Source organism: Streptomyces sp. NPDC088745 (assembly GCF_044751045.1).
GTDB classification, from domain to species: domain Bacteria; phylum Actinomycetota; class Actinomycetes; order Streptomycetales; family Streptomycetaceae; genus Streptomyces; species Streptomyces cremeus.
The window spans coordinates 1-56932 of record NZ_JBIVLB010000014.1; the positions used below are offsets into that span (position 1 = coordinate 1).

The following is a 56932-nucleotide window of genomic DNA, read 5'->3' on the forward strand; positions in this document are numbered from 1 at the left end:
TAAGCCTTTCAGCGCCGATGGTACTGCAGGGGGGACCCTGTGGGAGAGTAGGACGCCGCCGAACAATCATTGTGGAAAAGCCCCGTACCGGGAAACCGGTACGGGGCTTTTCTGCGTTTATGGGGCGCGTACACCCCTGTGCGGTCGGCGGTGGTGGCTGAGGGTAAGGTCAGGGGGAAAATCGTCGGCACGTTCCCACAGCAGGAGGCCCCCGGGTGGAGGTCCAGGAGACTCGCGTTCAGACGGACCGGGTGCTCACCATCCCCAACATTCTGAGCATGGCTCGTCTCGTTGGCGTGCCCCTGTTCCTGTGGCTGATCCTCCGCCCCGTGTTCGGCGGGCCCAACAGTGACTGGTGGGCCCTGCTGGTGCTGATGCTCAGCGGCGTCAGCGACTACCTCGACGGCAAGCTCGCGCGCAAGTGGAACCAGATCAGCAGCTTGGGGCGGTTGCTCGACCCCGCTGCCGACCGGCTCTACATCCTGTCGACCCTGGTCGGGCTGACCTGGCGCGAGATCCTGCCCTGGTGGGTCACGGCGGCCCTTCTGGCGCGCGAACTCATGCTGCTCGTGATGGTGGGCATCCTCCGTCGACACGGCTATCCGCCGCCACAGGTGAACTTCCTCGGGAAGGCGGCGACGTTCAATCTGATGTACGCCTTCCCCCTGTTGCTGCTCAGCGTTCAGGACGGGTGGCTCGGGGAACTTGGTGCTATTTTCGGATGGGCGTTCGCCGGATGGGGTACAACCCTCTATTGGTGGGCAGGGATTCTGTATGTGGTCCAGGTCCGTCGTCTGGTGAAGGCGGACACCGCGACCGATTGACCCTGTCGAAGCGGCGCAGCGCAGCGCCGGCCCTCGTGGGCCTCCTGAGGCTGTGAAGGCCAGAATTCGACGGGCCCGGTCGGCTGGACCTTCTCTCGTCCAAGGAGGAATCTTCCGACATGAAGGCCGTCGTGATGGCCGGTGGCGAAGGCACGCGTCTTCGCCCCATGACCTCAAGCATGCCCAAGCCGCTTCTGCCGGTGGCCAACCGGCCGATCATGGAACACGTGCTGAGGCTGCTCAAGCGGCATGGGCTCAACGAGACCGTCGTAACCGTGCAGTTTCTCGCCTCGCTCGTCAAGAACTACTTCGGCGATGGCGAAGAGCTCGGCATGGAGCTCACCTATGCCAACGAGGAGAAGCCACTCGGCACCGCGGGCAGCGTCAAGAATGCCGAAGACGCGCTGAAGGACGACGCCTTTCTGGTCATCTCCGGAGACGCGCTCACCGACTTCGACCTGACGGACCTCATTCGTTTCCACAAGGAGAAGGGCGCACTGGTCACCGTGTGCCTGACCCGGGTGCCGAACCCGCTGGAATTCGGCATCACGATCGTGGACGAGGAAGGGAAGGTCGAACGGTTCCTGGAGAAGCCCACCTGGGGGCAGGTCTTCTCGGACACCGTGAACACCGGCATCTACGTGATGGAGCCCGAGGTCTTCGACTACGTCGACGCGGACGTCTCCGTGGACTGGTCGGGGGACGTCTTCCCGCAGCTCATGAAGGAGGGTAAGCCGGTCTACGGCTATGTCGCCGAGGGCTACTGGGAGGACGTCGGTACGCACGAGAGCTACGTCAAGGCGCAGGCCGACGTGCTGGAGGGCAAGGTCGACGTCGAGCTCGACGGCTTCGAGATCTCGCCCGGGGTCTGGGTCGCCGAGGGTGCGGAAGTGCACCCGGACGCCGTACTCAGAGGGCCGCTGTACATCGGTGACTACGCCAAGGTCGAAGCCGGGGCGGAGATCCGCGAGCACAGCGTGATCGGGTCCAACGTCGTCGTGAAGAGCGGGGCCTTCCTCCACAAGGCCGTCGTCCACGACAACGTCTACATCGGGCCGCACAGCAACCTGCGCGGATGTGTGATCGGCAAGAACACCGACGTCATGCGTGCCGCCCGGATCGAGGACGGGGCGGTCATCGGCGACGAGTGCCTCGTCGGTGAAGAATCGATCATCCAGGGCAATGTGCGGGTCTACCCGTTCAAGACGATCGAGGCCGGCGCCTTCGTCAACACGTCGGTGATCTGGGAGTCCCGGGGGCAGGCGCACCTCTTCGGAGCGCGCGGGGTCTCCGGAATCCTGAACGTGGAGATCACGCCGGAGCTGGCCGTACGGCTGGCGGGCGCGTACGCGACGACGCTGAAGAAGGGCTCGACGGTCACCACGGCGCGCGACCACTCCCGGGGCGCCCGCGCGCTGAAGCGGGCGGTCATCTCCGCGCTGCAGGCCAGTGCCATCGACGTACGGGACCTGGAGAACGTGCCGCTGCCGGTGGCGCGGCAGCAGACGGCCCGGGGCAGTGCCGGCGGGATCATGATCCGCACGACGCCCGGGGTGCCGGACTCGGTGGACATCATGTTCTTCGACGAGCGCGGTGCGGACCTCTCGCAGGGCGGACAGCGCAAGCTGGACCGGGTGTACGCGCGCCAGGAGTACCGGCGGGCGTTCCCCGGGGAGATCGGCGACCTGCACTTCCCGGCGAGCGTCTTCGACTCGTACACCGGGTCGCTGCTGCGGAACCTCGACACGACGGGGATCGCGGACTCCGGGCTCAAGGTCGTCGTCGACGCCTCGAACGGCAGTGCCGGGCTCGTGCTGCCCAGCCTGCTGGGGCGGCTCGGGGTCGACGCGCTGACGATCAACCCGGGTCTCGACGAGGCGCGGCCGACCGAGACCGCCGAGTCCCGGCGGGCCGGACTCGTACGCCTGGGGGAGATCGTGGCCTCGGCGCGTGCTGACTTCGGCGTGCGGTTCGATCCGGTCGGCGAGCGGCTGTCGCTGGTGGACGAGCGCGGAAAGATCATCGAGGACGACCGGGCGCTGCTGGTCATGCTCGACCTGGTGGCCGCGGAACGGCGCAGCGGGCGGGTGGCGCTGCCCGTGACGACCACGCGGGTCGCCGAGCAGGTGGCGGCGTACCACGGGACGCAGGTGGAATGGACGACCACGTCGCCGGACGACCTGACGAGGGTCGCGCGTGAGGACACGACCATCTTCGGCGGGGACGGGCGCGGCGGGTTCATCGTGCCGGAGTTCAGCAGTGTCTTCGACGGCACCGCTGCCTTCGTACGGCTCATCGGGCTGGTGGCCAGGACGCAGTTGCGGCTGAGCCAGATCGACGCGCGGATACCGCGTGCGCACGTGCTGCGGCGCGACCTGGCGACTCCGTGGGCCGTCAAGGGGCTCGTGATGCGCCGGGTGGTCGAGGAGGCCGGGGAGCGGTCGGTGGACACCACCGACGGCGTCCGGGTCGTGGAGGCCGACGGGCGCTGGGTGATGGTGCTGCCCGACCCGGCGGAGGCCGTCACCCATCTGTGGGCGGAGGGGCCGGACGACGACTCCGCGCAGGCGCTCCTGGACGAGTGGGCGGCGATCGTCGACAGCGCGGGTCACTGACGCAGCGCCGGCGTGCCGGAGGGCGTCGTGCGACGGCCTCCGGTGCGCCGGTGGGGGCATTCGGTGACAGGGGCTGCGACATGCGACGATGTGCGGCATGTCGCAGCAGCCCCCCGTTCGGAGCACTCCTTCTCCACCGCGGCGCCCCGACGCGTCGATGTCGCTGCTGACGAACGTGATGGAGCACAGTCTCGACGACGGGTACGCCGAGGCGGCGGCCCGGCAGGAGGCCGACGGCACCGCCGGGATGCCCCGCACCCTGCGCAGGAAGCTCGGCCTGGCGGCCTGCCTGGTGCTGGCGGCGGCGGTGGTCACGCTCGGGGCGGCGAACGCGCGGCTGGCGGCCCCCGTGGTCGCGAAGGAGCGCGAGAAGCTCGTGGACAGGATTCAGGCCGAGACCGCCGGCGCCGACAGGCTGGAGAAGGACGTCGAGGCCCTGCGCGTGGACGTGGGGGAGCGGCAGCGCAAGGCCCTGGAGCAGCACGGGGGCGACCAGGCGGAACTGGTTTCCCTGCTCTCCGGAGCAACCGCCGTGACCGGACCGGGCGTCAAACTGGTCGTGGACGACGCCAAGGAGACCGGTGAGGGCAGTGACGGGCCGCGTGGCAGCAGTGGCTTCGCCGACACCGGCCGGGTCCGCGACCGGGACATGCAGCGGTTCGTGAACGGGCTCTGGCAGTCGGGTGCGGAGGCCGTCGCGATCAACGGGCAGCGGCTGACGATGCTCTCGGCGATCCGGGCGGCGGGCGACGCGATACTGGTCGACAACCGGCCGCTGGCACCGCCGTACACCGTGCTGGCCGTGGGCGGCAAGCATCTGGACACGACGTTCAACGACAGTGCCGACGGGCAGTACCTGCATGCCTTGCAGGAGAGCTACGGCATCCGTACGAGCATCGCCGACCAGGACGAGGTGCGGCTCCCGGCCGCGCCGAGCCTGATCGTACGCATCGCCCAGCCGCTGGCCGCAGGCGCGGCGAAGGGCGTGGCCGAACCGCAGAAGACAGAGAAGGGCACATCGTGATCGCCGTACTGGGCCTCGTCGTGGGAGTCGTGGTCGGATTGCTGGTCCGGCCCGAAGTGCCGGCGGTGGTCGAGCCCTATCTGCCGATCGCCGTCGTCGCCGCGCTGGACGCGGTCTTCGGCGGACTGCGGGCGATGCTCGACGGGATCTTCGTCGACAAGGTCTTCGTCGTGTCCTTTCTGTCGAACGTCGTGGTCGCGGCCCTGATCGTCTTCCTCGGCGACAAGCTGGGGGTCGGCGCGCAGTTGTCGACCGGTGTGGTCGTCGTGCTCGGCATTCGCATCTTCTCCAACGCTGCCGCCATCCGGCGGCACATCTTCCGGGCGTGACGCCGGTGAGCAACGAGAGCAACGGAACCGAAGCGCCGGGTCCGCTCCCGCAGGAGCGGGACGTCTTTCCCGAGCGGCCCGCGCCCGAGGAGCACCACAAGCACCGCGAAGTGACGGGTCGTCAGAGGCTGATCGCGGGGCTGTGGCCGCCGCGGGTCACCCGGGCCCAACTGATCGTGGCGCTGCTGCTGTTCGGGCTGGGGCTCGGGCTGGCGATCCAGGTGAACTCCACCAACGAGGACGGTGCGCTGCGCGGTGCGCGGCAGGAGGACCTCGTACGGATCCTGGACGAGCTGGACGACCGTACGCAGCGCCTGGAGGACGAGAAGCAGCGGCTGACCGCGCAGAAGTCGGAGCTGGAGAGCAGCTCGGACCAGGCCGAGGAGGCGCGCAAGCAGACGCTGGAGAAGGAGCGCCAGCTCGGCGTCCTGGCGGGCACGGTGGGCGCACAGGGGCCCGGCATCACGCTGACCGTCCAGGACCCGCACAAGACCGTCGAGCCGGACCGGCTGCTGGACACCATTCAGGAATTGCGTGCCGCCGGGGCGGAGGCCGTGCAGATCAATGACGTGCGCGTCGTGGCCAACACGTATTTCTCCGGTGACGCAGGCAGCATTCAGATCGACGGGAAGAACGTCGCCGCCCCCTACACCTTCAAGGTGATCGGGAAGCCGCAGGATCTGGAGCCCGCGCTGAACATCCCCGGCGGTGTCGTGCAGACTCTGGAGAAGGAGCAGGCCACCGCCGTGGTCCAGCGACTTGAGAAGATCGTCGTGAATGCCTTGCGACCGGCGAAGCGGCCTGACTACGCTCGGTCGTCATCGCAGTGAAGGCTGGGCGAATGAGCGTTGTCGGACAAGGGCATGAGGTTGCGGGGGGTCGGCGCACCGAGGACGCGGTGCGTGGTGGAAACTGTCCGAGTGATACGGACGTTGTGAGAATGTCCAAGTCAGCAGGTTTGTTGACGCAGGGTTCGTCCTGCCCCACGGGCGGGTCTGTTTCGGTCAAGGGGAATCGCCCGTGAAGTTGTTTGCGAAATTGTTCGGCAAGAGTGCACGCGACGACAGCAGCTCCCACACTGCGCGTCACCGTGCCCCGCGCCCCGGTGAGGCGGAGGAGCCGAGCGGCGAGCGCCCGCTCTTCCGCGACGAGGTCGGCGGCCGCGGCGCGCCGTCTGTTGACCCGGCCGGACCCGGCCGCATAGGTTCCGGAGAACCATCAACCTCAGGTACGGGTGGAGGGTTTGCTTCCGACCCGTACGCAACCAGCGCCCACCACGTGGGGCAGTCTCGGCAGGAGGATCCGTCCATGTCTGGGTTGCCCGTGTGCACGAGGTGCGGTCACCGGAACGCCGCCGACAGCCGCTTCTGCTCCAACTGCGGTGCGCCGCTGCGGGCCGGAGCCGCCGCCGAGCGGCCCTCGGAGACCACGTCGACCATCTCCATCTCGGGCCTGGAGGCCTACGAGGCGGAGAAGACGGGGCAGACCCAGCTGCCGTCGCTGTCGCCCGAGGCCCAGGCCGCGGTCGACGCGCTGCCGCGGGGTGCGGCGCTGCTGGTGGTGCGCCGCGGTCCCAACTCGGGAAGCCGCTTCCTGCTGGACGGCGAGCTGACCACGGCCGGCCGCCACCCGCAGAGCGACATCTTCCTCGACGACGTGACCGTCTCCAGGCGGCACGTCGAGTTCCGCCGCGGCGCGGACGGTGGCTTCACCGTCTCCGACGTCGGCAGCCTCAACGGCACGTACGTCAACCGGGAGCGCATCGACGCGGTCCTGCTGGCGAACGGCGACGAGGTGCAGATCGGTAAGTACCGGCTGGTCTTCTACGCGAGCCAGCAGGGCGTCTGATCCTCCGGGTCCCTTCAGGGAAGGTCCATGCTGCGAATCCAGACGGGCGGTGCCGCGCGCGGCACCGCCTCCGCCGGCGGCAGGCTGATGAGCATCGGTTCGGTGCTCAGCCTGCTGCGCGAGGAATTTCCCGAAGTAACGATCTCCAAGATCCGCTTTCTGGAGGCGGAGGGGCTGGTCGAGCCGCAGCGCACGCCGTCCGGGTACCGGAAGTTCGGTCCCGAGGACGTCGAGCGGCTCGCCCAGGTGCTGCGGATGCAGCGTGACCACTACCTGCCGCTCAAGGTCATCAAGGAGCACCTGGAGGCGCTGGAGCGCGGCGAGGAGGTCCGGCTGCCGTCGCCCGGCGGGCCGCGCGAGCTGCTCGACGGGGCGTCGGAGGCGGTCGCCGAGCGGGTGACGGCGGCGCGGCTGGGCCGCGAGGAGCTGCTGGCGGCGGCGGAGGTCGAGGAGAGCGACCTGGTCGAGTGGGAAGCGTACGGACTGATCGCGCAACTGCCGGACGGCGGTTACGACGCGGAGACCGTCACGGTGGCGAAAATCGTGTCGGACCTGGGGAAATTCGGTCTGGAGCCGAGGCACCTGCGGGCCATGAAGGCCGCGGCGGACCGCGAGGCCGGACTGATCGGGAACATCGTCGCGCCCTTGCGCAGGCACCGCAATCCGCAGACCAGGGCGCACGCCGAGGCGACCACCCGGGAGCTGGCGGGGCTGTCCGTACGGCTGCACGCGGCACTGGTGCAGACCGCGCTGCGGGCAGGTACGAACTGAGCCACGGGTGGGGCGAAACCGCGCCGCAGGTGGAGTGAACAGGAGCCCGACTATCCAAACCGGTCGGGCACGTCCTAGGGTTGCTGTGTGAACGAGCTCGACGTCGTAGGTGTCAGGGTGGAAATGCCCAACAACCAGCCGATCGTGCTCCTGCGTGAAGTGGGAGGCGATCGGTACCTTCCCATTTGGATCGGACCGGGTGAGGCCACTGCCATCGCCTTCGCCCAGCAGGGGCTGGCCCCCGCCAGGCCGCTGACGCACGACCTGTTCAAGGACGTGCTCGAAGCGGTCGGCCAGGAGCTCACCGAAGTGCGGATCACCGATCTGCGGGACGGGGTCTTCTTCGCCGAGCTGGTCTTCGCCAGCGGGGTGGAGGTCAGTGCCAGGCCGTCGGACGCGATAGCGCTCGCGCTGCGCACCGGGACGCCGATCTACGGTAGTGACGGGGTGCTGGACGATGCCGGGATCGCGATTCCGGACGAGCAGGAGGACGAAGTGGAGAAGTTCCGCGAGTTCCTCGACCAGATCTCGCCGGAGGACTTCGGTACCAACAGCCAGTGACCGGTCCGGCGAACGGCCGGTGATCGCCCCAGTCATGAGTCCCCGGCGGGCCTTCGGGTCCCCGGGGACTTCTGCGCATTCGAGTAGCCTTTCCCCGAGGAGCGGTGGGTGAAACCACTCTCCGGGTGATTATCACTCGGCGTGCCGAGTGTGGCGATCGTTGACGCACCCCGGGCGACTGCCTACCGTCGACAGGGCAGGTCAAGGACGGAGGTCGGCGTGAGAATCAGCGGCGACGGTACGGCGACGGGCGGGCCGTATCCGCTCGGCAGTTCGGCCGACCCCACAGCAAGTTCCACGGGACGCCCCACGGGGCGCCTCGCGGGAAATCAGCTCCCCCGCGCGGCTGCGGTCCAGCCAGCGGACGAGACGGTCGGGTACCGGGGACCCACCGCGTGTGCGGCGGCCGGGATCACGTACCGGCAACTGGACTACTGGGCGCGCACCGGGCTCGTCGAGCCGAGTGTGCGGCCCGCGTACGGGTCGGGCACGCAGCGGCTCTACAGCTTCCGCGACGTCGTCGTACTCAAGATCGTCAAGCGGTTCCTGGACACCGGGGTCGCGTTGCAGAACATCCGCGCCGCCGTGCAGCACCTGAGGGCCCGGGGCTTCCAGGACCTGGAGCGGATGACGCTGATGAGCGACGGGGCCACGGTGTACGAGTGCACCTCGCCGGACGAGGTCGTCAGCCTGCTGCAGGGCGGCCAGGGGGTCTTCGGGATCGCCGTGGGCGTGGTGTGGCGGGACGTCGAGACGGCGCTGTCGCAACTGCACGGGGAACGCGTGGACACCGGCGAGACGCTGGTCGGGAACAACCCGGGGGACGAGCTGGCGAGGCGGCGCAACCGGGCCGTGTGAGGCCCTGTGCGGGGCTTCGGCTGCTTAAGGCGAAGGCTGCCGCGTCAGTGGCTGCCGGGCCTCGGCGTGCGCGGTCCGGCCGATTGTCAGTGGCGTAGGGCAGCATCGGTGGGGTGAGGACCGCGCCGACCATTCTGCATCTGGACATGGATGCCTTCTACGCCGCAGTGGAGCAGGCGGCCAAACCCAGCCTGCGCGGAAAGCCGGTCGTGGTGGGCGGGATCGGGCCGCGCGGAGTGGTGGCCACCGCTTCGTACGAGGCGCGGCGCTTCGGTGTGCACTCGGCGATGCCGACGGCGCAGGCGCGCAGGCTCGCGCCGAACGCCGCGTACCTGGTGCCGCGCTTCGCCGTGTACCGCGCGGTGAGCGAGCAGGTGATGGAGCTGCTGGGGCGGCTGTCGCCGCTGGTGGAGCCGCTCAGCCTGGACGAGGCCTTCGTGGATCTGGAGGCCGGCGGAGCCGCCGACGACGAGGCGTCCGCGCGAGCGGTCGGGGAGTGGCTGCGGGCCGAGATCAGGAGGGTGACCGGGGTCAGCGGTTCCGTGGGGCTCGCGGGGTCCAAGATGCTGGCGAAGATCGCCTCGGAGGAGGCCAAGCCGGACGGGCTGCGGCTGATGGCGCCGGGGACCGAGCGCGAGTTGCTCGCGCCGATGCCGGTGCGGATCCTGCCGGGGGTCGGGCCCGCCACCGGCGACCATCTGCGGCGGGCCGGGATGACGACGGTCGCGCACCTGGCGGAGGCGGGCGAGGACGAGCTCGTACGGCTGCTGGGCAAGGCGCACGGGGCCTCGCTGCACCGGATGGCCCAGGGGCTCGACGACCGGCCCGTGGTGGCCGAGCGGGACGCGAAGTCCGTGTCGGTCGAGGACACCTTCGAGGTGGACCTGCACGACCGCGTACGGGTCCGCCTGGAGGTGGAGCGGCTCGCGGACCGGTGCGTGGAGCGGCTGCGGAGGGCGGGGCGGTCGGGGCGGACCGTGGTGCTCAAGGTGCGGAGATTCGATTTCTCGACGCTGACCAGGTCGGAGACCCTGCGGGGGCCGACGGACGATCCGGGGGTCGTGCGGGAGGCGGCGGCCCGGTTGCTGGAGGGGGTGGACACGACGGGGGGCGTGCGGCTGCTGGGGGTGGGGGTGACGGGGCTGGCGGACTTCACGCAGGAGGACCTGTTCGCGCAGGTGGCGGCGCGGGACGCGGAGGCGGCCGGCGCGTCCGGGGCGGCTGTGGAGGCCGTGGCTCCGGAACCGGTCGAGGAACCCGCCGTGGAGGAGCCCGGCGAGCGGCGGTGGCTGGCCGGGCACGACGTGCGGCACGTGGAGTACGGGCCGGGGTGGGTGCAGGGGAGCGGGCTGGGGCGGGTGACGGTGCGGTTCGAGGAACCGGGGTCGGCGGGGCCGGGGCGGGTGCGGACGTTTCGGGTCGACGACCCGGATCTGGCGGCGGGGGAGCCGCTGCCGCTGGTGGGGTAGGGGCGGAGGGTCACCGTTCGGGGCGGCGGCTCGCCCCGGGCCCGCGGACCTCGTCCCGGCGCCGTCCTCGCGGGGGCGCCCCTGTCATTGGGGGACGTGGAGGCCGTAGTGGTGGTAGAGCTGGAGTTCCTGTTCGGGGGAGAGGTGGCGGCCCACGCCGAAGTCGGGGGCGTCGCGGATCAGGGACTTCTCGAAGGGGATGTGCAGGGTGTCGTCCTCCAGGCGGCTGGGCTCCAGGGGGACGAAGGCGTCGCGGGAGAAGAGCCCCGTGCGCAGGGCCGCCCATTCCGGAGTGCCGGTGGCGTCGTCGAGGTAGACCTCGTCCACGGTTCCGATCTTCGTGCCGTTGCGGTCGAACGCCTTGCGGCCGATCAGGCTGCGCGGATCGATGTCGGTCTGCACGGTCCCTCCAACTGGTCGCAGCAGCTGCTGGGTGAATCCCCGTAAAACACTACGAAAGAACAGATTCCCGAGGCTGGCCACTTGAGGGATCGAACGATGAGTGCGCTGGTAGGCTGGCCGAGGCTGCTGACCCCGTGCGGGAGAGTCCTCCGAGTACGTGTCGGAGGCGCCGAAGGAGCAACTCCTCCCCGGAATCTCTCAGGCCCCTGTACCGCACGGACGAGGTCACTCTGGAAAGCAGGGCGGGTGGCGGGTCCGGCGCAGGCCGGTGCGTGGCCTTTCCTCACCGACGGTGAAAGTCGGGGCGCGGTTCTGTGGCGCTCCGGTGAAGCTCTCAGGTTGAGATGACAGAGGGGGAGGCCGTCCGGGTACCCGTGCCGTGGTGCCCCTCGCAGGTCGTGTCGGACCAGGAGGCCTTCCGCAGATGACCGCCAACCGTCGTATTCCGCTCGCAGAGCTCGAGCGTGGCATTCCCTTCGAGCAGCGTCACATCGGCCCCGATGGCGAAGCGCAGGCCAAGATGCTCGCGCAGGTCGGTTACGGGTCGCTCGACGAGCTGACCGCCGCCGCGGTGCCGGACGCCATCAAGAACGCCGAGGCGCTGGGGCTTCCGGACGCGCGCACCGAGGCCGAGGTCCTGGCCGAGCTGCGCACCCTCGCCGACCGCAACCAGGTGCTCGCCCCGATGATCGGGCTCGGGTACTACGGGACCTTCACTCCGCCGGTCATCCTGCGCAACGTGATGGAGAACCCCGCCTGGTACACGGCGTACACCCCGTACCAGCCGGAGATCTCGCAGGGCCGGCTGGAGGCGCTGCTCAACTTCCAGACGATGGTCGCCGAGCTGACCGGGCTGCCGACCTCGGGCGCCTCGCTGCTCGACGAGGGCACCGCCGCGGCCGAGGCCATGTCGCTCGCGCGCCGCGTGGGCAAGGTCAAGAGCGGTGTGTTCCTGGTGGATGCGGAAACGCTTCCGCAGACCATCGCCGTCCTCCGGACCCGCGCCGAGCCGACCGGTGTGGAGGTCGTCGTCGCCGACCTGAGCGAGGGCGTCCCGGCCGAGGCCGCCGAGCGCGGTGTGTTCGGCGTGCTGCTCCAGTACCCCGGCGCCTCCGGCGTGGTGCGGGACATCAAGCCGGTGATCGACGCCGCGCACGAGCTCGGGGCGATCGTCACCGTCGCCGCCGACCTGCTGGCGCTGACGCTGCTGACGTCGCCGGGCGAGCTGGGCGCGGACATCGCGGTGGGCACCACGCAGCGCTTCGGCGTGCCGATGGGCTTCGGCGGTCCGCACGCCGGGTTCATGGCCGTACGCGAGAAGTTCGCGCGCAGCCTGCCGGGCCGCCTCGTGGGCGTGTCCGTGGACGCCGACGGCAACAAGGCGTACCGGCTGGCGCTCCAGACGCGTGAGCAGCACATCCGCCGTGAGAAGGCGACGAGCAACATCTGCACGGCGCAGGTCCTGCTGGCCGTGATGGCCGGGATGTACGCCGTGTACCACGGGCCCGAGGGGCTCAAGGGCATCGCGCGGCGCACGCACCGCTACGCGTCGATCCTCGCTGAGGGGCTGCGCGCCGGCGGTGTGGAGGTCGTGCACGGCGCGTACTTCGACACGCTGACCGTACGGGTTCCGGGCCGGGCCGACGAGGTCGTCGCCGCCGCGCGGGAGAACGGCGTGAACATCCGCCGGGTCGACGCCGACCTGGTGTCCTTCGCCTGTGACGAGACCACGGCACGGGCGCAAGTGGCCGCCGTCTGGGCCGCGTTCGGTGTCGAGGGCGACATCGAGGCGCTGGACGGGAACATCGGCGAGGCGCTGCCCGAGGGGCTGCTGCGCACGGACGCGTACCTGACCCACCCGGTCTTCCACGCGCACCGCTCCGAGACCGCGATGCTGCGCTACCTGCGCAGGCTCGCCGACCGCGACTACGCGCTCGACCGCGGCATGATCCCGCTCGGCTCCTGCACCATGAAGCTGAACGCGACCACCGAGATGGAGCCGGTGACCTGGCCCGAGTTCGGCCAGATCCACCCCTTCGCGCCGGTCGACCAGGCAGCCGGGTACCTCACGCTCATCCGTGAGCTGGAGGAGCGCCTCGCCGAGGTCACCGGGTACGACGCGGTGTCCATCCAGCCCAACGCCGGTTCGCAGGGCGAGCTGGCCGGTCTGCTCGCGGTGCGCGCGTACCACCGGGCCAACGGCGACGAGCAGCGGACCGTCTGCCTCATCCCGTCCTCCGCGCACGGCACCAACGCCGCGAGCGCCGTCATGGCCGGCATGAAGGTCGTCGTGGTCAGGACCGCCGACGACGGCGAGGTCGACGTCGAGGACCTGCGCGCCAAGATCGAGCAGTACCGGGACGAACTGTCGGTGCTGATGATCACCTACCCGTCCACGCACGGCGTCTTCGAGGAGCACGTCGCCGACATCTGCGCGACCGTGCACGAGGCCGGCGGCCAGGTGTACGTCGACGGCGCCAACCTCAACGCGCTGGTGGGGCTGGCGAAGCCGGGCAAGTTCGGCGGCGACGTCAGCCACCTGAACCTGCACAAGACCTTCTGCATCCCGCACGGCGGCGGCGGCCCGGGCGTCGGCCCGGTCGGTGTGCGCGCGCACCTCGCGCCGTACCTGCCCAACCACCCGCTCCAGCCGTCCGCCGGCCCCGAGACGGGCGTCGGCCCGATCTCGGCCGCGCCGTGGGGTTCGGCCGGCATCCTGCCGATCTCGTGGGCGTACGTACGCCTCATGGGCGGCGAGGGGCTCAAGCGGGCCACGCAGGTGGCGGTGCTCGCGGCGAACTACATCGCCAAGCGCCTGGAGCCGCACTACCCCGTGCTCTACACCGGCCCGAACGGCCTCGTCGCGCACGAGTGCATCGTGGACCTGCGTCCGCTGTCGAAGGCGACGGGCGTGAGCGTGGACGACATCGCCAAGCGGCTCATCGACTACGGCTTCCACGCGCCGACCATGTCGTTCCCGGTCGCCGGGACGCTCATGATCGAGCCGACGGAGAGCGAGAACCTGTTCGAGCTCGACCGGTTCTGCGACACGATGATCGCGATCCGCGGCGAGATCGAGAAGGTCGCGGGCGGCGAGTGGCCCGCCGAGGACAACCCGCTGCGCAACGCCCCGCACACCGCGGCCGCGCTCGGCGGCGCGTGGGAGCACCCGTACACCCGCGAGGAGGCCGTCTTCCCGGCCGGTGTCTCGGCGGCGGACAAGTACTGGCCGCCGGTGCGGCGCATCGACGGCGCGTTCGGCGACCGCAACCTGGTCTGCTCGTGCCCCCCGATGGACGAGTACGACAACTGACGGTCGGCAGCCAGTGATCGACCTGGTCGGGGGCCGGTCCGGAGCGGATGCTCCGGGCCGGCCCCCGCGTCGTACGTCCTGTTCCCGGCGTACGACGCCGGTGGTCGGACGCGGCGTACGCCTAGGCGGCGGTGGCCACGTCCAGCGGGCGGTGCGGGGCGATGATCTGCCCGTCGGGCAGGAGTTCGCCGGTGTCCTCGAAGAGGAGGACGCCGTTGCACAGCAGGCTCCAGCCCTGCTCCGGGTGGTGCGCCATCGGGTGGGCGGCCTCCCGGTCGGCGGATTCGGCGGTCGGGCAGGGTGGTTGGTGCTGGCACATGGAAGGGTTCTTTCGCTGCGTGGTGGTGGTGAAGGTGCTCTCGCGGCTCGAATCGGTGTTCATGGCCGCCCCCCGTATCAGTTGGTCCGGTCCCCAGTGTTGCCCTACGGGCGTCGTTCCGCAGGGATTTCACGGCAGCTCTTCTTATTGAACAAGGACGCGTCACCCGTGCGGACGGTTCAGCTCAACTGCCCCCTCTCTTCGGGTGGTTCGGGGTGGCCCGTAAGGGCTACTCCGGATGGGGCACACGGGCGGCGCGAGGCCCCGCGCCGACGTGCGGGGGGCGCGGGGCCTCGTACGGGGGGCGCGGGCGCGGAGGTCAGGCGGGCTGGCCCAGGAGCGGGGTCGTCTTCGCGGCGGGCGCGGGGGTGAGGCGCAGTGCCAGGGCGGGCAGCAGGTCGGCGACCGTGCGGGGGCGGTGTGCGGCGATGCCGGGCGGGGCCGGGGCGAGCGGGATCAGCACGTCACCGGGGGCGGGCGCACCGGACGAGGCGTCGGCGCCGGGGTCGCCGTGCAGCCACAGGGTCAGCATGTAGAGGGCCGGAATGGACAGCAGGCGCGGCTGGCAGTCGGCCGGCAGGGACTCGGCCTGCCGCAGGGCGCGTTCGGTGGAATTCAGATAGGGGCCCTCGAAGAAGTGCGAGAAGGTCCAGCCGTCCGGGGTGAGCATGCTGTCGGCCGCGGCCACCGCGCGGTCGTTGCTCCGGATGAGGAAGCGCCAGCCGGTGAGCCGGGTGCGGAAGGGGCCGTCGCCGGTGAGCCGGTCCAGTACGTGGACGGGCAGCGGCAGCTCCGGCGTGGGCGGGCCCGTCAGGGCGCGCAGGGACGGGGTGGGGGCTTCGCGGACGGCGGCGGGGGAGCCGAGTGCCGCGAGAACGCTGCGCAGGGCGGGCGCGGGAGCCGGGGGTACGTGCAGCGGCATGGTGGGACGCCTCTCGCTCGGGAGACACGGTGGAGCCTGGGCGGTGCGGACGGCGCTGTCAGCGGTGCGGGGTCGGAGGGGCCGTGGGCGAGGGCCCGGCGTCAGCTCTCCGCCTCGTTCGCGGAGTTTATACGACACGTGTTCACACGGTGTTTCCGCTAGCTGTCGTGAACATTGCGGGCAAGGCAACATCCGGACTTTTCGTACGAGGTCGCCGGGCGGGAATCAGGGGAGAATTCCGTGTAATTCCGGGGCGGAGGCTCTTTTTTCGCCTCCAGTGCGGTCGGCTTGAACTCGTCGGCGTTTTGGACCACTGTCAGGGAGTGGTGACTGCATTGTGCGCCATGCCTGCGGAATGTGCCCGGTGGAATGTGCGTCGAGGATACTGCGCGCCGCTCGTCCGCGGGGCGTTATGGATCAGTCCGCCGGGGCATCATCGACCGTGAACCACAGGACACAGCGGTCGTGCCGCGGGCTGCCCCGGCTGAGGAAGGACGCTCCGATGGGTGAGAAGGTCGTCGCGGACGGGTTCGCGCTGTCGGACCGGCAGAAGTACCGGCACAAGCTCCAACGGTGTCTGGAGGGGCTCGGGAGGCTCTTCGAGGAGAAGCGGTTCGACCGGCCCAAGAATCTGATGGGCCTGGAGATCGAGCTGAATCTCGCGGGGCCGGACGGGCTGCCGAAGATGATGAATGCCGAGGTGCTGGAGCGCATTGCGAGCCGGGATTTCCAGACCGAACTCGGCATGTTCAACCTGGAGGTCAATATCGTCCCGCACCGCCTGGGCGGCCGGGTCCTCGACCAATTGGCGGAGGAACTGCGGACGGGACTCGGATACGCCCACCGGAAGGCCGCCGAGGTCGACGCGGGCATCGTGATGATCGGCATCCTGCCCACGCTGGGCCGGGACGACCTCGTCCACGCCAATCTGTCGGACGTGGACCGGTACGAGCTGCTGAACGAGCAGATCGTGGCGGCCAGGGGCGAGCCCTTCCAGCTCGACATCGAGGGCGTGGAGCGGCTGACGTGCACCTCGGAGTCGATCGTGCCGGAGTCGGCCTGCACGTCGGTGCAGCTTCACCTCCAGGTGACGCCGGGACGCTTCGCGGACGTGTGGAACGCGGCGCAGGCGGTGGCGGGGGTGCAGATCGCGGTCGGGGCCAACGCGCCTTTCCTGTTCGGGCAGGAACTGTGGCGCGAGTCGCGGCCGCCGCTGTTCACGCAGGCCACCGACACCAGGCCGGCGGAGCTGATCGCGCAGGGCGTGCGGCCGCGGACCTGGTTCGGGGAGCGGTGGGTGGACTCGGCGTACGAACTCTTCGAGGAGAACCTGCGGTACTTCCCCTCGCTGCTGCCGATCTGCGACGAGGAGGACCCGCTGCGGGTGCTGGACGACGGGGGCGTGCCGCAGCTCAAGGAACTGGTGCTGCACAACGGGACCGTGTACCGGTGGAACCGGCCGGTGTACGGCGTCGCGGACGGGGTGCCGCACCTGCGGGTGGAGAACCGGGTGCTGCCCGCCGGGCCGACCGTCACCGACGTGATCGCCAACGCGGCCTTCTACTACGGGCTCGTCCGGGCGCTCGCCGAGGACGCCAGGCCGGTGTGGCGGCGGATGGCGTTCGAGGAGGCGGAGGCGAACTTCGACACGGCCTGCCGGTACGGGATCGAGGCGGAGCTGACGTGGCCGCGGGCCGGGCGCGGTTCGGGCACGCAGAAGGTGCCGGCCGTGAAGCTGGTGCGGGACGAGCTGCTGCCGCTGGCGGCGGCGGGGCTGGACGCCTGGGGGGTCGAGGCGGCGGACCGGGACCGGTATCTCGGGGTGATCGAGGAGCGGTGCCGGCGGCGGGTGAACGGGGCGTCCTGGCAGGTGGACACCTACCACCGGGCCGTGGACGCCGGGCTCGGGCGGGAGGCGGCGCTGGCGGCGATGACGCGGAGGTACGGCGAGCTGATGTGGGGCGGGGAGCCGGTGCACTTGTGGCCGGTGGGGTTTCCGGGGCCGTCGTGAGTGAGTGAGGGAGTGGAAGGCGGAAGGCGGAAGGCGGACATCGGGGGCGGGGGGCCCGCGTGCGATGCGGGGAGCAGGGCCGTGAGCGAGTTCCGTCGTGCCCCGGCTGCGGGGCGGGGACCGGTGTGCACAGGTGGGGGAGGGAGGATGGGGTGATGTCGGTGGAGGCGTGAGCGTGAGGGGATGGTGGGCCGGTGGCTGAGGTGGTGTCCGGGAAGCCGGTGGACGGGCGCTGGACGGCACCCGGGCGGCGGGCGCTGGGGGCCGAACTGCTGATCGTGCTGGCGCTGTCGCTGGGCGCCAGCGGGCTGTCCGCGCTGATCCGGTTCGTCGGGGCGCTGACCCGGCCGGGCGGACTGAAGGACCAGGCGGCCAATCTGAACGCGTCGGCCGCGCCCGGTCGGCCGTGGTTGGACCTGGTGTGGCAACTGTTCAGCATCTCGACGGCGCTGGTGCCGGTGGCGCTCGTCGCGTACCTGCTGCTGCGGGAGGGCAGCGGACTGCGGGACATCGGGTTCGACCGGTCGGAGCCGTGGCCGGACCTGGGGCGCGGGACGCTCGTCGCGGCCGGGATCGGCAGCACCGGGCTCGCCTTCTACCTGGTGATGAACGCGGCCGGGTTCAACCTCACGGTGGTGCCGGAGTCGCTGCCGGAGGTGTGGTGGAAGTATCCGGTGCTGATCCTGTCGGCGGTGCAGAACTCCGTGCTGGAGGAGGTCATCGTCGTCGGCTACGTGCTGCGCAGGCTCGGGCAACTGGGCTGGTCGCCGATGGCCGCGCTGGTCGCGAGTTCGGTGCTGCGCGGGTCGTACCACCTGTACCAGGGGATCGGCGGCTTCCTGGGGAACGTGGTGATGGGCGTCGTCTTCGTGCTGTTGTACCGCAGGTGGGGGCGGGTGGGGCCGCTGGTGGCGGCCCACACGCTGCTCGACGTCGGGGCGTTCGTGGGGTACGCGGTGCTGGCCGGGAAGGTGGACTGGCTGCCCACCCTCTGAGGCCGGGTCAGGGAGCGGCGAGGAGTTCGCCTTCGACCACGGTGACCGCGTGGCCCGTGAGGTGGGTGCGGTCGCCGTGCAGGGAGGTACGGACGAGGCCGGTGCGGCGTCCGCCCTGGAGGCCGGTGAGCTCGGTACGGCCCAGGCGGGCGGACCAGAACGGGGCGAGGGCGGTGTGGGCGCTGCCCGTCACCGGGTCCTCGTCGATTCCGACCGCCGGGAAGAAGCAGCGGGAGACGAAGTCGTACCCCCGGGCGGGGTCTTCGGCCGGTGCGGTGGCGATGACGCCCCGGCGGGAGAGGGCGCTGAGGGCCCTGAGGTCGGGGGCGAGGTCGCGGACCTCCTTCTCGCTGCGGACCTCGACGAGGAGGTCGCCGATCTGGTCGCCGGTGTAGAGGACCGTGAGCGGCTCGACGCCGAGGGCCCGGGCGAGGCTGCCGGAGGTCTCGGCGGTCCCGGTGGTCCCGGTGATGTCGGTCGGGAGCAGCGGGGCGGTGGGGAAGTCGAGGGTGTGGGCGCCGTCGGCGGCGGGGGTGGCGGTGAGGGTGCCGCTGCGGGTGGAGAAGGCGACGGGGCCGGTCACCAGACCCGTGGTGCGCAGGACGTGGGCGGTGGCGAGGGTCGCGTGGCCGCACAGATTGACCTCGGTGGTCGGGGTGAACCAGCGGAGCGCCCAGCGGGGGTGGGGGGCGGGGCCCGCCCCGGGGCCTGTCCCGGTGGAGGGGAGGGGGTGCGCGAAGGCGGTTTCGGAGAGGTTCATCTCGGCGGCCACGTGGTGGAGCCAGGCGTCCGGCGGGAAGGAAGTGGCGGTTTCCAGGAGGAGGACGGCGGCGGGGTTGCCGTGGAAGGGCGTGGTGGTGAAGGCGTCTACGGTGCGGATCTTCATGGGGCGAGGGTAGGGAGGCGGAGGGCCGGGGTGGCACAGCCAATCCGGGGTGGGTGGATCGACGCGGGGGCGACGGAGGCGGCGGGGACGGGCGGGCGTGCTGGGGCGGGGTTTACGCCCTGGGGGCTGGTGGGGTGGCGCGTAGTGGCGGCCGATGTCACGGGCCACGACGCTGGGCAGGAGGACGGGCCGGTGGGCGGAAGTCATCGCGCGGTGAGTGATGCGAGGCGCTGGCCGCAGAGGCCGTTCGGGCCCGTATTCGGGCGTTCTTCGAGGGCCGTTCCGTAAAGGAAGACGTGAACGACGGCGTTGTGGACCGGGCCGGGCCAGTTCGTCCGCCGACGGAGGCGTCGTCGGCCGGGCCGGTCAGGCGGCGTTCGGTCTCGGTGCTGCGCTTCCACCCGGCGGACGTCGGTCCGCCGGAGTCGGGTGCCCCTCGCGGGCGAACATGCGCGGCAGGCCGTCGGCGCGGAACCGGCCGGTGACCGGGGAAGCGCCGCTCGTCGGCATGCCCGGCCCGGCGCGTGTTCACCCTGATCAGGAGCGGGACGCGCCGCGCCCCCGCCCGTCCGTTCCGCTGCCGGGAGGGGGGAAGTGGGTTGGGCTTTATGGGTGGTTGAGGGGGAGGGAAGGCGGGTTTGGGAGGTTAGGGTGCTTCGGTTGTCATTGGGGTTGAGGAGGCATTTGTGGCTGTTTTTATGTTGCAGTTGGCGGAGGGGGTCGATGACGTGGTCGAGGCCCAGGCCGCGGGGCGGACCAGGACCGGGGAGATCGTGCTGGAGGCCGCCGACGAGCGCGGGAACCCGGTCAGGATCAGGACCTACCGGCCCGAGGCCGTGACCGCCGTGTTCCGGCGCGGGCCCGGGGACTCCGGGAGTTACGGGTGGATTCCGCAGCCGGTGAGCGGCACCTGGTGGTGTTACTGACCGGGCGCGTCGGCCGACGCCCCGCCACCGTCGGCGGGTGGCTCCGTACCGGCGCGCGCCACCGGGCCCCGGTGCCGTTCCGTACGATCGTATGAACACCCGGGCCGGGGCGAGCGGGCACCGGCACCCCCCCCGCCGGACCCGGACCCGGACCGCCGGGCGCAGGGCCTCGCACGGGATCTCCGGGCGTCCCCTTGCACGGGCGGAGCCGGAAACGTACGCGTGCCCTGTCAGCGGGCGCGCGGCGGGAGCCGCAGCTCGGCCCGGGGCAGTGGGGAGAGGCCCGGTGCGGGTGGGCGGCATGGGGATGCGGGACTCCGTGGAGCGTGCAATTAGAGTGGGCGTCTTTGTGCCCCCGGGGCACCGAACGTCTACGGAAACGGCTCCATGTCCTCCCTGCTCGCACTCCGCCCCTCCCGGCCCGACTGGCTGGCTTCCCCGAAGGTGTTCCGTACCGAGGTGCTGGGCGGCCTCGTCGTCGGGCTGGCGCTGATTCCCGAGGCGATCTCGTTCTCGGTGATCGCGGGGGTCTCGCCGAGCGTGGGGCTGTTCTCGGCGGTGACCATGGCGGTGGTCATCTCGGTGGTCGGCGGGCGCAAGGCGATGATCTCCGCGGCGACCGGGGCCGTCGCGCTCGTGGTGGCGCCGCTCAACAAGGAGTACGGGCTCGGGTACCTGGTCGCGGCCGTGATCCTGGGCGGGCTGATGCAGGTCGCGCTGGGGGCGCTCGGAGTGGCGCGGCTGATGCGTTTCGTGCCGCGCAGCGTGATGGTGGGGTTCGTCAACGCGCTGGCGATCCTGGTGTTCATGGGGCAGTTCCCCGAGCTGACGGATGTGCCGTGGGCGGTGTATCCGCTGGTCGTGGGCGGGGTGGTGCTCACCGCGCTGTTTCCCCGGGTGACGACGGCGGTGCCCGCGCCGCTGGTGTCGATCGTGATCCTGACGTTGATCACCGTGGGGGCGGGGATCGCCGTGCCGACCGTGGGGGACCGGGGCGAGCTGCCGTCGTCGCTGCCCGTTCCGGGGCTGCCGGACGTGCCGTTCACCCTGGACACGCTGAGCACGGTCGCTCCGTACGCCTTCGCGCTCGCGCTGGTGGGACTGCTGGAGTCGTTGATGACGGCCAAGCTGGTCGACGACATCACCGATACGCATTCGAACAAGACGCGTGAGTCGATCGGACAGGGCATCGCCAACATCGTCACCGGACTGCTGGGCGGGATGGGCGGTTGCGCGATGATCGGGCAGACGATGATCAACGTGAAGGTGTCCGGGGCCAGGACCCGGCTGTCGACCTTCCTGTCGGGGGCGTTCCTGCTGGTGCTCTGTCTGGTGCTGGGGCCGGTCGTCTCGGAGATCCCGATGGCGGCGCTCGTGGCGATCATGGTGCTGGTGTCGGCGGCGACCTTCGACTGGCACTCGGTGCTGCCCAGGACGCTGCGCCGGCTGCCGCTCGGCGAGACGCTCGTCATGCTGATCACGGTCGCGTGCGTGGTGGCCACCCACAACCTCGCCGTCGGCGTCGTCGTCGGGTCCGTCAGCGCGATGGTGATCTTCGCCAAGCGCGTGGCGCGCCTGGCGGACGTGGTGCGGGTGGTGGACGGGGAGCGGGCCGTCTACACGGTCACCGGCGAACTGTTCTTCGCTTCGTCGAACGACCTCGTCTTCCAGTTCTCGTACAAGGACGATCCGGCGGACGTGGTGATCGACCTGTCCCGGGCGCACATCTGGGACGCCTCGACGGTCGCCGCGCTGGACGCCGTGGAGGCCAAGTACGCCCGGTACGGGAAGACGGTCGTGCTGGAGGGGCTCAACGAGCCGAGCGCGGCCATGCACGGGAAGCTGGCGGGGCGGCTCGGGTAGCCACACGGTCGGTCGGTCGTCCGGCACGCGTGGGCGTCGTCGTCCGTCGTACGCGGGCGGGGCCGTCCGGCACGCGCAGGCGGGGCCGCCCGTCGTACGGGGGGGGAAAGACCTGCCCGGGCCGTGCGGCGGGGCCGTCAGGTGACCAGGCCCGCGAGCCTGTGCAGCGACTCGGTGAGGGCCGCGCCCGCCGAGTCCTTGAGCCTGCCGGCCATCAGCGACACGGCCGCACCGGTGAACTCCCCGTCGATCCGGGCCAGGGTGCCGCCCGCGTCCACGGGCGCGAGCGAGTAGCGCATCATCAGGCTGACCCCCATCGGTCCCTTGCCGCGCACCGTGAGCAGCCGGTCCCGGGTCAACTCCTCGACCGTCCAGTCGACTTCGGCGGGGAACCCCATCAGCCTCATGTTCTCCCGGTAGGTCGCCCCGGCCGCGAGGGGGCCGGGGTCGCCGTCGGGGAAGCCGGTGTGGGTCGCGTTCCACTGGCCGTACGTCGTGAAGTCCGTCAGCCGGGACCAGACCGTGCCCGCCGGCGCCTCGATGTGTGCCTCTGCGCTGACCTCGGCCATGGGAGCTCCCCTTCCGCGCGACATCCTGCTGGGTGTCGCGGAACGTAGCGGCCGGGCCTCGAACATTCAATACTGACGAACCGTCAAGAGCGGTGGCGGGCGATGCGGAGGGGACCGGCAGCCGTTCGGTGCCCTTCTCAGGGAAGTCTCATCCGATCTCCTCCGCAAGGATGAGGGGCGGGCGGCCGTCCCCAACCCCGGTGGGACGCCGGAATGCTCCCCCGCGCGGATGTCCGCGCCGGGGTGCCGATGGTGGGGTGGAGGGGTGCACCACCCCACCCGACGTCCCGCCGGTTCCTTCCGTGCCGGAGAGGCCGTCCCACCGCGCGCAGACATCGAGGCCAGGCTCACCGTGGAGCTCGCCACGGTGGTCGCGGGCGCGCGGCGCCGCGCCCTGCGGGACGGCGACCGGCAGATCGACACCGCCCATCTGCTGCACTCCCTCCTGGAGACCGACCCCGAGGTGCGCGCCGCCTTCACCGGCGCGGACCAGCTCGCCCGCGTCCTCGGCTACCTCGTGCAGCGCAGCATCGGCTACGGGCTGCGGTGGCAGGCCGGGGCGGAGGGCGCGCCGCCGGCGACGCCCGTGAGCGGCTGGTCGCCGGCCGCCGTGCGGGCCATGGCGGCCGCCCTCGCGCGGGCCGCCGCGCGGGAGGACCTCCGGGCGGGCGGCACCGACCTGCTGGCCGCGCTCGCCGCCGATCCCGAGTGCCGGGCGGTCGAGGTGCTGCGGCACGCGGGGGTCGACGCGGAGGGGCTGGCGGGGCGGCTGTGCGTGGAGTCCGGAACCGGCTGAGCCCTGCGGATTCTGCCGGGCCGCCGTCTCGACAGGTGTCACTCGGATGACGGTGCTGACCCGTCCTGTCATGATGTTCCGATGCACGTTCAGGGGAGGAGCGTCGGCCTGGGTCTTGCCCTGGTCTCCGCGCTCGCATTCGGTGGATCAGGTGTCGCGGCCAAGCCGCTGATCGAGGCGGGGCTCGACCCGTTGCACGTGGTGTGGCTGCGGGTGGCGGGCGCGGCGCTCGTGATGCTGCCGGTCGCCTGGCGGCACCGTGCGCTGGTGCGCCGCAGGCCCGCCCTGCTGGCGGGCTTCGGCCTGCTCGCGGTCGCCGGTGTCCAGGCCTTCTACTTCGCCTCCCTGTCCCGGATCCCGGTCGGCGTCGCGCTGCTCGTCGAGTACCTCGCGCCCGCGCTGGTGCTGGGCTGGGTGCGGTTCGTGCAGCGCAGGCCGGTGACCAGGGCGGCCGCCGTGGGCGTGGTGCTCGCGGTGGGCGGCCTCGCCTGCGTGGTCGAGGTGTGGGCGGGGCTCAGCTTCGACGTCCTGGGGCTGCTGCTCGCACTGGGCGCGGCCTGCTGCCAGGTCGGCTACTTCGTCCTGTCCGACCAGGGCGGCGAGGGCGACGACGCGGCCGACCCGCTGGGCGTGATCGCGTACGGACTGCTCGTCGGCGCCGGTGTGCTGACGGTGATCGCGCAGCCGTGGAACATGGAGTGGGGACTCCTGGGCGGGACCGTCGACATGGGCGGCAGCCAGGTGCAGGCGTGGCTGCTGCTCGGCTGGATCGTGCTGATCGCGACCGTGCTGGCGTACGTCACCGGAGTCGTCTCCGTACGAAAGCTGTCGCCGCAGGTCGCGGGAGTCGTGGCCTGCCTGGAGGCGGTCATCGCGACGGTGGCGGCCTGGGTGCTGCTGCGCGAACACCTCTCCCTGCCGCAGATCGTCGGCGGCGCGGTGGTGCTCGTCGGCGCGTTCATCGCCCAGTCGTCCACGCCGAAGTCCCCGGGGGACGCGCCGGTGGCGGGCGGAGCGCCGGACGCGGAGAACTCGTTGTCCACCGGGCGCGTCGCCCCGTAGGGTGTCGATCATGCCGAACACGCTCGTACTTCCCCCTCCCGCCGCCCTCTAGCGCGCGGGACACCAGGAACCGAAGCCCACGGGGTGCGCCCCGGGGCGGTTCGTCGCTGCCCGCGTGCGCAGCCGAGCGAACCGATCCGTCTTCGTTTCCCGTGGGGAAGTCACGTGTCCAAGAGTGTTGTCGTCGCCGTGCCCGGGGCAGGTCTGCCCGTTCTGTCCGTCGGGCGGGGACTGCTGTTCCTGACCGTCGCCGGGGTCGCCTGGGGGACCGCCGGGGCTGCGGCCGCGCTGGTCTTCGGGGCCAGCGACCTCGGTCCACTGGCCCTGTCGTTCTGGCGGTGCGCGGGCGGACTGCTGCTGTTGCTCGCCGTACGGGGTGCGGCCGGCCGGCGTACCGGGCCCGCCGCGGCCGGGCCGCGGGGGCGGCGGCTGCTCCGGGTGCTGTCCACCGGGCTCGCGCTCACCGTCTTCCAGAGCGCCTACTTCGCCGCCGTCCAGGGCACCGGGCTCGCCGTGGCGACCGTCGTCACGCTGGGGGCGGGGCCCGTCTTCATCGCGCTGGGGGCGCGGGTGCTCCTCGGGGAGCGGCTCGGCGGCGGCGGGATCTGCGCCGTCGTGGGGGCGCTGGCCGGGCTCGGCGTGCTGACGCTGGGCGGCGACAGCGGGGCGGTGCGGCCCGGCGGCGTGCTGCTGGCGCTGCTGTCGGCGGGGGCGTACGCGGTGATGACGCTGCTGACGCGCTGGTTCGGGCGGGACGGGGGCGGCGGCGACCCGGTGGCCATGTGCGCCGGGACCTTCGCCGTCGGAACGGTGTGCCTGCTGCCGTTCGCGCTGGGCGAGGGACTGCTGCCGCACGGCACGGAACTCGGCCTCGTCGTCGGCCTGTTGGTGTACGTCGCCGCCGTGCCGACCGCGCTCGCGTACGCGCTGTACTTCGCCGGGGCGGCGGTCGTGCGGTCGGCGACCGTGTCCGTGGTCATGCTGCTCGAACCGGTCAGCGCCGCGGTCATCGCCGTCGTCCTGCTCGGCGAGGAGCTGACGGCGGCCACCCTGTCCGGTACGTCGCTGCTGCTGGCGTCGGTGCTGGGGCTGGCGTACGCGGAGGTGAGGGCGGCGGCCCGGGCGAAGGGGGCGGTGGGTGCGGAACAGTTCGCGGGGCGGTCGACTGCCGTGCGCGCGAAGGGCTTTGATCGGCGCGCGAGGGGCACTAACGTGCGGGAATGACCATTCTGCCGGAAAGCCCCGCGCAGCGGATCGGCGAGGAAGCCCGTGATGCCGCCGTACGACGGCTCCAGGAGGCGTACGCCGACGGGCACGTGACGCACGAGGAGTTGGACGCGGGACTCGACCGGGTGCTGGCCGCGCGCACGCACGGCGAGGTCGCGTCGGCGCTGGCCGGGCTGCCGGCCCAGGACCCGGGCACCGCGACGACCATCGGCGCCGCCGCCGGGAGCATCCGGCGGCGGGGCCAATGGCGGGTGCCGCGACGGCTCACGGTCGAGTCCGCGCTCGGGAAGGTACGGCTCAACCTCTCCCGGGCCGACTTCGAACAGGACCAGGTCGACATCGAGTTGCGGGTCGGCACGGGCAACGCGACCCTCATCGTGCCGCGCGACGCCGTGGTCGACGTCGGCGCGGTGCGGGCCGGGTGGAAGGACACGCACTACCGGCCCCGGACCCCCACCCGGCCCGGCGGGCCGACGATCCGGATTTCCGGGGTGATGGGATTCGGGCGGCTGAAGATCCGGCACGCGCGCCGCTGAGGGCCGCTGTGGTCCGCTGTGGAGCGCTCAGGGCCGGTTCGCGGGGCGGCGGCGTGCGTGATGGGCCGCGGCCTGCGCGTCGCGCGGGCCGCCGCGCTCGGCCAGTCCGGCGGCCGTGCGGTCGAGGACGACGGCGGGCTTGTGGCTGCCGTACTTGAACTTCGCCCGCACCGACGTGACGTCGAGCCGCAGACCCCGGATGCCGGAGAGCATGCGGCCGAACGGGGCCTGTCCGGCGGCGGCCCGGGCGGAGGTGCCGTCCGGCTGGAAGCGGGACATCTGCCGGTTCAACAGCTCCGCCTTGGCGTGCGGATCGTCCACCGGGTGGGCGGTGCAGTGGAGTTGGACGGCCGTGTAGAAGCTGGTGGGGGTGCCGTGTTCCGGCGGGGCGCCGTCGGGGGCCTGCCAGGGGCCGGGGACGAAGACGTAGTCGTCGACGACGCTGAGCAGGACCCGGGGGTTCGCGGCGAGGGTCGCCCAGATCGGGTTGGGGCGGGCGAGGTGGGTCAGCACCTCGCCGTACGGGCCGGCCCCGGGCTCGTACGAGAAGTGCAGCGGCTGGACGAACGGCGGTTCGCCGTCGACGCCGTTGACCGCGAGCTGGCCGAAGGAGTGCTCGGCGAGCCACAGCCGCCACTCGGAGTCGTCGGCGGGGGCGTCCCAGGGGTGGATGAGCATGGCGCGGCCCCCGCTCAGAGGGCGTTGAGGTAGGCGGGGAGGGCAATGGCCGGATCGAGGTCGTCGGCGGGTACGGGACGACCGTGACCGCGGGTGAGCGGGACGACTCCGGTCCAGTGCGGGAGCGTCGCGTCCTCGGGCTCGTCGTTGGGGCCGCCGGTGCGCACCTTCGCCGACACCTCGTCGAGGTCCAGGCGCAGTACGGCGGTCGCGGCGAGCTCCTTGGCGTTCCCGGGGCGGCAGTCGCGGGAGCGGCCCGGGACGACGTGGTCCACCAGGGCGTCGAGGGCGATGCGCCGCTCCTCCTCGTCGAGGACCGGGCGGGCGGTGCCCAGGACGACCACCGAGCGGTAGTTGAGGGAGTGGTGGAAGGCGGAGCGGGCCAGGACCAGGCCGTCGACGTGCGTGACGGTCAGGCAGACCTCGATGCCGGGGGCCTGTGCGGTGCGCCCGGCGGCGCGCAGCGGGCGCGATCCGGTCGAGCCGTGCACGTACAGGCGGTCGCCGATCCGGCCGTAGAGCGTCGGGAGGACGACGGGGGAGCCGTCGCGGACAAAGCCGAGGTGGCAGACGTAGGCGTCGTCCAGTATCGAGTGCACCAGTTCGCGGTCGTAGGAGGCGCGTTCGGGGGAGCGGGTGGGGACGGTGCGGTCGGTGGGGGCGTAGTCGGTCGCGGGCGGGGCTTCGTCGGTGCTGGTGCTGGTGCTGGTGCTGGTGCTGGTTTCGGTGCCGGTCCCTGGGGTGGTGTGCCGCATTGCGCTCTCCATTGCACTAGTGCATACTGCGTTTTGTGCTAGGAGAGTATCGGATCAGTGGCAGGCGCGCAGCAGACATTTCCGCGAGTGTGGAGCGGGGGGTGGGCGAGGGCGCCCTGAAACCGGGCCAACTCCTGCCGCCCATGCGGGAGTTGGCGGCCGAGTTGGGGGTCAATCCCAATACGGTCGCCTCCGCGTACCGGATTCTGCGCGAGCGCGGAGTGATCGAGACGGCGGGGCGACGGGGCAGCCGCATCCGGGAGCGGCCCGCCGTGACGGCGCGCGAGTCGATGCGGGCGGACGTCCCCGAGGGCGTACGGGACCTGAGCAAGGGCAATCCGGACGCGGCCCTGCTGCCCCCGCTGCGCGACGCGCTGCTGTGGGCCGTGGAGCGGGCCGACGCGGCGCCCGTGCTGTACGGGGAGCAGGCCGTCGAGCCCGAGCTGGCGCGGCTCGCGCGGGCGGGTTTCGACGCGGCGGGGGTTCCGGCCGGGCCGGTGGCCGTCGCTTCGGGGTCGCTGGACGCGATCGAGCGGGTGCTCGCCGTGCATCTGAAGCCGGGGGACGCGGTCGCCGTGGAGGACCCCGGCTGGGGGGCCCTGCTCGATCTCGTGCCCGCGCTCGGGCTGCGGGCGGTGCCGGTGGCGGTGGACGACGAGGGCCCGCTGCCGGACGAGGTGGAGCGGGCGCTGCGCGGCGGGGCGCGGGCGGTCGTGGTGACGGCGCGCGCGCAGAACCCGACTGGGGCGGCGGTGGGCGCCGGGCGGGCGGCGGAACTGCGGGAGGTGCTGGCGGCGCACCCCTCGGTGCTGCTGGTCGAGGACGACCACGGGCACGGGATCGTGGATCTGCCGGTGCATCCGCTGGCCGGGGCGGGGGCCGGGCCCTGGGTGTTCGTACGGTCGGTCTCCAAGGGGTACGGGCCGGACCTGCGGGTCGCGGTGCTGACCGGGGACGCGGAGACCGTGGACCGGGTGCGGGGGAGGCAGCGGCTGGGGCCCGGGTGGGTGAGCCGGCTGTTGCAGCAGGCGGTCGTACGGCTGTGGACCTCGGGGGCGGTGGACACCGGGGCGGTGGCGCGGTCGTACGGGGAACGCCGGGACGCGCTGGTCGCGGCGCTGGCGGAGCGGGGGGTGCGGGCGCACGGGCGGAGCGGGATGAACGTGTGGGTGCCGGTGCGGGACGAGACGGGGGTGGTGTCGCGGTTGCTCTACGCGGGGTGGGGAGTGGCGCCGGGGGCGCGGTTCCGGATGAGGGCGGGGGCGGGGGTGCGGGTCACCGTGTCGGCGCTGGGGGTGGGGGAGGTGGGAGTCGTGGCGGATGCGGTGGCGGCGGCGATCGGGGAGGTGGGGGTGGGGAGGCGGTACGGGTGAGGGGGGCTGTGCGGGGGGGGGCTTATAGGGGCGCGGGGAACTGCGCGACCGGCCACGACGGATCTGCACGGAACCGTTCCCCTTGGCCGCGCGGCGAGCGCTTTAGGGAAAGGGGCGGGTCCGGGGCCTCTTCTGCCCGAGCCGGGCGGGGTTGACGCGTCCGGTACGGGGCTGAGCTCTCGACCTTGGCGGAGGAGCTTGCCTGGCACCGGCGCTTGCGTGGGGGCGGCACCCGGGTGGGCCGGGAGCGGGAGGGGCCGCCCCCTTGCCCGCCCGTTCCGCCCCCTTGGGGCGGCCCCGTCGCCCAAGGGGACGAGGGGAGGGGGGAGGGCGGCTCCGCCGCCCGAGGGTGTGGGGGAGTCAGGGGCGGGGGGTGCGGCGGGGTTGGGTGAGGAAGGCGCCGGTGAGGATGATCAGGGCGCCCGCGGGCGTGTTCCAGGTGAGGTGTTCGTCCAGGAGGAGCACGCCCGCCCCGGTCGCGATGACCGGAATGAAGTAGGTGACCATCTGGGCCGTGGTGGGGCCGACCTCCCGGACCAGGTCGTACTGGAGCAGCATCGCGAAGCCCGTGCCCAGCGCGCCCAGGGCCACGACGGAGAGGAGCGGGAGCAGGGGCACGCGGGTGGGGAGGGTGGTGAAGAGCGGGGTGATGACGGCCAGTTGGGCGGTGGCCAGCAGGAGCTGGGCGCCGGTCATGGAGAGGGCGGAGTCCTTGGCGCCGCCCAGCGTGCGGCGCAGGTAGATCCAGCCGACCGGGTAACTGAGGGAGGCGAGGAGCGCCATCACCGTGCCCGCCGGGTCGACGCCCGAGAAGCCCTGCCAGGCGCCCAGGACGGTCAGTACGCCGAGGAAGCCGAGCCCCAGGCCCGCCACGCGGCGGCGGGTGGGACGGTCCTCGGAGAGCGCGACCAGCGAGAGGACCATGCCCCAGAGGGGCGAGGTGGCGTTGCAGATGCCCGCGAGCGTGGACGGGATCGTCAGCTCCGAGTAGGCGAAGAGGGAGAACGGGAGCGCGTTCAGGAAGAACGCCGCGACCGTGAGATGACCCCAGGTGCGCAGCGAGCGCGGCAGCCGTTCGCGCTTCAGCGCCAGCGCCGCGAGCAGGACGAGCGCCCCGAACAGCAGCCTGCCGAAGGTGACCTGGAAGGGGGCGAAGCCCTGTGTGCCGACCTTGATGAAGAGAAAGCTGAACCCCCAGATCAGCGCGAGCACCGCGAAGCGGACGCGCCAGTCGAGCACCGGGCGGCGGGAGCGGGAGGGAAGAGGGGCGGGCGGCGCGGCTGTGCGGCTCCGGGCCGAGGTCGGAGGGGTCATGAACGCAACCTTGGGCCGATCCCACCTCGTAGCACAAGCAACTTTTCGTGGCTGCACCGCTTAGCATTGCTTACATGTTGAATCTGGAGAGGCTGCGCACGCTGGACGCCCTCGCCCGGCACGGTTCGGTCAGCGGGGCGGCGGAGGGGCTGCACGTCACCACCTCGGCGGTGTCGCAGCAGATGGCCAAGCTGGAGCGGGAGATCGGCGAACCGCTGCTCGCCAAGAACGGGCGGGGGGTGCGGCTGACGGAAGCCGGGCGGCTGCTCGCCGGGCACGCCGCCGCCATCCTGTCGCAGGCGGAGCGCGCGCAGGCCGACATCGAGGCGCAGCGGGGGCGGGTGATCGGCGAGCTGTCGGTGGCCGCGTTCCCGACCGCGGCCCGCGGGCTCCTGCCGCCCGCGCTGGCCGCGCTGCGCGACCGGCATCCCGGCCTGCGGGTGAAGATGCGGGAGGTGGAGCCGGACGCGGCGGTCCGGGGCGTGGTGCGCGGCGACTACGACGTCGCCGTCGTCCTCGACTGGTACAACAAACCGCTCTCCATGCCGGCCGGGCTGGCCAAGCGTGAACTCCTCGACGACCCGGCGGACGTCGCGATGCCGGTCGGGCATCGGCTCGCCGGGCGCGACGAGGTGGACCTCGCGGAGTTCGCCGGTGACGACTGGGTGACGTGGGCGGAGGGCGAGTTCTGTCACGAGTGGCTGCTGCTGACGCTGCGGGGGGTCGGGGTGGAGCCCCGGCTCGCCCATGTGGCGGAGGAGCACGCCACGCAACTCGCGCTGGTGGAGGCGGGGTTGGGGGTGTGCGTCGCGCCCCGCCTCGGACGTGGTCCGGTGCCCGACGGGGTGAGCGTGGTTCCCGTACGGCATGCCATGCGGCGGCATGTGTACGCGGTGTGGCGGGCGGACGCCGACCGGCGGCCCTCGATCAGGGCCGCGGTGGGTGCGCTGGCGGCGGCGGGGGAGCGGGTGGCGAGCTGAGCCCCGGGGCACGGGTCACCGGGCGGCCAGTTTGCGGAAGTCCCAGGAGGCGACGGCGTCCGGGGTCAGGCGCAGCCAGGCGTGGCGGCCGTCGTGCGGCATCTCCGTCAGACCGAAGTACTTCTGGGTGAACATCCGCTCGGGGACGTCGAGTTCCGGACAGGGCTCACCCGTGCGGGGGGCCTCGCCGACGAAGACGGCGGTGCCGGAGAGCTCCACGCCGCGCAGGTCCCCGTACTCGACGCCGTCGTCGACGACGACCGCGATGCGGGGGTCCTTGCGGAGCTGGGCCCAGCGGCGGCTGCGGGTGATCGAGTACAGCCACAGCGAGGCGCCGTCCCAGACGAACCACAGGGCGCCGATGTGCGGGGCGCCGTCCGCGGAGACCGTGGCGACCCGGCAGGTGCGCTGCTCGCTGAGGTAGGCGTCGCGTTCGGCGGCGGTCATCATGATGCGGCGGCCGCGGCGCTGGGTGTCGGTGCCGTTGGTCATCGGGGCTCCCTGGGAAGGATTCTGATGCGCTGTCAGGTGTGACGTGCGGAAAGCATGCGGGCTCTTCCGCCGGTGCGCAATGGCCGCTAGGGTCGCGCCCCCGCTGCCGGGTGGGGTGCGTCTCGAAGGGGTGCCGTGATGGCGTCGTACGAACAGCTCGTGGCTCAGCTCGGTCCGGGCACGACCGTGCTGCTCACGGTGGAGTGCCAGGAAGGGGTGGTGGGGGAGGGGAGCGCGCTGCCCGAGGTCGCTGTCCAGGCGCGGACGTCGGGGATGCTGGCGAACGTCGCCCGGCTGGTGGACGCGGCGCACGGCGCCGGGGTGCAGGTGGTGCACGCGGTGGCGGAGCGGCGGGCCGACGGGCGGGGGGCGAACCGCAACGCCCGGCTGTTCCGGGCGGCGGAACGGCTGCCGGTGCGGCAGCTCGTGGGGACGCGGGCGGTGCGGGTGGCACGGCCGATCGTGGTCTCGGAGGAGGACCTCGTCGTGCGGCGGCTGCACGGGCTGTCGCCGGTCGCGGGGACGGAGGTGGACGCGCTGCTGCGGAACCTGGGGTGCCGGGACGTGGTGGTGGCCGGGGTGTCGGCGAACGTGGCGGTGCCGAACGCCGTCTTCGACCTGGTGAACCTGGGGTACGGGGTGGTGGTGGCGGGGGACGCGGTGGCGGGGGTGCCGGAGGAGTACGTGGAGGCGGTGCTGACGCATTCGGTGGGACTGGTGGCGAGGGTGGTGCGGACGGAGGAGATCTGCGGGGTGTGGGAGGGGCGGTAGGGGCGACGGCGGCAGAGGGAGTTGGAGGCTCCGGCGGAGTCACCCTGGGCGTGCCGCTGTCGTCGGCGTCGCCCTCGCGGCGCTCCCGGCCGGCGTCACAGGGCCGGCCCCGTGTGGTCCGGCGGCTCCGTGGGGCGGCCCGGCCACTGCGACGCTCCGCGTGACCGGAGCTGTTGCCAGGGGGAGGAGGTGCCGGCCGGGGGTGCGAGGTGGGCGGTGGCGGTGAGGAACTGCTGCCGGATCTCGCCCAGGTCGGCGGCCGGGCTGTAGACCGTCAGCGCGCCCCGCGACTTCGTCAGCCGCAGCGAGTCCGGGGCGGCGGTCGTCTCGCCGTCGTGGGCGAGCAGGTCGATTTCGGCGAGGCCGTCCAGGGAGAGCTTCTCGACGCGCTGGGTGTGGAAGACGCGGGAGCGGTTCAGCGCCACGCCGAGGGTGGAGATCGCCAGGCGGGTGCGGGCCAGGCGGGCGTCGGCGTCGACCGTACGGATGTCGAGGAGGCCCTCGTCCAGGTGGGGGCGGTGGGAGGGGGCCAGGCCGTCCGGGTAGTAGTGGCCGTTTCCGGCGAACAGGAGCCACAGGGTGCGGGGTTCGCCGTCGATGCGCAGGTGCAGGGGCGTGGCGTCGCGCAGGACGGAGAGCAGGGAGAGCGCGGCCGCCGGCCATTTGCCGATGCGGCCCTCCAGCTTCTCTCGGCGGCGCACCAGTTCCGGGTAGAGGCCGATGCTGAAGGTGTTCACGAAGTCGGTGACCGCGGCGCCCCCGCCGTCGGTGACGTGGGCGAGGTCCACCCGTACCGCCTCGCCGTGCTGGACCGCGTGCGCCGTGTCCTCGAAGGTGGCCGCGCCCGCGTCCAGGGCGAAGTGGTTGAGGGTGCCGGCGGGGAAGACGGCGAGCGCGAGGCCCGCCCCGGCCGCGCGGGAGGCTGCCGCGCTGACCGTGCCGTCGCCGCCGCACACGCCGAGGACACCGGCCGAGCCCTGGGCCCGTACGACGGCCTTGTCGAGGACCTCCATCAGGTCCTCGCCCTGTTCGCGGACGAGGACCTCCGCCTCGGGCAGCAGGATGCGCAGGTGTTCGTCGACGGGGAGGCGGCCCGGAACTCCCTTGCCCGAACCGGAGTTGACGACGACGACCAGTCCTGCGCCGCGCGGCAGCGCGGGGGCTTCGACGCGGGTCCGCCCGTCGCGTACGAACGGGGGGCGCGGCGGCCACCAGTAGCAGGTGACGGCCGCGGCGGCCAGTCCCAGCGCGCAGCCCGCCAGGACGTCGCCGGGGTAGTGCACGCCGACGTACACCCGGGAGAAGGCGACGGCTGCGGCGACCGGGGCGAGGATCGCGCCGTAGCGAGGGGCCTCCAGGGCGACTCCGGCGACGAACGCGGCGGCCGACGCGGAGTGGCCGGAGGGGAACGAGGAGGTCCAGGGGGCCTTGGTGGGGCGGCGCACGAAGGGGACGAGGTCGTTGGAGGGGCGGTGGCGGCGCACGGCGTACTTGGCGACGACGTTGGTGGTGAGCGAGGCGAGGGCGAGGGAGCCGAGGCCGCGGCGGGCGGCGCGGCGGGCCTTGGGTCCGCCCAGTGCGGTGAGGGCGGCGGCGGCGCCGAGCCAGAGGCGGCTGTGGTCGGCGGCCCTGGAGAGGGCCGGGAGGGCCTGGTCGGCGCCGGGGATGTGGGCGGCGGCGACCCTTTCGAACCAGGCGTGGTCGAGGCGGCTGAGGCGTGAGCGGGGGTGCATGGGCTCCTCTCGGGGGCGGGGGACTGTGCGGATCTGCACGTTTCCCACCGGGGGTGGTGCCCCGTCAGGGGCGCGGGGAACTGCGCGAGCAACCACGACGCTCCCGCACATCTCCACCAGGCGGTGCGCCCCGTCAGGGGCGCGGGGAACTGCGCGCTCAGCCACAATGCTCCTGCACGGAACCGTGCACTTGGCCGCGCGGCGAGCGCTTTAGGGGAAGGGGCGGGTCCGGGGCCTCTCCTGCCCGAGCCGGGCGGGGCTGACGCGTCCGGTGCCGGGGCTGGGCTCGCGGCCTTGGCGGGGTCGCGCGTCCGGCGCAGGCGCTCACGCAGGGGGCGGCACCCGGGCGGGCCGGGAGCGGGAGGGGCCGCCCCCTTGCCCGCCCGTTCCGCCCCCTTGGGGCGGCCCCGTCGCCCAAGGGGACGGGGGAAGTGGGAGGGCGGCCCCGTCGCCCGAGGAGGCTAAGGGGAGGGGGAGGGCGGCCCCGCCGCCCAGGGGGGCGGGGCGGAGGAAGGAGGCTGCGACGCCCAAGGTCGACGGGGGGAATGCAGCCCCGTCGCCCAAGGAGACGGAGGCGTGGGCCGTTGGGACCCGGGGAGGGCGGGGTCAGGGTTTCGGGGTTCCGCCCGCGGATTGCCATTCCGCGATGTAGTCGTCGAAGATCTTGCGCAGATGGTGCCCGATCTGCAAGTAGTCGAGATCGTCCAGATTGGCGAGCGAGGCCCGCACGGACCATTCCGGTCCGTCGAACCCGCCGCCGTTGAGCAGGACGACGGAGGTCTGCTCCGCCAGCCGGAACAGCGGATCGACCGGCTCGTAGTTCTGCACCAGGAAGTCCGCGAACTCCTTGCCCTGGACGCGCTCCGCCTCCGCGAGCAGGTCCAGCTCGATGTAGTACGCCGCCCGCTTCGGGTCCTCCGCGATCTTCATCTGCGCGCCTTCGAGGAGGAGTTCGAGGCGGCGCCGCACGATCGCGCGGATCCGGTGCTTGTACTCCTGGCCCTCCTCCAGCATGTCGAAGAGCGAGAAGAGGACCATCATCACCTGCTGCGGCAGGGACAGGCCCGCGGTGTGGTTGAGCGCGACCTGCCGCGAGTCCGCCACCAGGCGGTCGATGAAGCGGATCTTCTCGGGCTCCAGCGTGAGCGTGCCGTACCGCGCGTGCAACCGGTCCTTCTGGTCCTGCGGCAGCGCGGCGATCATGTCGTCGATGACGTTGTCGTCGTGCAGGCCGATCACGCCGACGCGCCAGCCCGTCGCCCCGTAGTGCTTGGAGTACGAGTAGACCAGCAGCGTGTTGCGGGGCAGGTCGGCGGCGATCGAGCGGAAGCCCTCGACGAACGTGCCGTACACGTCGTCGGTGACGATGACCAGGTTCGGGTTCGAGGTGGCGACGATCTCCTTGATCTGGTCGGTGACCCGCTGCGAGAGCGCGAGCGACGGCGGGTTGCTCGGGTTCACCAGGCAGACCATCTTGATGGAGGGATCGGCGAGCTTGGCGACCTCCTCGGTCGGGTAGCGCCACTCGCGCACGCCGTTCTCGGCGAAGCTGCTCGCCTCGACGTAGACCACGTCGAAGTCGTACGTGTCCAGCTCGGGGATCTCCAGGTACGGGGTGAACACCGGCACCATCAGCGCGATCCGGTCGCCCTTCTTCAGCACCCCGTTCTTCATCAGGGAGTCGAAGAGGTAGCACATGGCCGCCGTGCCGCCCTCGGTGGCGAAGAGGCTCAGGTTGTCGGCGGGCGGCTCGCCGCCGAACATCTCGTCCTGGAGGTAGCCGCGCACGACCTGCTCGCAGTGCACCAGCATCCGGTCCGGGCTGGGGTAGTTGTCACCGATCATCGAGTCGGCCATCTCGTGCACGAAGTCGTCCCGCACGAACCCGAAGCGCTCCACCGCCAGGTCGAAACTCGCCTTGAGCATCTCGACGCCGGGCAGGTCCGGATGCGTACGCACGAAGCGCTCGAAGCGTTCGGCGGCGCCCGCCTGCTCCGGCATGCCGCCCAGGTTGTCGGCCGTCCACACCCGGCGGGACTCGCTCAGGGCGAAGTAGCCGAGGGCGTGGAACGCCTCGCGCGGTCCGGTGGCGACCCAGTTGGGGTTGCCGCGGCCCGCGTTGAGCATGGCGCGGGCGGCCTGCCCCTTCTGGCCGGGCTTGTCGGCCTGTTCGGCCTCGGCCAGCTTGATGAACTCGGCCTTCAGCTCGAAGGGACTCAAGGAGGAGAGGCGCTTCATCTCCTCGCGGCTGTACGTGGCCTTGGGCATGGTGCAACTCCTTTGTGGGGACAGCGCGTTCAGTGGTGGAGGAGGACGACGACCGCGCCCCAGATGGTCAGCAGCACGTTTCCGACGGCGTACGGAATGGTGTAGCCGAGCGTGGGGATCTGGGACTTGGCGTTCTCGTTGAGGGCACCGATCGCGGCGGTGGTGGTCTGGCCGCCCGCCAGCACGCCCATCAGGATCGGGAAGCGGATCCGCTGTACGTAGTGGCCGAAGAGGAAGCCGACGATCAGCGGGACGACGGTGGCGACCGCGCCGAAGACCAGCAGGCCCCAGCCGGCCGTGGAGAGCCCGCTGGTGAAGCTGGGGCCCGCGTTGATGCCGACGATCGCGACGAACATGCACAGCCCGAGCGTGTCCATCAGCCACTGCGCACCCGGCGGGACGTTGCCGAACGTCGGGTACTTGCCGCGCAGGTAGCCGAAGACCAGGCCCATGATCAGGCCGCCGCCCGAGGTGGAGAGCGAGATCGGCACCCCGCCCGCGGTGAGCGCCGGGATGCCGATGCAGCCGCCGAGGAAGATGCCGAGGCCGACCCAGACCATGTCGGTGGCGAAGGACGTCGGGACCGGCTTGCCGATCTGCCTGCCCGCGGGGTCCACGAGCCGCTTGGGGCCGGTGAGGACCAGGGTGTCGCCCCGTTCCAGCCGCGTGGAGAGGCGGTAGGGGAACTCCGCGCCCGACCGGTACAGCTTGTCGACGTACACGCCGACCATGAACGGCTCGCGGCGCAGGTCCGCGACGGTCTTGCCGAGCTGCGCCTTCTCGGAGGCGACGACGTGCAGGTGCTCGGTCTGGTAGCCGAGGAGTTCCACGTCGTCGGCCTCGGCGCCGATGTGGGTGCGCGCGTCGTACGCCACCAGGTCGCCGCGCAGTGCGCTGACCGCGACGACGTCCCCCTCGGCGAGGACGGTCGACTGGGACTGCGGGAGGATCGCGCCGCCGCGTCTGGCCTGGGTGATGTAGACGCGGCGGCCGTTCTCCTTCTGCTGGTTCTCGAAGTCCTCGACGGTGCGGCCCACCAGGTCGGGGCGCTCCACGGTGTACGCCCGCAGCACCACCTCGTAGTAGCCCGCGCCCAGGTCCGGGTTGTCGCTCGGGGCGTCCATCTCCTTGGCGAGCGCGGCGCTCTCGGTGGCCAGGTCGCGGCGGTAGAGGCGGGGGAGGACGTTGGCGAGCAGCATCGCGCACAGGATGGTGCCGAGCGGGTACGTCACCGCGTAGCCGACCGCGACGAGGTTCTCCTCGGTCCTCGCGTCGCCGCCGCTCAGTCCCGGCAGGGTGCCGATGGCGCCCTGGGCGACGCCGATCGCGGCGGACTGGGTGAGCGAGCCGCTCATCAGACCGGCGGTGAGCCCGGGCCCGTACCCCAGCATGGCCGCGAATCCCCAGGCGACCAGCAGGCCGGTCACGCAGACGACGACCGCGTTGAGGACCTGGGGGAGCCCGTCCTTCTTCAGGCCCCGGAAGAACTGGGGGCCGACCTTGTAGCCGAGGGCGAAGAGGAACATGATGAAGAACAAGTCCTTCACCGTGCCGTTCACGGGCACCTTCAACTGCGCGCCGAAGAGCAGGCCCATCACCAGGCAGCCGGTGACGGCGCCCAGCGCGATGGTCTTGTAGTGGATCTTCCCGACCAGGAAACCGAGAGCGACGACCAGGAAGACGAGCAGCTCGGGGTGCGGCTTGAAGATGTCCCGCACCAGGAAGTCGATCATGGTTCAGGCCCCCAGGACGCCGACGAGGACGGGCCCCGTGAGCGGGAGAAGGAAGTTCGACAGGGTGTACGTGATCGTGTAGCCCAGCATCGGAACCGAGCTCCGGGCCGTCTGGGTGATGGCGGTGATCGCGGGGGTGGAGCACTGCTGGCCCGCGATGGCGCCGACCAGCAGGGGTTTCTCGATCTTCAGGAGCTTGCGGCCGACGAACAGGGAGAGCGTCGCGGGCACCAGCACCATGGCGATCCCGGCGAAGGGGAGCAGCGCCCCGTACTCCTTGAGCAGCGGCCAGGCCTGCGGGCCCGAGACCAGGCCCGTACAGGCGATGAACAAGGCCAGGCCCATGTCCTTGAGGGTGGTCGCGGCCTGCGGCGGGAACGCGCCGAAGGTCTGCGAGCGGGAGCGGAACCAGCCGAAGAGCAGGCCCGAGATCAGGCAGCCGCCGCCGGTGCCCAGGGAGAGCGGGATGTCGCCGAGCCTGACCACGAGCTGGCCGATGAGTGAGCCGACGACGATGCCCAGGCCCAGGTAGATGAAGTCGGTGGCGTCGTTCTTGACCACCGCGCCGATCTTGGCGACCACCTTGGAGAGCCCGGAGCGCGCGCCGACCAGGGTGAGGACGTCGCCCCGGTGGACGACGGTGTCGCCGTTGGCGGGGAGCTGCTGGTCGCCGCGCAGGACGTCGGTGATGTAGACGCCGTCCTTGATGAACTCCGGGTGCTGGGCCTGGAGCCGGTCGATGGTCAGGCCGTCGGTGGCCTTGTCGGTGAGCGCGATCTGACGGGAGGTGAGCGGGGTGTCGAGGCCGGGGATGCCGGGGGTCTCCGGCCCGATGAGCCGGCCCGCCTCGATGATGTTCGCCCGTCGGCCCACCATCAGGACCAGGTCGGAGAGGGAGAGCCGGAAGTCCGGGGCGGCCGGGTGCACCTTGCTGCCGCGCTTGACGGCTTCGACGGTGACCCGGCCGCCGAGGGCCGACTCCAGGTCGCCGATGGTGCGGCCGTCGGCCTGCGTCACCAGGTACGTACGGCCGACCAGGCCGGGGAGGGCGGCGCGTTCGTCGGCCTCCAGGGAGCCCTTGCCGCTGCCGCCGCGCATCTTCTCCCACAGCTCGCGGGAGGCGTCGGCCAGGTTGATGCGCATCAGCATCGGCATGATCTGACTGGTGTAGAGCACGATCGTGATCAGGCCGAAGAGGTAGCAGACGGTGTACGCGGTCGCCACGTGCCCCTGGTACTGGGTGATCTGGTCCGGCGTCAGGTCGCCCAGCTTGCCGATCGCCTCGGTCGCCGTGCCGACCACCGCGGACTCGGTGGCCGCGCCCGCCAGGATGCCGGAGGCGGTGCCGACGTCGAGGTCGAAGACCTTGGCCAGGCCGTACGCGATGCCCAGCACGCTGACCAGTTCGATGAAGCAGAGCACGAAGAAGCGCAGGCTCTTGCGGTTGAGGTTCGCGAAGAACTGGGGGCCGGCCAGGTAGCCCAGCGAGAAGATGAAGAGGGCGAAGAAGACGTTCTTCACGTCGCCCGACACCTGCACCTCCGCCCACGCGCCCAGCAGCAGGGACACGATCAGGGTGCCGCAGATGCCGCCCAGCGTGATGGGCCCCACCCGGAGCTTGCCGACCAGGTAACCGAGGGCCAGGCAGAGGAAGAGCGCGAGCTCGGGATGGTCCTTGAGAACGCCCATAGTCGTCGAATCCCGTAGGTGAGGGAGAAAACGGAACAAAGCATGACTGGTGACTCAACGTAGCAACGGGGCTGCGGATCGGCATGTCCGGCGGCGCGGCGGGGCTCGCGGACGGTTCTGCCGCACAGGTCCTGGATGTTCCGCGCTCGGCCGGCCGGGTGACGCCCTGGTCGCCGGCGCGGTGCTCCCCGGCGTCCGCCCGGAGGGCGGCGGCGTGTCGCGGCCGGTGTCCACTCGGCGCTCGGCGGCGCGCACGGGCCGGCGGCCGTTCGGTGCTCGGCGGCGTGCCGCGACTGGTCGTCAGGACGGGATTCGGGACAGGTGTTTTCGGCCAAGTTTAGGTTAGGCTAACCTTCAGTCTGTGAATGCCGGTGAAGAACTTCCCCAGGCCGCGGCACTCCGTGGCCACACCCTCAACGCCACGGACGTCACCGTGGCGTACGACGGTGTCGACGTCGTGCACGAGGCGTCCCTGGAGCTTTCGCCGGGCCGCGTCACCGTGCTCGTCGGGCCGAACGGCAGTGGCAAGTCGACACTGCTGCGCACCGTCGCCCGCCTCCAGCAGCCGCGGCACGCGGCGCTCACGCTGGACGCCGGCACCGACGGTTTCGCCCTCAGCCCCCGCGAGTTCTCCCGGTACGTCGCCCTGCTCACCCAGGGGCGGCCCACGCCCAGCGGTCTGTCCGTACGGGATGTCGTGGAGTTCGGGCGCTACCCCTACCGGGGCCGCTGGGGCAAGGCCGACCCGGACGGCCGCGCGGCCGTGGACCGGGCGCTCGCGCTGACCGGCGTCACCGAACTCGCCGAGCGCGGCGTCGAGCACCTGTCCGGCGGCCAGCTCCAGCGGGTGTGGCTCGCCGGGTGCCTGGCGCAGGAGACGGGCGTACTGCTCCTGGACGAGCCGACGACGTATCTCGACCTGCGCTACCAGGTCGAACTGCTCGACCTGATCCGGGACCTGGCCGACGACCACGGCATCGCCGTCGGCGTCGTCCTGCACGACCTCGACCAGACGGCCGCCGTCGCCGACCGGATCGTCCTGCTCAAGGCGGGCCGCGTGATCGCGGACGGCACGCCCGAGGAGGTCCTCACCCCGGAGCGCCTGACCGACACGTACGGCATCCGCATCGAGGTCTCCACCGACCCGCTGACCGGAAGGCTGCGCACCCGCGCCCTGGGCCGGCACCACACCCGGCGCACCCCCGACGGCGTACGCATGCTGGACGGGGACACCGCGCAGCCGGGCGCCGTCACGGCCCAACGGGACGGCGACGCGGCGCAGATCGACGCGCGCGTCTAGTCCTCGGCCCGCCCGTCCGCCGCCCGCCGTTCCGGCCCCCAAGACTTTTCCACCCCGTTCCACTCTCCGCTCGACGCGCACCCCCGCGCACTCCGAAAGGCCAAGTCCCCGTCATGAAGCGACACCTCCTCCTCGCCGCCGCGGCCACCACCACGGCCGTCCTCGCCCTCAGCGCCTGCGGCACCACCGAGCCCGCCGCGGACAAGAAGAAGGAGACGAAGGCCTCCGAGGCCATCACGCTCACCGACGCCGACGGCAAGACGGTCAAGCTCGACGCCCCCGCCAAGAAGGTCGTGGGCACCGAGTGGGACGTCGTCGAGCACCTCGTCTCGCTCGGCGTCGAGCCGGTCGGCGTCGCCGACGTCAAGGGCTACTCCCAGTGGGACAAGTCCGCCCCGCTGACCAAGTCCCCCAAGGACATCGGCACCCGCGGCGAGCCCAGCATGGACACCATCGCCGCCCTCGCGCCCGACCTCATCGTCGCCACCACCGACCTTCCCAAGGCCGCCGTCAAGCAGCTCGAGAAGTACGCCCCGGTCCTGAACCTGAAGTCGGCCGACGCCAAGGACCCGGTCGGCAACATGACCAAGAACCTGGGCCTGATCGGCCAGGCCACCGGCACCAAGGCCAAGGCCGACGAGCTCACCAAGGGCTTCGAGACCAAGCTGGCCGCCGCGAAGGCGGACCTGGAGAAGGCCGGCCACAAGGGCACCAAGTTCGCCTTCGCGGACGGCTACGCCCAGGGCAGCCAGGTCGGCATCCGCCCCTTCACCAGCGGTTCGCTGATCGGCGCGGTCAACGACAGGCTCGGCCTGGCCAACCCGTGGAAGGTCGAGGGCGACCCGGCCTACGGCCTGGGCAAGACCGACGTCGAGGGCCTCACCAAGCTCGACAAGGACACCGAGTTCGCCTACATCTCCAACGACGAGGACAAGAGCAGCACCGTCTTCGACGGCGTCCTCAAGGACGACGCCGTCTACAAGAACCTGCCCTTCGTCAAGGCCGGCAAGACGCACCGCCTGCCCGACGGCGTGTGGATGTTCGGCGGCACCGCTTCGATGGAGAAGTACGTCGACTCCGTCGTCACCGCGCTGAAGAAGTAACGACGGGACGCAAGCGATCACCATGGCCGTCACCACCACCGCACCCGCCGCCCCTCCGGCGGCGGCCTCCCGGAAGGGCGGCGCGGCAGCGGTGACGGCCGGGCTCGTCCTGCTGGTCGCCGTACTCGCCGTCGTCGACATCACCCAGGGCACCGCCCACGTCGGCCCCGCCGACGTCTTCAAGGCGCTCACCGGGCAGGCCGACACCACGGACTCCTCCGTGGTGCTGTCCTCCCGGCTGCCGCGCATGGTCGCCGGAATCCTCGTCGGCGCGGTCCTCGGCATGGCGGGCACCGCCCTGCAGGCCGTCAGCCGCAACGTCCTGGCCTCGCCCGACACCCTCGCCGTCAACGCCGGTTCCTACCTGGCGCTCGGACTCGTCGCCGCGACCGGCGTCACGCTGCCGGTCTTCGCCTCCTCCGGCGTCGCCTTCGTCGGCGGACTCGCCGCCGCGGCGATCGTCCTCGGCATGTCGGGGCTCGGCGCGGGAACCGTCCGCCTGGTCCTCGCCGGCACCGCGCTCACCCTGGGCCTGACCGCCGTCACCGAAGGGCTGCTGCTGCTCTTCCCGCTGGAGACGGACGGCATCCACCAGTGGAACCAGGGCAGCATCGCCCAGCACGGCTTCGGCGGAGTGGTGGCCATGCTGCCGCTGCTGGCCGTCGGACTCCTCGGGCTGATGCTCGTCGCCCGCCGGGTGGACGCCCTCGCGCTCGGCGACGACGCCGCCCGGGGGCTCGGTGTCAACGTGCGCAACACGCGCGTGGTCACCGTCGTCCTCGCCACGCTGCTGTCCGCCGCCGCCGTCACCCTCGCCGGACCCATCGGCTTCGTCGGCCTGGTCGCCCCGGCCGTCGTGCGCGTGCTGGCCCGCCGCTACCGGGCCTTCACCAAGGTCCGCGGCAGCGTCCTGGCCGCCGCCCTCACCGGCGTCGTCCTGGTGCTCGGCTCGGACGTGCTGCTGCGCACCCTGGTCTCGGCGGACGCCTCGGTGGCCGTGCCGACCGGCGTGGTCACCAGTCTCGTCGGCGCGTTCTTCCTGGTCGGCCTCGCCACCCGGGGCCGCGACCTGGGCGCCGCCTCGCCGCCGGACAAGCTGCGCATCCGCAGCCGTACGGTCTTCCTCACCGTGACCGCCGTGCTGGTCGCGGTCCTCGTCGGCCTGGTCATCGCCTCCGTGCTCCTCGGCGACACCATGCTGCTGCTCGGCGACGTCGTGAACTGGCTGGGGAACAACGCGGGCCGGGCCACCACCTTCGTCCTGGACACCCGGGTCCCGCGCGTCCTGGCCGCCCTCCTCGCGGGCGCGGCCCTGGCCCTGGCGGGCACCCTCATCCAGGCCGTCACCCGCAACCCGCTCGCCGAACCCGGCATCATGGGCGTCTCCGGCGGTGCGGCGCTCGGCGCGGTGATCCTGGTGACCACCGTGCCGCTGGCCGGCCCCGCCGACATGGCGCTCGCCGCCTTCGCGGGCGCGGCGGTCGCCGCCGTCATCGTCTTCGGACTCTCCGCGCGCGGCGGCTTCCAGCAGAACCGCCTGGTCCTGGTCGGCATGGGCGTGGCCACCGCCACCACCGCGCTGATCAGCCTGCTCATCGTCCTGACCGACCCGTTCAACGCCACCAAGGCACTGACCTGGCTGTCCGGTTCGACGTACGGGAGGGGCTTCCCCGACCTGATCCCGCTCGGCCTGATGCTGCTGGTGGGCCTCGGCGTGGCGGTGTTCCGGCGCACCGAGCTGGACCTCGTCTCGCTCGACGAGGACACCCCGCGCCTGCTGGGCCTCGGCCTCTCCCGCTCCCGGCTGGTCCTGCTGGGCGTCGGCGTGCTGCTGAGCGCCGCGGCCGTCGCGGCCGCCGGAACCATCGCCTTCGTCGGCCTGGTCGCGCCGCACGCGGCCCGCGCGCTGGTGGGCCGCAGGCACGTACGGGTGGTGCCGGTGGCGGTGCTGCTGGGCGCGGCGCTGGTGGGTCTGGCCGATGTGATCGGCCGTACGGTCATCGCGCCGGCTCAGATCGGCGCGGGCATCGTCACGGCGGTCATCGGCACGCCGTACTTCCTGTGGCTCCTGGTGCGGAGCCGGGGCGCGGCGCGCTGACCGCGGCGGGGCGGGAGGCCGGGCGCCCGGCACGGCGAAGGGGTGGACCGGAGTCTTCGGGTCCACCCCTTCCGGCTGTCTCAGGGCTGGGTCGCGAGCTGCACCAGGTTGCCGCAGGTGTCGTCCAGGACGGCGATCGTGACCGGGCCCGCCTCCATCGGTTCCACGGTGAAGGCGACCCCGAGCGCGCTCAGCCGCTCGAACTCCCCCTGCACGTCGTCCACCGCGAACTGCACGGCCGGAATGCCGTCCGCGACCAGGGCCTTCTTGTAGGCCCGTGCGGCAGGGTGCTGGTCCGGCTCCAGCAGCAGTTCGGTGCCCTCGGGGTCCTCCGCCGACACCACGGTCAGCCAGCGGGCCCCGCCCGCCGGCACGTCGTGCTTCTTCACGAAGCCCAGCGTGTCCGTGTAGAAGCTCAACGCCTTGGCCTGGTCGTCGACGAAGACGCTGGTGATGCTGATCCTCATGGGGAGCCCTTCGGGGGATGCGGCTTGGGCCATCGCAGGGCGATCTGCTCAAGGGGTTCGGTGTTCAGGTCGTGGAACTTGTAGCGGCCCTCGCGTCGCGGGCGCACCAGCCCGGCGCCCTCCAGCACGGCGAGGTGCTGGCTGACGCCCTGCCGGGACAGCCCGAGGCCGTGCACGGTCAGCAGGCGCGCGCATATCTCGTAGAGGGTCTGGCCGTCACGCCGTACGAGCTCGTCCAGAATGAGCCGCCTGGTGGGATCGGCCAGGGCCTTGAACACATCGTCCGCCATGTCTCCACCATAGGCAAGTGTGGACTTGCCTATCAAGTGCGGGGAGCCCGGCCCGGGCCGTACGCGACGACGGCCCGCCGCGGCGTCCGTCGCCTCCGGACGGATTTGCTTTCGCTACGTATGAATCCGGCCATACGAGGAAGTCGCCCACGACACCCGGAAGAAACAACCGGGCGACCGGACGACCGAAGGAGAACCGTTGCGCAGCCCGAACAGCCCGAACAGCCCGAACAGCCCGGCCGCTCCCCAGAACATCTTCGTGATCGGTCTCGACGAGGCGAACCTCCCCACCCTGCGCGCCGTCCCGCACGCCGCCGAGTACGTCTTCCACCCGCTGCTGACCATCGGGGAACTCCAGTCCGGCGAGGTGTCCGTACCGGACCTGATCGACCGGGCGACGCGCGTCCTGGACGCCTTCGAGGGCAGCGTCGACGCGATCGTCGGCTACTGGGACTTCCCCGTCAGCACCCTCGTCCCGATCCTCGCCGAGCGCTACGGCACCCGCTCCACCAGCCTCGAATCCGTGGTCAAGTGCGAGCACAAGTACTGGTCCCGCCTGGAGCAGGAGAAGGTCGTCCAGGAGCACCCGAAGTTCGGGCGGGTCGACCTCTCCGCCGACGAACCGGCCGTGCCGGAGGGCATGAGCTTCCCGATGTGGGTCAAGCCCGCTCTCTCGTACTCCTCGGAACTGGCCTTCGGGGTCAAGGACCAGCAGGAGTTCCGCGAGGCCGTCGGCGCGATACGCGAGGGGGTCTCCCGCGTCGGCCGCCCCTTCGAGTACGTGCTCGACCAGTTGGACCTGCCCGAGGAGATGGCCGGTGTCGGCGGCCAGGTCTGCCTCGCCGAGGAGTCCCTCACCGGGGTCCAGGTCGCCGTCGAGGGCTACGTCCACGAGGGCGAGGTCGTCGTCTACGGCGTCCTCGACTCCATCAACTACCCCGGCTCCTCCAGCTTCCTGCGCCACCAGTACCCCTCCGCGCTGCCGGAACCGGTGATCCGCCGCCTGCACGACGTGTCGAAGAAGGTGATGCGCCAGATCGGCATGGACGCCGCGACCTTCAGCATCGAGTACTTCTACGACCCGCAGACGGAGGCGCTCAACCTGCTGGAGATCAACCCCCGGCACTCGCAGTCCCACGCGGAGCTCTTCGAGTACGTCGACGGAGTGCCCAACCACCACTGCATGCTCAGCCTCGCGCTGGGCCGCGACCCCCGGCTCCCGCACCGGCAGGGCCCCTACCGGGTCGCCGCCAAGTGGTACTACCGCTGGTTCGCCGACGGCACCGTGCGCCAGACGCCCGGACCCGAGGACATCGCGCGCATCGAACGCGAGATCCCCGGCGTGCGCATCGACGTCGTGCCCGGCGAGGGGCAGCGGCTCTCCGACACCGAACAGCAGGACAGCTACAGCTACGAGATCGCCCACATCTTCACCGGCGGCGACAGCGAGGACGACATCCGCGCCAAGTACGACCGCGCGGTCGCGGCACTCGGCCTGGACTTCACCCAGACCACGCCCGGCGCCCGCGACGAGAAGAACGTCTGACCGGGCACCGGGCGCCTGAGAGAACCCGAGCCGGCACCGGAGAAGCGCCTGCGCGAGCGCCCGCGGAGCCCTCGCCCGAGCCCCCGCCCGGCGTCTGGGCGAACCCTCGCGGAATCCTTGCCCGAGCACCGGCAGGGCCCGCGCCCGGCACCTGGACGAGCACCCGCGAAGCTCCCGCCCAGGCATGCGCCCGGCACCTGGACGAGCACCCGCGGAATCCCCGCCCGAGCGCCCGCGCCGCGTCCGGGCCGGTGCACCCGCCCCCTCCCGAAAGGAGCGGCCCCCACCCCATGCGTTACGTCAGCAACCTGCCCCACGCCGTCAAGGAGGAGGAGCACGTCGTCGTCCCCGCCCGGGACGGCACCCGGCTCTCCGCCCGTGTCTGGCGGCCCGTCTCCTCGGACACCGAGCCGGTCCCCGGCGTGCTGGAGTACATCCCGTACCGCAAGCGCGACCTGTCCGCCGTACGGGACTCCATCCACCACCCGTACCTCGCCGGGCACGGCTACGCCTGCGTACGCGTCGACCTGCGCGGCACCGGCGAGTCCGAGGGCGTCCTCGCCGACGAGTACCTGGAACAGGAGCAGACGGACGCCGAGGACGTCCTGGCCTGGCTGGCCGAACAGCCCTGGTGCGACGGGAACACCGGCATGATGGGCATCTCCTGGGGCGCCTTCGCCGCGCTCCAGACCGCCGCCCGCCGTCCGCCGAGCCTGCGCGCCGTCGTCCTGGCCTCCTTCACCGACGACCGCTACGCCGACGACATGCACTACATGGGCGGCGCCCTGCTCTCCGACAACCTCGCCGAGGCGGGCACCATGTTCGCCTACGCCACCTGCCCCCCGGACCCGGCCCTCGTCGGGGAGCGCTGGCGCGACATGTGGCACGAGCGCATGGAGAACACCCGGCCCTGGATCCTCAACTGGCTGCGCCACCAGCGCCGCGACGACTACTGGCGGCACGCTTCGGTGTGCGAGGACTACTCCGCCGTGCAGGTCCCGGTGCTCGCCTCCAGCGGCTGGGCCGACGGCTACTCCAACGCCGTCACCCGCGTCCTGGAACACCTGGACGTACCGCGCAAGGGCCTGGTCGGACCCTGGTCCCACAAGTACCCGCACCTCGGCGAGCCCGGGCCCGCCATCGGCTACCTCCAGGAAGTCGTCCGCTGGTGGGACCACTGGCTCAAGGGCGTCGACAACGGCGTCATGGACGGCCCCATGCTCCAGGCCTGGATGCAGGACAGCGTCCCGCCGTCCACCTCGTACGAGGAACGCCCGGGCCGCTGGGTGGGCGAGCCCTCCTGGCCCTCGCCGCACATCACCCCGGTCAGCCGCGCGCTGCTGCGCCACCGGATCGCCGCGACGGGCCCGGCGCCGACCGCGGGCGAGCCCATGACCGTGCAGTCGCCGCTGTCCGTGGGCCAGTTCGCGGGGAAGTGGGCCTCCTACAACGCGCCGCCCGACCTGCCGTACGACCAGCGGGAGGAGGACGGCGGCTCCCTCGTCTTCGACACCGAGCCGCTCACCGAGCCGGTGGAGATCCTCGGCAGCCCGAGCGTCGAACTCGACCTCACCGTCAGCGAACCCGTCGCCACGGTCGCCGCCCGGATCTCGGACGTCGCCCCCGACGGCAGCGCCACCCGGGTCACCTACGGCGTCCTCAACCTCACCCACCGCGCGGGCACCGGCGAGCCCGAACTCCTGGAACCGGGCAGGCGCTACCGGGCCACCGTCCAGCTCAACGGAGTGGCACAGGCCTTCCCGCCGGGCCACCGGATCCGGCTCTCGCTGTCGACCTCGTACTGGCCCCTGGTCTGGCCCGCCCCGCGCCCGGCCCGCCTGAGCGTGTACGAGGGCACCAGCACCCTCACCCTGCCGGTGCGCCCCACCGCCGAACCGGACGAACTCCCGCAGCAGCCCTTCGGCGAGCCCGAGGGCTGCCCGCCACTGGCCTCCACCCAGGTGACGGCCCCGGAGGAGCGCTGGGAGGTCCGCCGGGACCTCATCGGGTACCGCTCCGCGCTGGAGATCGTCAAGGACCGGGGCACCGTGCGCATCGACGACATCGGCCTCGACACCGGACTGCGCGCCGAGGAGCGCTACACCGCCACCGCCGACGACTTCACCTCCGTCGCCGGCGAGACGGCCTGGACCATGCGCTTCACCCGGGACGACTGGGACGTCCGCGTGGAGACCCGCACCCGGATGCGCTGCTCGGAGGAGGAGTTCCACGTCGACGCGACCCTCGACGGCTACGAGGGCGGCCGCCGGGTCTTCTCCCGCACCTGGAACGAGACGGTGCCGCGCGACGCCCTGTGACTCCGCGGGCGCACCCGCCCCCGGCGGGAGGAGCTGGTTCCCGGATGTCGCGGCTCCGAGGGTGGGGCGGAGGTTTCAGTGCCTCCGCCCCAGATCTCTTCCTTCACCGGGGCAGCGGTCTGTGCCGGGGCCCGCTGCGGGGGGGGGGAAGGCCCTGCCTACGGCGCCCGGAGCGGCGCTGCCGTTCTGCTCCCGGCCTTCCTCGCCGCCGCAAGCACCTTCGGCCTCGTGCAACCCGCCCTGCTCGCCGCCCCCACCCGGACAGCCGGCCGAGCCGGCAAGTCGGCCTCAGCCGATGTCCTCCCCGGAATCGCGGAGCTCGCGCGACAGGCCCTTCTCGGCATCCGCAGCGTGTCACGTGACGAAACCAGATTGCAGTTGCGAGCAGAGTGCGAGCAGAACTGAGAGGAGCGGGCAGCCCCTCGGGAGGCTCGGGCCGACGCGGATGGCTCGCGGGTGGCCGTGGATGTGGGGGAGCGGCGGGCCGATAGCCTGGGAAAATGCTGACCGAAGTCATCGCGACCCGCTACGTCACGCCCCTGCGTGAGGGCGGCTCGCTCCCGGGAATCGTCGAGGCCGACGATTTCGGCACGTACGTCATGAAATTCACCGGCGCCGGACAGGGCCGCAAGACGCTGGTCGCCGAAGTGATCTGCGGGGAGCTCGGGCGGAGGCTGGGGCTGCGGGTGCCCCGGCTGGTCGCCATGGACCTCGACCCCGTCATCGGCCTGGGCGAGCCCGACCAGGAGGTGCAGGAGCTGCTCAAGGCGAGCGGCGGGCTGAACCTCGGGATGGACTTCCTGCCGGGGTCGATCGGCTTCGATCCGCTGGCGTACGAGGTCGGGCCCGCCGAGGCGGGCGAGGTGGTGTGGTTCGACGCGCTCATCAACAACGTCGACCGCTCCTGGCGCAACCCCAACATGATGGTCTGGCACGGCGACCTGTGGCTCATCGACCACGGCGCCACCATGATCTGGCACCACAACTGGCCCACCGCCGCCTCCGCGTCGGCCAAGCCCTACAACGCCTCCGACCACGCGCTGGCCCGGTTCCGGCCGGACCTCGCGGCCGCCGCCGCGAAGCTGGCGCCGCTGGTGACGGAGGAGCTGCTGACCGAGGTCGCCGCCCAGGTGCCCGACGTGTGGCTGGCCGACGAGCCCGGCTTCGACAGCACCGACGCACTGCGCAGGGCGTACGTGGACGCGCTGCTGCCGCGTGCCGCGACCGTGCACGAGCGGATCGTGCTGGAGGCCCCGACCGAGGACCGGCCGTCGCAGGCGCCGGGCTGGCTGAAGGAGCGCCTGAAGCCGGCGCCGCATGCCACGCGGCCTGCCACGCCGTCCGGCGCGAAGAAGGACCAGCAGCAGGACGGCGGCGCGAAGTGAGCGAGCACCAGAGCGCCGGGGCCCCGGTCCAGCGGCACGTCTTCGAGTACGCGCTGCTGCGGGTCGTGCCCCGCGTCGAGCGCGGCGAGATGTTCAACGCGGGGGTGCTGGTGTACTGCCGGGCGAAGTCGTACGCGGCCGCCCTCACCCACCTCGACGAGGACAAGCTCCGGGTGCTCGACCCGGGGGCCGACGTCGTGGGCGTACGGGCCGCGCTGCGCGCGGTGGAGGGCCTCTGCGGGGGCGGCGAGGCGGCGGGACAGGCGGCCGGCGACGACCCGGGGCGGCGGTTCCGCTGGCTGAGCGCGCCGCGCTCCGGCGTCGTGCAGCCCGGCCCCGTGCACACCGGACTCACGGCCGACCCCGAGGCGGAGCTGGAACGGCTGCTGGAGTTGCTGGTCCGGTGAGGGGAGCCGACGCCGTGTGACCTTCGTTCGGGTGGCGGGGCGGTCGTTGACACCGGGTGCCGTGGCTTCTAGCGTCACGACTGCTGAAGCTACTAAGCGGTTGCTCAGCTGTTGAGCGGCCCCCGGGGGCCGGTTCCCAAGGGCGAGGAGAACAGGGATGTCCACCACCGAGCAGCGCGTGGCGATCGTGACCGGGGCGGCGCGCGGCATTGGCGCCGCCACCGCACTGCGGCTCGCGGCCGACGGCCGTGCCGTCGCCGTCCTCGACCTCGACGAGGCGGCCTGCGCGGACACCGTCGAGCAGATCACCAAGGCGGGCGGCCGGGCCCTCGCGGTCGGCTGCGACGTGTCCGACGAGGCGCAGGTGGAGGCCGCCGTGGCGCGCGTCGCCGCCGAACTGGGCGCGCCGACCGTCCTGGTCAACAACGCGGGCGTGCTCCGTGACAACCTGCTCTTCAAGATGAGCGCCCTGGACTGGGACACCGTCATGGGCGTCCACCTCAAGGGCGCGTTCCTCATGTCGCGTGCCGTCCAGAAGCACATGGTGGACGCGAAGTTCGGCCGTATCGTCAACCTGTCGTCGTCCTCGGCGCTCGGCAACCGCGGCCAGGCCAACTACGCCGCCGCCAAGGCCGGCCTCCAGGGCTTCACCAAGACCCTGGCCAAGGAGCTCGGCAAGTTCGGCGTCACCGCCAACGCCGTCGCCCCCGGCTTCGTCGTCACCGAAATGACCGCGCAGACCGCCGAGCGGGTCGGCATGGGCTTCGAGGACTTCCAGGCCGCGGCGGCCTCCCAGATCCCGGTGCAGCGCGTCGGCAGGCCCGAGGACATCGCCAACGCCATCGCCTTCTTCACCGGCGAGGCGGCGGGCTTCGTCTCCGGACAGGTCCTGTACGTCGCCGGCGGACCCCTCAACTGACCCGGCCAGCAAAGGGACTACGAGCTCATGACGGAAGCAGTGCAGGACAGCGGGGCGCCGGACAGCGGCCGGGTCGCCCTCATCACCGGAGCCAGCCGCGGCATCGGCTACGGCGTCGCGGAGGCCCTGGTGGCCCGCGGCGACCGGGTGTGCATCACCGGACGCAACGAGGACGCCCTGAAGGAGGCCGTCGAGAAGCTCGGCGCCGACCGGGCGATCGGAGTGGCGGGCAAGGCGGCCGACGAGGAGCACCAGGCCGTCGCCGTCGCGCGCACCATGGAGGCGTTCGGCCGGGTCGACTTCCTGGTCAACAACGCCGGCACCAATCCCGTGTTCGGCCCGATGGCCGACCTGGACCTGAACGTCGCCCGCAAGGTCTACGAGACCAATGTCATCTCGGCGCTCGGCTTCGCCCAGCAGACCTGGAAGGCGTGGCAGAGCGCCAACGGCGGGGCCATCGTCAACATCGCGTCGGTCGCGGGAGTCTCGGCCTCGCCGTTCGTCGGCGCGTACGGCATGAGCAAGGCCGCGATGATCAACCTCACCCTCCAGTTGGCGCACGAGTTCGCCCCGCTGGTGCGGGTCAATGCCATCGCGCCCGCCGTGGTGAAGACGAAGTTCGCGCGGGCGCTCTACGAGGGCCGCGAGGAGGAAGTCACCTCGGCGTACCCGCTGGGGCGGCTCGGCGCGCCCTCCGACGTCGGCGGCGCGGCGGCGTTCCTGACCTCCGCGCAGTCGGACTGGATCACCGGTCAGACGCTCGTCGTGGACGGCGGGATCTTCCTCAACGCCGGGGTCGGCTGAGGGAGATCGGCGCGGACCGGGGTGCGGTAGTTCCTCTTGTATCCGGGATGGGCGGAATTTGCCCTTCCTTTACCGCGGCGGCCTGCTGGACAACTTCGTTGCTCCGGTGGGCCGTTGCGGTATCGTCTGCCGATCCCACGGCTGAACGAGGAGCGTGCACGTGTTTGACCGGGCCAGATGTCTGCGGGTTGCCGCAGCCCTCACCTCCCTATCCCTGCTGCCCGGCTGCGGGGCGCTGACCGAGGAAGGTTCCGATCCGGAACACCGGCTGAGCGTGGGCACCACGAGCAAGCCGAGCAAGCTGGACCCCGCCGGCGCGTGGGACGGCTCCTGGGAGCTGTACCGCAACGTCTTCCAGACCCTGCTGAGCTACCAGACCGGCACCGTGACCCCGACCCCGGACGCGGCCGAGTCGTGCGCCTTCGACGACACCGCCCACCGCGTGTACTCCTGCACCCTGAAGGCGGGGCTGACCTTCTCCGACGGCGCCGCGCTCGACGCCGAGGCCGTCCGGCACTCCATCGAGCGCATCGTGCGGATCAACGCCGAGGGCGGCCCCGCGGGCCTGCTCAGCAGCCTCCAGAAGGTCGAGACGCAGGGCAAGCAGAAGGTCGTCTTCCGGCTCAACAAGCCCGACGCCACCTTCCCGTTCGTCCTGGCCACCCCCGGCATGTCGCTGGTCAGCCCCACCGCGTACCCGGCCGGACGGCTGCGCACCGACAACTCGCTGGTCGGCTCCGGTCCGTACGTCCTGAAGGCCTACCGCCCCAAGGGCGCCGACTCCGGCGCCGACCTGGAGCGCAACTCCACCTACAAGGGCTTCGCCAAGCGCAAGAACGCCGCGGTGACCATCCGCTACTTCGACGACTCCGCGAAGATGGTCAAGGCGCTCAAGAACAAGGAGATCGACGCGACCTTCCGCGGCCTGACCGCCGAGCAGATCGTGGCCCTCCAGGACGAGACGGACGGCCCGATCCACGTCACCGAGTCGCCCGGCTCCGAGATCCACTACCTGGTCTTCAACCCGAAGGACAAGTACGCCGCCAAGCCGGCCGTCCGCCGGGCGATAGCCCAGCTCGTCGACCGGCCGGCCCTCGTGGAGAAGGTCTACCGGGGCACCGCCGAACCGCTGTACTCGATGGTGCCGGCCGGCATCGCCGGGCACACCACCGACTTCTTCGACACCTACGGCAGGGCGGACGTCGCCGAGGCCAAGCGCATCCTGCGCGCCGGCGGCATCACCACGCCGGTACCGCTGGCCTTCTGGTACCCGACCGACCGCTACGGCTCCTCGACCGCCCTGGAGTTCGCCGAACTCAAGCGGCAGCTGGAGGCCTCGGGGCTGTTCCGGATCACCGTCAAGGGGCTCCCCTGGGACGAGTTCTCCCAGGGCGTGCAGAAGGGCTCCTACCCCGTCTTCGGCCGTGGCTGGGCGCCGGACTACCCGGACCCCGACAGCTTCGTGTCGCCGTTCGTCGGCGAGCGCAACGCCATCTCCACGCCGTACGTCGTCCCCAGGATCACCGGCGAGCTGCTGCCGAAGTCGCGTCGCGAGGTCAAGCGGGACAAGGCCACCGACTACTTCGTCGAGGCCCAGGACGTGCTGATGCGCGACGTGCGGCTGCTGCCGCTGTGGCAGGGCAAGTTGTACGTCGCCGCCCTGGAGGACGTCGGCGGCACCGAGCTGACGCTGGACCCGCAGACGATCATGCAGGTGTGGGAGCTGTACCGGAAGACCAGCTGGGACTAGGGGCGCGCAGCGGGCCCGGACGGCGTTGTCAGTGGTGGCCGGTAGGTTCTCCGACAGAGAACGAATCGCTCACCGGAGGTTGTTGACGTGACGGACATCCAGATGCTGCCCGAGTCCTGGCGCGGGGTCCTCGGCGAGGAGCTGGAGAAGCCCTACTTCAAGGAGCTCCTGGAGTTCGTCGAGGAGGAACGGGCCGCCGGCCCGGTCTACCCCCCGCGCGAGCAGGTCTTCGCCGCCCTGGAGGCCACCCCGTACGACAAGGTGAAGGTCCTGGTCCTCGGCCAGGACCCGTACCACGGCGAGGGCCAGGGGCACGGGCTGTGCTTCTCGGTGCGGCCCGGCGTGAAGACGCCGCCCTCCCTGCGCAACATCTACAAGGAGATGCACGAGGAGCTCTGCACCCCCATCCCGGACAACGGCTACCTCATGCCGTGGGCCGAGCAGGGCGTGCTGCTGCTCAACGCGGTGCTCACCGTCCGCAAGGGCGAGGCGAACTCGCACAAGGGCAAGGGCTGGGAGAAGTTCACCGACGCCGTCATCCGCGCGGTGGCCGACCGCCCCGACCCGGCGGTCTTCGTGCTGTGGGGCAACTACGCCCAGAAGAAGCTCCCGCTGATCGACACCGAGCGGCACGCGGTGGTCAAGGGCGCGCACCCCTCCCCGCTGTCCGCGAAGAAGTGGTTCGGCTCGCGCCCCTTCACCCAGATCAACGCCGCCGTCGCCGAGCAGGGCCACGAGGCGATCGACTGGACCCTGCCGAACCTGGGCTGAGCCTGAGCCCGATCGCCCCCGCCTGCGGCTAGCGTCACCGGGAGAGTCGAGCGACCGGGCACGCAGCGGAGGCCGCAGTGGTGGAGCAGCAGGAGACGTCGGAGGAGGCCGTGATGACCCGGATCGGGCAGACGGCGATCCTGTTGCACGCCGGTGACCGGGAGGAGGCCCGCAGCAGGTTCGGGGCGCTGTGGGAGGAGCTGGGCCCGCAGGGCGACCCGTGGCACCGCTGCATGGCCGCGCACTACCTGGCCGACGCCCAGGACGCCCCCCGGGACCGGCTGCTCTGGGACCTGCGGGCCCTGGCCGCCGCCGACGGGCGCGACGGCGGCCGGGGAGGCCGCCGCCCGCCGATGGAACTGCGCGGCTTCCACCCCCGCCTGCATCTGGACCTGGCCGCCGACTACCTGGAGCTGGGCCGCCCGGAGGCCGCCCGCGTCCATCTGCGCAGGGCCCGCGCCCTGGCCGAAGCGCTCGGGGAGCGGGAGCGCCCGGCGCTGGGCGTGCGGGAGGCGATCGGACGGCTGGAGGCGCGCCTGGCCGGGCCGTGAGGCGCGCCGGGCCGGGCGTTGAGGCCGGGCGTCAACGCCCGTATGCCTCACGGCAGATGCGGGCCTGCGGGCTGTCCGGCTGCCAGCCGCCGTAGTCGGCGCCCAGCGCGCACACGTCCGCCGCCGAGGTGGGGAGCTTCGGCAGGGCGGGCCGCCCCCGCTCCGGCTCGCGGCGGGGCACGGGCTCCGGGGGCGCGGTGGGGGTCTTCGGGGCGGCCGCCCGGCGCGCGGGCGGCCGCGGCTCGTCGTCCGCCGCCCGGGGGCGGGGTTCGCGGGAGGCCGGTGGGGCGGCGGCCGGTTCGGGGGCGCGCTCGGAGGGCAGCAGAGCCGCTTCGAGCACCTCGTGGACGGGCGCCTCGACCAGCTCGCCGGGGCTGCCACCGTTCCCGATCATGTGGGGCAGTTGGGGCGGGCGGGGCTGCTGGGCGGCGGGGGACCGGGCTGCGGGCGGTCCGGGCCGGTCCGCGTCGGCGGCCACACAGCCCGACACGGCCGACACGGCGACCCCGACCAGGAGCGTCGCAGCGGTTCTCGTCACGGTTCTCGTCACGGTTTTCGTTCGGTGCACCCGCGCCACTCTGTAGAGCCCGCCGCCCGTGGGGGAAGTCGGGAGGCCGATATTGCTCCACACGAGTGAAGCGCGGGCCAGGTGCTCACGTACCGTACGAAACGGGCCTACCCGCCGAGCATGCCGCGCAGCAGCTCGCCGAAGCCGGTGCGCAGCTCCGCCCGCGTCGGCACGGACGCGTGGTAGGAGCCCGCGGCACAGGAGTACATCAGCCCCTCCACCCATGCGACCAGCGACAGCGTGTGCCGTTCGGGCTCCCGCGAGCCGGCCGCCGTCATCAGCGCGATCAGCGGCCCCTGGAAGCCGGCCCGCCCCGTGGCGTCGTAGAACTCGCGGAGTTCGGGCCTGCGGGTGGCTTCGAGGCCCAGTTCGTAGCGGGCGATCAGCAGGGAACGATGCTCGGTGAGGTACCGGTGCAGGGTGTCGGCGAGCAGGTCCACCAACTGGTCGAGACCGGGGCCGGGTCCGGGGCCCGGTCCGTCGCCGGGCCCGGAGCCCGGGAGCGAGCGCACCCCCAGTGCCTCGCTCTCCACCACGGCCAGCCTGCGCACCGCGAGTTCCAGCAGGGCCTGGCGGGTGCGGGCGCAGTTGGAGGTCGAACCCTGCGGCAGGCCCGCCGTCTCGTCCACGGCCCGGTGGGTCAGCCCGCGCATTCCCCGCTCGACCAGGAGCTTCAGGGCGGCGTCGGCGACGCGGTCCGCTCGGTGGGCGGGGGTCTCACGGAAGCCGGGGGAGGTGCGTGC

General features: G+C 71.9%; 51 protein-coding genes and 1 riboswitch (1 of these 52 cut by a window edge). Of the genes, 34 read left to right on the top strand and 17 right to left on the bottom strand.

The window, feature by feature from the left end:
• Window positions 1-215: 215 nt before the first annotated feature.
• The 10 genes from ACIP93_RS29165 (at window position 216) to ACIP93_RS29210 (ending at window position 10299) form a co-directional block, all read left to right on the top strand.
• Window positions 216-824 (top strand): CDP-alcohol phosphatidyltransferase family protein, encoded by a 609-nt coding sequence (locus ACIP93_RS29165; protein WP_345225129.1) that lies wholly within the window; start codon window positions 216-218, stop codon window positions 822-824.
• A gap of 119 nt (window positions 825-943) precedes the next feature.
• Entirely contained in the window at window positions 944-3439 is a 2496-nt protein-coding gene (locus ACIP93_RS29170) for a sugar phosphate nucleotidyltransferase (protein WP_401763360.1), read from the top strand.
• Between the two features lie 97 nt (window positions 3440-3536).
• Window positions 3537-4463 (top strand): DUF881 domain-containing protein, encoded by a 927-nt coding sequence (locus ACIP93_RS29175; RefSeq protein WP_345225133.1) that lies wholly within the window; start codon window positions 3537-3539, stop codon window positions 4461-4463.
• The gene (locus ACIP93_RS29180) at window positions 4460-4792 is read left to right on the top strand and encodes a small basic family protein (RefSeq protein WP_040019805.1); all 333 of its coding nucleotides are present in this window, start codon (window positions 4460-4462) and stop codon (window positions 4790-4792) included. Before ACIP93_RS29175 ends, ACIP93_RS29180 begins: the two co-directional genes overlap by 4 nt.
• A gap of 5 nt (window positions 4793-4797) precedes the next feature.
• Window positions 4798-5622, top strand: coding sequence for a DUF881 domain-containing protein (locus ACIP93_RS29185; protein WP_345226675.1), 825 nt, complete (start codon window positions 4798-4800; stop codon window positions 5620-5622).
• A 148-nt stretch (window positions 5623-5770) separates the two neighbouring features.
• On the top strand, window positions 5771-6640 hold the full coding sequence (locus tag ACIP93_RS29190) for an FHA domain-containing protein (RefSeq protein ID WP_380837605.1): 870 nt from the start codon (window positions 5771-5773) through the stop codon (window positions 6638-6640).
• A 27-nt stretch (window positions 6641-6667) separates the two neighbouring features.
• The gene (locus ACIP93_RS29195; RefSeq protein ID WP_401763364.1) at window positions 6668-7411 is read left to right on the top strand and encodes a MerR family transcriptional regulator; all 744 of its coding nucleotides are present in this window, start codon (window positions 6668-6670) and stop codon (window positions 7409-7411) included.
• An 87-nt stretch (window positions 7412-7498) separates the two neighbouring features.
• Window positions 7499-7972, top strand: coding sequence for a bifunctional nuclease family protein (locus ACIP93_RS29200; protein ID WP_345225142.1), 474 nt, complete (start codon window positions 7499-7501; stop codon window positions 7970-7972).
• A 219-nt stretch (window positions 7973-8191) separates the two neighbouring features.
• Window positions 8192-8830, top strand: coding sequence for a MerR family transcriptional regulator (locus ACIP93_RS29205; RefSeq protein ID WP_401763368.1), 639 nt, complete (start codon window positions 8192-8194; stop codon window positions 8828-8830).
• A 113-nt stretch (window positions 8831-8943) separates the two neighbouring features.
• Window positions 8944-10299, top strand: coding sequence for a DNA polymerase IV (locus ACIP93_RS29210; protein WP_401763369.1), 1356 nt, complete (start codon window positions 8944-8946; stop codon window positions 10297-10299).
• An 84-nt stretch (window positions 10300-10383) separates the two neighbouring features.
• Here ACIP93_RS29210 and ACIP93_RS29215 read toward each other — a convergent pair whose 3' ends face one another.
• Window positions 10384-10701 (bottom strand): PRC-barrel domain-containing protein, encoded by a 318-nt coding sequence (locus ACIP93_RS29215; protein WP_345225149.1) that lies wholly within the window; start codon window positions 10699-10701, stop codon window positions 10384-10386.
• Window positions 10702-10828: 127 nt separating this feature from the next.
• A riboswitch (glycine riboswitch) is annotated at window positions 10829-10925 on the top strand.
• A gap of 200 nt (window positions 10926-11125) precedes the next feature.
• Here ACIP93_RS29215 and gcvP point away from each other — a divergent pair.
• Entirely contained in the window at window positions 11126-14014 is a 2889-nt protein-coding gene (gene gcvP / locus ACIP93_RS29220) for an aminomethyl-transferring glycine dehydrogenase (protein ID WP_401763371.1), read from the top strand.
• 121 nt (window positions 14015-14135) lie between these two features.
• Here the strand turns inward: gcvP and ACIP93_RS29225 are convergent, their stop codons facing one another.
• Together ACIP93_RS29225 and ACIP93_RS29230 are read right to left on the bottom strand one after the other, a co-directional pair.
• Window positions 14136-14333 carry a DUF5999 family protein gene (locus ACIP93_RS29225; protein WP_345226678.1) on the bottom strand — a complete coding sequence of 66 codons (198 nt, stop codon included), beginning with the start codon at window positions 14331-14333 and terminating at the stop codon, window positions 14136-14138.
• Between the two features lie 319 nt (window positions 14334-14652).
• Window positions 14653-15255, bottom strand: coding sequence for a hypothetical protein (locus ACIP93_RS29230; protein WP_401763373.1), 603 nt, complete (start codon window positions 15253-15255; stop codon window positions 14653-14655).
• A 502-nt stretch (window positions 15256-15757) separates the two neighbouring features.
• Here ACIP93_RS29230 and ACIP93_RS29235 point away from each other — a divergent pair.
• Both ACIP93_RS29235 and ACIP93_RS29240 read left to right on the top strand, forming a co-directional pair.
• Window positions 15758-17266 (top strand): glutamate--cysteine ligase, encoded by a 1509-nt coding sequence (locus ACIP93_RS29235; RefSeq protein ID WP_345225158.1) that lies wholly within the window; start codon window positions 15758-15760, stop codon window positions 17264-17266.
• Between the two features lie 203 nt (window positions 17267-17469).
• Window positions 17470-18261 (top strand): CPBP family intramembrane glutamic endopeptidase, encoded by a 792-nt coding sequence (locus ACIP93_RS29240; protein WP_401763686.1) that lies wholly within the window; start codon window positions 17470-17472, stop codon window positions 18259-18261.
• Between the two features lie 7 nt (window positions 18262-18268).
• Here the strand turns inward: ACIP93_RS29240 and ACIP93_RS29245 are convergent, their stop codons facing one another.
• Window positions 18269-19147: a PhzF family phenazine biosynthesis protein gene (locus ACIP93_RS29245; protein WP_401763376.1), complete on the bottom strand. Its 879-nt coding sequence runs from the start codon at window positions 19145-19147 to the stop codon at window positions 18269-18271.
• A 686-nt stretch (window positions 19148-19833) separates the two neighbouring features.
• On the opposite strand from ACIP93_RS29245, the gene ACIP93_RS29250 reads away from it, so the two are divergent.
• The gene (locus ACIP93_RS29250; RefSeq protein WP_345225161.1) at window positions 19834-20073 is read left to right on the top strand and encodes a hypothetical protein; all 240 of its coding nucleotides are present in this window, start codon (window positions 19834-19836) and stop codon (window positions 20071-20073) included.
• A 387-nt stretch (window positions 20074-20460) separates the two neighbouring features.
• A complete protein-coding gene (locus ACIP93_RS29255; RefSeq protein WP_401763379.1) occupies window positions 20461-21936 on the top strand; it encodes a SulP family inorganic anion transporter in 1476 nt (491 codons plus the stop codon).
• 137 nt (window positions 21937-22073) lie between these two features.
• Here ACIP93_RS29255 and ACIP93_RS29260 read toward each other — a convergent pair whose 3' ends face one another.
• Window positions 22074-22505, bottom strand: a complete 432-nt coding sequence (locus ACIP93_RS29260) for an SRPBCC family protein (protein ID WP_401763382.1) — start codon at window positions 22503-22505, stop codon at window positions 22074-22076.
• 265 nt (window positions 22506-22770) lie between these two features.
• Here ACIP93_RS29260 and ACIP93_RS29265 point away from each other — a divergent pair, with 265 nt between their 5' ends.
• The 4 genes from ACIP93_RS29265 to ACIP93_RS29280 all read left to right on the top strand — a co-directional run bounded on the left by ACIP93_RS29265 (window position 22771) and on the right by ACIP93_RS29280 (window position 26126).
• Window positions 22771-23301: a Clp protease N-terminal domain-containing protein gene (locus ACIP93_RS29265; protein WP_380837576.1), complete on the top strand. Its 531-nt coding sequence runs from the start codon at window positions 22771-22773 to the stop codon at window positions 23299-23301.
• Window positions 23302-23382: 81 nt separating this feature from the next.
• The gene (locus tag ACIP93_RS29270) at window positions 23383-24363 is read left to right on the top strand and encodes an EamA family transporter (protein ID WP_401763385.1); all 981 of its coding nucleotides are present in this window, start codon (window positions 23383-23385) and stop codon (window positions 24361-24363) included.
• A 165-nt stretch (window positions 24364-24528) separates the two neighbouring features.
• Window positions 24529-25587, top strand: coding sequence for a DMT family transporter (locus tag ACIP93_RS29275; RefSeq protein ID WP_401763387.1), 1059 nt, complete (start codon window positions 24529-24531; stop codon window positions 25585-25587).
• Complete coding sequence (locus ACIP93_RS29280) at window positions 25584-26126, top strand: DUF1707 domain-containing protein (RefSeq protein WP_401763390.1); 543 nt, start codon at window positions 25584-25586, stop codon at window positions 26124-26126. Before ACIP93_RS29275 ends, ACIP93_RS29280 begins: the two co-directional genes overlap by 4 nt.
• 27 nt (window positions 26127-26153) lie before the next feature.
• On the opposite strand, the gene ACIP93_RS29285 is transcribed toward ACIP93_RS29280, so the two are convergent.
• Together ACIP93_RS29285 and ACIP93_RS29290 are read right to left on the bottom strand one after the other, a co-directional pair.
• Entirely contained in the window at window positions 26154-26804 is a 651-nt protein-coding gene (locus tag ACIP93_RS29285) for an FMN-binding negative transcriptional regulator (RefSeq protein WP_345225173.1), read from the bottom strand.
• Between the two features lie 14 nt (window positions 26805-26818).
• Window positions 26819-27559 (bottom strand): pyridoxamine 5'-phosphate oxidase family protein, encoded by a 741-nt coding sequence (locus tag ACIP93_RS29290; protein ID WP_401763392.1) that lies wholly within the window; start codon window positions 27557-27559, stop codon window positions 26819-26821.
• A 35-nt stretch (window positions 27560-27594) separates the two neighbouring features.
• Here ACIP93_RS29290 and ACIP93_RS29295 point away from each other — a divergent pair, with 35 nt between their 5' ends.
• On the top strand, window positions 27595-28932 hold the full coding sequence (locus tag ACIP93_RS29295) for an aminotransferase class I/II-fold pyridoxal phosphate-dependent enzyme (protein WP_401763395.1): 1338 nt from the start codon (window positions 27595-27597) through the stop codon (window positions 28930-28932).
• A gap of 360 nt (window positions 28933-29292) precedes the next feature.
• Here the strand turns inward: ACIP93_RS29295 and ACIP93_RS29300 are convergent, their stop codons facing one another.
• Window positions 29293-30246 (bottom strand): DMT family transporter, encoded by a 954-nt coding sequence (locus ACIP93_RS29300; protein WP_401763398.1) that lies wholly within the window; start codon window positions 30244-30246, stop codon window positions 29293-29295.
• Window positions 30247-30320: 74 nt separating this feature from the next.
• On the opposite strand from ACIP93_RS29300, the gene ACIP93_RS29305 reads away from it, so the two are divergent.
• A complete protein-coding gene (locus tag ACIP93_RS29305) occupies window positions 30321-31226 on the top strand; it encodes a LysR family transcriptional regulator (protein ID WP_380837579.1) in 906 nt (301 codons plus the stop codon).
• Window positions 31227-31241: 15 nt separating this feature from the next.
• Here ACIP93_RS29305 and ACIP93_RS29310 read toward each other — a convergent pair whose 3' ends face one another.
• On the bottom strand, window positions 31242-31718 hold the full coding sequence (locus tag ACIP93_RS29310) for a pyridoxamine 5'-phosphate oxidase family protein (RefSeq protein WP_401763401.1): 477 nt from the start codon (window positions 31716-31718) through the stop codon (window positions 31242-31244).
• 138 nt (window positions 31719-31856) lie between these two features.
• On the opposite strand from ACIP93_RS29310, the gene ACIP93_RS29315 reads away from it, so the two are divergent.
• Window positions 31857-32489 (top strand): cysteine hydrolase, encoded by a 633-nt coding sequence (locus ACIP93_RS29315; protein ID WP_401763404.1) that lies wholly within the window; start codon window positions 31857-31859, stop codon window positions 32487-32489.
• Window positions 32490-32584: 95 nt separating this feature from the next.
• Here ACIP93_RS29315 and ACIP93_RS29320 read toward each other — a convergent pair whose 3' ends face one another.
• The 4 genes from ACIP93_RS29320 to aspT (ACIP93_RS29335) form a co-directional block, all read right to left on the bottom strand.
• Entirely contained in the window at window positions 32585-34222 is a 1638-nt protein-coding gene (locus ACIP93_RS29320; protein WP_401763407.1) for a bifunctional phosphatase PAP2/diacylglycerol kinase family protein, read from the bottom strand.
• Between the two features lie 606 nt (window positions 34223-34828).
• Complete coding sequence (locus tag ACIP93_RS29325) at window positions 34829-36490, bottom strand: bifunctional aspartate transaminase/aspartate 4-decarboxylase (protein ID WP_345225185.1); 1662 nt, start codon at window positions 36488-36490, stop codon at window positions 34829-34831.
• 29 nt (window positions 36491-36519) lie between these two features.
• Entirely contained in the window at window positions 36520-38223 is a 1704-nt protein-coding gene (gene aspT / locus ACIP93_RS29330; RefSeq protein WP_401763410.1) for an aspartate-alanine antiporter, read from the bottom strand.
• A 3-nt stretch (window positions 38224-38226) separates the two neighbouring features.
• On the bottom strand, window positions 38227-39912 hold the full coding sequence (aspT, locus tag ACIP93_RS29335) for an aspartate-alanine antiporter (RefSeq protein WP_401763413.1): 1686 nt from the start codon (window positions 39910-39912) through the stop codon (window positions 38227-38229).
• Window positions 39913-40273: 361 nt separating this feature from the next.
• Between aspT (ACIP93_RS29335) and ACIP93_RS29340 the strand changes: the two genes are divergently transcribed.
• The 3 genes from ACIP93_RS29340 to ACIP93_RS29350 all read left to right on the top strand — a co-directional run bounded on the left by ACIP93_RS29340 (window position 40274) and on the right by ACIP93_RS29350 (window position 44413).
• Entirely contained in the window at window positions 40274-41212 is a 939-nt protein-coding gene (locus ACIP93_RS29340; RefSeq protein WP_345225188.1) for an ABC transporter ATP-binding protein, read from the top strand.
• A 113-nt stretch (window positions 41213-41325) separates the two neighbouring features.
• A complete protein-coding gene (locus ACIP93_RS29345; protein ID WP_345225189.1) occupies window positions 41326-42315 on the top strand; it encodes an iron-siderophore ABC transporter substrate-binding protein in 990 nt (329 codons plus the stop codon).
• A 22-nt stretch (window positions 42316-42337) separates the two neighbouring features.
• The gene (locus ACIP93_RS29350; RefSeq protein ID WP_401763417.1) at window positions 42338-44413 is read left to right on the top strand and encodes an iron ABC transporter permease; all 2076 of its coding nucleotides are present in this window, start codon (window positions 42338-42340) and stop codon (window positions 44411-44413) included.
• Window positions 44414-44493: 80 nt separating this feature from the next.
• Here the strand turns inward: ACIP93_RS29350 and ACIP93_RS29355 are convergent, their stop codons facing one another.
• A complete protein-coding gene (locus ACIP93_RS29355) occupies window positions 44494-44880 on the bottom strand; it encodes a VOC family protein (protein WP_401763420.1) in 387 nt (128 codons plus the stop codon).
• Entirely contained in the window at window positions 44877-45170 is a 294-nt protein-coding gene (locus ACIP93_RS29360) for a metalloregulator ArsR/SmtB family transcription factor (protein ID WP_345225192.1), read from the bottom strand. Before ACIP93_RS29360 ends, ACIP93_RS29355 begins: the two co-directional genes overlap by 4 nt.
• 199 nt (window positions 45171-45369) lie before the next feature.
• Between ACIP93_RS29360 and ACIP93_RS29365 the strand changes: the two genes are divergently transcribed.
• The 9 genes from ACIP93_RS29365 (at window position 45370) to ACIP93_RS29405 (ending at window position 55621) form a co-directional block, all read left to right on the top strand.
• Window positions 45370-46716: an ATP-grasp domain-containing protein gene (locus ACIP93_RS29365; RefSeq protein WP_401763423.1), complete on the top strand. Its 1347-nt coding sequence runs from the start codon at window positions 45370-45372 to the stop codon at window positions 46714-46716.
• A 290-nt stretch (window positions 46717-47006) separates the two neighbouring features.
• Window positions 47007-49034, top strand: a complete 2028-nt coding sequence (locus ACIP93_RS29370; RefSeq protein WP_401763426.1) for a CocE/NonD family hydrolase — start codon at window positions 47007-47009, stop codon at window positions 49032-49034.
• 500 nt (window positions 49035-49534) lie between these two features.
• Window positions 49535-50419, top strand: a complete 885-nt coding sequence (locus tag ACIP93_RS29375) for a HipA family kinase (RefSeq protein ID WP_345225195.1) — start codon at window positions 49535-49537, stop codon at window positions 50417-50419.
• Window positions 50416-50826, top strand: coding sequence for a DUF3037 domain-containing protein (locus tag ACIP93_RS29380; protein ID WP_345225197.1), 411 nt, complete (start codon window positions 50416-50418; stop codon window positions 50824-50826). Before ACIP93_RS29375 ends, ACIP93_RS29380 begins: the two co-directional genes overlap by 4 nt.
• 157 nt (window positions 50827-50983) lie before the next feature.
• Window positions 50984-51745 carry a 3-oxoacyl-ACP reductase FabG gene (gene fabG, locus ACIP93_RS29385; protein WP_345225200.1) on the top strand — a complete coding sequence of 254 codons (762 nt, stop codon included), beginning with the start codon at window positions 50984-50986 and terminating at the stop codon, window positions 51743-51745.
• 27 nt (window positions 51746-51772) lie between these two features.
• The gene (locus tag ACIP93_RS29390; protein WP_345225202.1) at window positions 51773-52549 is read left to right on the top strand and encodes an SDR family oxidoreductase; all 777 of its coding nucleotides are present in this window, start codon (window positions 51773-51775) and stop codon (window positions 52547-52549) included.
• A gap of 160 nt (window positions 52550-52709) precedes the next feature.
• Complete coding sequence (locus tag ACIP93_RS29395; RefSeq protein ID WP_401763430.1) at window positions 52710-54299, top strand: ABC transporter substrate-binding protein; 1590 nt, start codon at window positions 52710-52712, stop codon at window positions 54297-54299.
• Between the two features lie 87 nt (window positions 54300-54386).
• Window positions 54387-55070, top strand: coding sequence for a uracil-DNA glycosylase (locus tag ACIP93_RS29400; RefSeq protein WP_401763433.1), 684 nt, complete (start codon window positions 54387-54389; stop codon window positions 55068-55070).
• 77 nt (window positions 55071-55147) lie between these two features.
• Complete coding sequence (locus ACIP93_RS29405) at window positions 55148-55621, top strand: hypothetical protein (RefSeq protein WP_401763436.1); 474 nt, start codon at window positions 55148-55150, stop codon at window positions 55619-55621.
• Window positions 55622-55652: 31 nt separating this feature from the next.
• Here the strand turns inward: ACIP93_RS29405 and ACIP93_RS29410 are convergent, their stop codons facing one another.
• Both ACIP93_RS29410 and ACIP93_RS29415 read right to left on the bottom strand, forming a co-directional pair.
• Window positions 55653-56159 (bottom strand): hypothetical protein, encoded by a 507-nt coding sequence (locus ACIP93_RS29410; RefSeq protein WP_401763438.1) that lies wholly within the window; start codon window positions 56157-56159, stop codon window positions 55653-55655.
• Window positions 56160-56296: 137 nt separating this feature from the next.
• Window positions 56297-56932, bottom strand: partial view of a TetR/AcrR family transcriptional regulator gene (locus ACIP93_RS29415; protein WP_401763441.1) — the 3' portion only. It continues 6 nt past the right edge of the window; only the last 636 of its 642 coding nucleotides appear in the window; its start codon lies beyond the right edge, outside the window — the gene reads right to left on this strand; the stop codon is at window positions 56297-56299.

Bases quoted from the DNA above. Each gene is read 5' to 3' on its own strand.
- aspT (WP_401763410.1), bottom strand. From the start codon at position 38,223: ATGATCGACTTCCTGGTGCGGGACATCTTCAAGCCGCACCCCGAGCTG.
- ACIP93_RS29370 (WP_401763426.1), top strand. From the start codon at position 47,007: ATGCGTTACGTCAGCAACCTGCCCCACGCCGTCAAGGAGGAGGAGCAC.
- ACIP93_RS29225 (WP_345226678.1), bottom strand. From the start codon at position 14,333: ATGTGCCAGCACCAACCACCCTGCCCGACCGCCGAATCCGCCGACCGG.
- ACIP93_RS29230 (WP_401763373.1), bottom strand. From the start codon at position 15,255: ATGCCGCTGCACGTACCCCCGGCTCCCGCGCCCGCCCTGCGCAGCGTT.
- fabG (WP_345225200.1), top strand. From the start codon at position 50,984: ATGTCCACCACCGAGCAGCGCGTGGCGATCGTGACCGGGGCGGCGCGC.
- ACIP93_RS29285 (WP_345225173.1), bottom strand. From the start codon at position 26,804: ATGCTCATCCACCCCTGGGACGCCCCCGCCGACGACTCCGAGTGGCGG.
- ACIP93_RS29170 (WP_401763360.1), top strand. From the start codon at position 944: ATGAAGGCCGTCGTGATGGCCGGTGGCGAAGGCACGCGTCTTCGCCCC.
- ACIP93_RS29195 (WP_401763364.1), top strand. From the start codon at position 6,668: ATGCTGCGAATCCAGACGGGCGGTGCCGCGCGCGGCACCGCCTCCGCC.
- aspT (WP_401763413.1), bottom strand. From the start codon at position 39,912: ATGGGCGTTCTCAAGGACCATCCCGAGCTCGCGCTCTTCCTCTGCCTG.
- ACIP93_RS29310 (WP_401763401.1), bottom strand. From the start codon at position 31,718: ATGACCAACGGCACCGACACCCAGCGCCGCGGCCGCCGCATCATGATG.
- ACIP93_RS29245 (WP_401763376.1), bottom strand. From the start codon at position 19,147: ATGAAGATCCGCACCGTAGACGCCTTCACCACCACGCCCTTCCACGGC.
- ACIP93_RS29325 (WP_345225185.1), bottom strand. From the start codon at position 36,490: ATGCCCAAGGCCACGTACAGCCGCGAGGAGATGAAGCGCCTCTCCTCC.
- ACIP93_RS29175 (WP_345225133.1), top strand. From the start codon at position 3,537: ATGTCGCAGCAGCCCCCCGTTCGGAGCACTCCTTCTCCACCGCGGCGC.
- ACIP93_RS29270 (WP_401763385.1), top strand. From the start codon at position 23,383: ATGCACGTTCAGGGGAGGAGCGTCGGCCTGGGTCTTGCCCTGGTCTCC.
- ACIP93_RS29300 (WP_401763398.1), bottom strand. From the start codon at position 30,246: ATGACCCCTCCGACCTCGGCCCGGAGCCGCACAGCCGCGCCGCCCGCC.
- ACIP93_RS29315 (WP_401763404.1), top strand. From the start codon at position 31,857: ATGGCGTCGTACGAACAGCTCGTGGCTCAGCTCGGTCCGGGCACGACC.
- ACIP93_RS29355 (WP_401763420.1), bottom strand. From the start codon at position 44,880: ATGAGGATCAGCATCACCAGCGTCTTCGTCGACGACCAGGCCAAGGCG.
- gcvP (WP_401763371.1), top strand. From the start codon at position 11,126: ATGACCGCCAACCGTCGTATTCCGCTCGCAGAGCTCGAGCGTGGCATT.
- ACIP93_RS29350 (WP_401763417.1), top strand. From the start codon at position 42,338: ATGGCCGTCACCACCACCGCACCCGCCGCCCCTCCGGCGGCGGCCTCC.
- ACIP93_RS29320 (WP_401763407.1), bottom strand. From the start codon at position 34,222: ATGCACCCCCGCTCACGCCTCAGCCGCCTCGACCACGCCTGGTTCGAA.
- ACIP93_RS29235 (WP_345225158.1), top strand. From the start codon at position 15,758: ATGGGTGAGAAGGTCGTCGCGGACGGGTTCGCGCTGTCGGACCGGCAG.
- ACIP93_RS29255 (WP_401763379.1), top strand. From the start codon at position 20,461: ATGTCCTCCCTGCTCGCACTCCGCCCCTCCCGGCCCGACTGGCTGGCT.
- ACIP93_RS29360 (WP_345225192.1), bottom strand. From the start codon at position 45,170: ATGGCGGACGATGTGTTCAAGGCCCTGGCCGATCCCACCAGGCGGCTC.
- ACIP93_RS29260 (WP_401763382.1), bottom strand. From the start codon at position 22,505: ATGGCCGAGGTCAGCGCAGAGGCACACATCGAGGCGCCGGCGGGCACG.
- ACIP93_RS29375 (WP_345225195.1), top strand. From the start codon at position 49,535: ATGCTGACCGAAGTCATCGCGACCCGCTACGTCACGCCCCTGCGTGAG.
- ACIP93_RS29345 (WP_345225189.1), top strand. From the start codon at position 41,326: ATGAAGCGACACCTCCTCCTCGCCGCCGCGGCCACCACCACGGCCGTC.
- ACIP93_RS29290 (WP_401763392.1), bottom strand. From the start codon at position 27,559: ATGCGGCACACCACCCCAGGGACCGGCACCGAAACCAGCACCAGCACC.
- ACIP93_RS29305 (WP_380837579.1), top strand. From the start codon at position 30,321: ATGTTGAATCTGGAGAGGCTGCGCACGCTGGACGCCCTCGCCCGGCAC.
- ACIP93_RS29280 (WP_401763390.1), top strand. From the start codon at position 25,584: ATGACCATTCTGCCGGAAAGCCCCGCGCAGCGGATCGGCGAGGAAGCC.
- ACIP93_RS29390 (WP_345225202.1), top strand. From the start codon at position 51,773: ATGACGGAAGCAGTGCAGGACAGCGGGGCGCCGGACAGCGGCCGGGTC.